Genomic DNA, 55,145 nt, shown 5'->3' on the forward strand with positions numbered 1-55,145 from the left:
CCTTCCGGCCCCGTCAGTAGCGCCCGGCGCCTGAACCGGCGCCTTCTCTCCTCTCCCGCGCCCCTTACCCGCCCCACTCGATGACCGAAACCCAGGCCCGCCAGCTGCAGCTGCCCACCCCCGGCTGCTATGCCGATCCCCAGCGCAGCGGTCTCACGGCGGACGATCTGTTCGACAGCGTCACCGGTCACCTCTTCTACACACTCGGCAAGCTGGCACCGGTCGCCACCCGCCACGACGCCTACCTGGCGCTCAGCTACGCGGTGCGGGACCGGCTGATGACGCGTTATCTGGCAGGGGTGGAGGCGATCTCGGCCTCGCCACGGCGGGTGGTGGCCTACCTTTCGGCCGAGTTCCTGATCGGCCCCCAGCTCGGCAACAACCTGGTGATGCTCGGCATCCAGGACGAGGCAGCCGAGGCGATGCGTCGCTTCGGTATCGAGAGCCTGGAGGAGGTGCTGGAGGTGGAGGAGGAGCCGGGGCTGGGCAACGGCGGCCTCGGCCGCCTGGCGGCCTGCTACCTGGAATCCCTGGCCAGCCTGGAGATTCCGGCCACCGGCTACGGCATCCGCTACGAGTTCGGCATCTTCGATCAGCTGGTCCGCGACGGCTGGCAGGTGGAGATCACCGACAAGTGGCTCAAGACCGGCTGGCCCTGGGAGCTGCCGCGGCCTGATCAGGCCTGCACCGTGGGCTTCGGCGGTCACACCGAGACCTACCGCGACGCGCAGAACTGCCTGCGGGTGCGCTGGGTGCCGGCGCAGCAGGCGATCGGCATCCCCCACGACGTGCCAGTGCTGGGCTACCAGGTGAACACCTGCGACCGGCTGCGGCTGTGGAAGGCGGAAGCCTCGGAAAGCTTCGACTTCTACGCCTTCAACATTGGCGATTACTACGGCGCCGTGGAAGAGAAGGTGGGCTCGGAGAACCTCACCAAGGTGCTTTACCCCAACGACGGCACCGATGAGGGGCGCCGGCTACGGCTCAAGCAGCAGCACTTCTTCGTGAGCTGCTCCCTGCAGGACATGGTGCGCAGCCTCGATGCCCGCCAGCTGCCGATCAGCGAGTTCCCCGATCACTGGGCCGTGCAGCTCAATGACACCCACCCGTCGATCGCCGTGGCCGAACTGATGCGGCTGCTGATCGATGAGAAGCACCTGGAGTGGGATCAGGCCTGGGACATCACCACCCGCTCGCTGTCTTACACCAACCACACCCTGCTGCCGGAGGCGCTGGAGAAGTGGGGCCTCAATCTGTTCAGCAGCCTGCTGCCGCGCCATCTGGAGCTGATCTTCGAGATCAACCGGCGCTTCCTGCAGACGGTGCGCATGAAGTACCCCGGCAACGATCAGATCCTGAGGCGGGTGTCGATCATTGCCGAGGACGGCGAAAAGGCCGTGCGCATGGCCAATCTGGCCACCGTGGGCTCCCATCACGTCAACGGGGTGGCGGCGCTGCACAGCGAGCTGGTGCGCACCGAGCTCTTCCCCGATTACGCCGCCATCTGGCCGGAGAAGTTCCTCAACGTCACCAACGGCGTGACGCCCCGCCGCTGGATCGCCCTCTCAAACCCGCTGCTGCGCAGCCTGCTGGATGAAACGATCAGCGCCGACTGGGTGCGCGATCTCGATCTCCTGCGGGAACTGGAACGCTTCCAGCACGACAGCGCCTTCCTCGAGCGCTGGGGCCAGATGAAACTGGCCGTCAAGCGGCGGCTCACCACTTACGTGCACCAGACCACGGGCCTGCTGGTGGATCCCGCCACGATGTTCGATGTGCAGGTGAAGCGGATCCACGAATACAAACGCCAGCACCTCAATGCACTGCAGGTGATCGTGCAGTACCTGCGCATCAAGCACGGACTGGCCGATGGTCAGGCGCCGCGCACGGTGATCTTCGGCGGCAAGGCGGCCCCTGGCTATTACATGGCCAAGCTGATCATCCGCTTCCTCAATGGCATCGCCGATACGGTCAATGCCGACCCCGACATGGACGGGAGGCTGCGGGTGATCTTCCTGGCCGATTACAACGTGAAGCTGGGCGAGCGGGTGTACCCCGCCTCCGATCTTTCCGAGCAGATCTCCACCGCTGGCCTGGAAGCCTCCGGCACCGGCAACATGAAATTCGCCATGAACGGCGCCCTCACGATCGGCACCCTCGATGGCGCCAACGTGGAGATCCGCGAACAGGTGGGCGAGGAGAACTTCTTCCTATTCGGCCGCACCACCGACGGCATCGAGGCCCTGCGCCGCGAGGGCTACCGGCCGTGGGAATGGATCAACGGCATGCCGGAGCTGGCCGAAGCGCTGCGGTTGATCGAGCAGGGCCATTTCAGCAACGGCGACACCGAACTGTTCAAGCCGCTGCTGGAGAACCTCACCGGCCGCGATCCCTTCTATGTGCTCGCTGATTTCACCGATTACCTGCGCGCCCAGGATGCGGTCAGCGCCGCCTGGGCCGATCGGGAGCACTGGAACCGCATGTCGCTGCTCAACACCGCACGCACCGGCTTCTTCTCCTCCGACCGCTCGATCCGGGAGTACGCCGAACGCATCTGGAAGGTGAAGCCCTTTCCGATCACGATCAGCTGCGCCATCGAAGGGGCCGAATCCCCCTGAGCCGGAGGCCGCGATGGAGCCCAGCGCAACGCAGGCCGCCGATCTGGTGCTGGTGCTCAACGTGGGCAGCTCCAGCCTCAAGGCTTGCCTGATCGACCCGGCCGGCACGCGGCTGTGGCAGGACCAGCGCCCCTGGGATCCCGCCGCAGCGGACGAGGTCCTGGCGTCGTTCCTGCCACAGGCGCTGGCCCCGTGGCGTCAGCGCCTGCTGCTCACCGCCCACCGGGTGGTGCACGGCGGTGCCGCGCTCACGGAGCCCACCTGGATCACCCCGGCTCAGGAGGCGGCCCTGGAGGCGCTGGTGCCCCTGGCCCCCCTGCACAACGGGCCGGCGCTGGTGGTGATTCGCTGGATGATGCGCTGGCTGCCGCAGCTGCCGCAGTGGGCCTGCTTTGACACCGCCTTTCACGGCACCCTGCCGCGGGCGGCTTTCACCTACGCCATCCCCGCCGCCTGGCGCGCCGAGGGGTTGCGGCGTTTCGGCTTTCATGGGCTCAACCACCAGCACGTGAGTGAAGTGGTGGCGGTGCCGCGGCTGATCAGCTGCCACCTGGGGGCGGGCTGCTCCCTGGCGGCGGTGCGCAACGGCCTGAGCATCGACACCACGATGGGGTTCACGCCGCTGGAGGGGCTGGTGATGGCCAGCCGCAGCGGCTCGGTGGATCCCGGCCTGCTGCTCGATCGCCTACGGCAGGGCATGAGTGCTGCTGAGCTCGATCACGCTCTGCAGCACGAAAGCGGCCTGCGGGGGCTCTCGGAACTGAGCGGCGACATGCGCAGACTGCGGCAGGCGGCGGCGGCGGGCCACACCGGCGCCCAGCTGGCGCTGGAGGTGTTTCTGCACCGATTGCTTCAGGGCATCGGTGCCATGGCCGCCAGCCTGGGCGGGGTGGACGCGATCGCGCTCAGCGGCGGCATCGGCCAGAACGACTTGCTGCTGGAGCAGGAGCTGCGGGAGCACCTGGCCTGGCTGCCACCGTTTCAGCTGCTGCGCGTTGCCGCCGATGAGGAGGGCATGGCCGCCCGGCTCTGCCGCCGGGCCAGCGGCGGCAGAGCCGGGCCGAGCGAACACTGACGCTCAGCTGCGATCGGGCAGATCGGGGGTCTGGTGCAGCAGACGGTTGAGACGCAGACGATCGGCATTGAGCGGATCGGGAGCCAGCTCACCGGCCGTTTCCCGGAACTTCTGCTCCACCTCCTCCGGCACCCGCACATCAAAGATGCGCTCCATCAACGCCTCGATCGAGAAGAGGTGGGCATTGATGTTTTCGAGGTCACTGATCGCCTGCTGCAGGCTGTCCTGCTCCGGCGCGTCGTCGTCAGGCGCCTGGCCATCGGGCGCAACGGACCCGGCGGTGGCAGCGGCTGCATCGGTGGCGTCGTCGCCATGGGTTTTCTGCAGCTCTTCCAGCACGCGGCCCGCCAGGGTACGGAAGGCCTGAAGGGCAGCCCAGTTGAGCTCCTGCTGTTGGCGCAGGCTGGGATTTTCGCGGATCAGTCGGTCGTGCTCCCGATAGAAACGCTGACAATCAGGGCATTGGCAGGGCTCTTCGGGCACCGCGCTCCCTTGGTTCTTCTCAAACCATCATGCCATTGGACGCCAACCTGTGCCGTCAGGCGAGATCGATACAGGAATCCCCGGTGAAATCATCGTCACCGAAGAGGTCGCCATCCTCCACCTGGGCGGCAGGCAAAGGAATTTCGATCGTGCTCACCACCTGAATCACATCGCGCAGCCGCATCGAATCGGCGAACCAGCTCATCGCCTGCTCCATGTCACCGCGCCGCTCCGCCTCACCGGCCTGCTCCTCGTGCGCTTCAGTGAGCAGGGCCAGCCAGCAGAGGCAACGGGCCTGCACCACGGAAAGATCGAGCTCATCGGGCTGGCCCCGGGCGATCCTTTCGCTCTCCTGCTGCACCAACAGCCTCAGCCGCAGATCATGGAGCTGGGTCATGCTCAGAAAACGACCTCCCCTACACTAGTGGCGGTGGCCCGTTCAAGCACGGCACCAGTGGTAGTGCCTGCTACCCCTCTGCAAGGTCTGTATGGCCGCGAAGCGAGGTGGTGAGGTGCGGCGGTGAACCGTGTCTGCGGCTGTTTCCTGCCGCTGGCAGTGCCGGGGCCGGGGCCTGGTGAGTGTCGTTGCAGCGGTTCCCGCACGTCGGGCGGCGGCCGGCGGCGGCGTTCCGGGCCCAGGCTTCAGGCGTTGAGCGGCGCAAGGCCCAGATCCTGGCGCCAGTCGCTCAATGGGCGTTCCCAGTGGTCTTCAAAGCGCTGGGCAATCACCAGGCAGCCGGCCGAGAGGCCCATGGCAAAACCGTTGCTCAAGGCCTGCAACAGCGGGGCGATCGGTTCATCGTCCTGGAGCGTTTTCAGCAGGCCGCCGAAGATCAGCATCACCGCCAGCGGGGAGCGCACCTGGGCCAGATTGAAGGCCTGCAGACCGAGCTCGCCCACCGCATCGGTGCCGAAGCCGGTGAGCACATGCACGATGTCGTGGGTTTCGCGCAGGCGGTGCACCAGGTAGTCGGACGCGGAAGTGATCGGCGCAGGGTCAAGCAGCGCCTCCGGGGACAGGCCCTGCTCGCTCAGGTGCCGGGCATACGCATGGCCGAGGCTGCCTACCGGCATGGCTTCGAGCGCCTCAAGGTCCAGCGGTTGCGGTCGCCAGCCTTCTGCCACCAACGCCGCCATCTGCGGGTTGGCGAGCAGATGGCGGTGCATCTGATTGGACAGCGGACTGTTCTGCAGACTCCGCGCCACCGCAAACACGCTGTCGAGCTGGTCGGGGTTGCGCAGAAAGCCGCTCAGTGCCGCCACCATGCGCAGCGACTGCAGGCGCTGGGGAAGGTTGAACATGTGAGCGCTGGATGATTGCGACCATGTTGCCACCGCTGCACCAGGCGGCCGGCGCAGATCACCGTGATTCCAACGCCCTTCGAGGGATGCGCCGATCCATGAACGCCACAGCGCAAGCCATGGCAAGGTGAACAACATCACCGCAACTGCACCCCAATTGCTGACTCTGCTGCAGTGAATAGTGCAGTCAACGCGAATGGGGAAGAGCCAGCCCGACGGACAGTGCCAACGGCAGACTGCGAGCCTGGAGAACAGCAAGCCTGGAGAACAGCAAGCCAGGAGAACAGCGAGCCTGGAGAACAGCGGTGTGTGTCAAGTGGAGATAATCTGGCTACACCGGAGTTCGCGGTTGGTTGCCGATGGCACAGCCGCCCCCATCAGGCCCTTCCGCTGGCTGAAAGCCACCCGATGAACCAAGACCTCACCACACCCCGAAGACCACGGCTCACCTCAGCCTTTCAGCGGCTGATGTCGGTGCATTGGTGGATGGCAGGGCTCTATCTGTTGTTGTTCAGCGGCGGTGCCTTCATGGCCCAGCTGAGTCGCGAGGTGTCTTTTCGTGGCTCTCTCTATGACATCCACAAATCGATCGGCCTGCTCACCATCGCCCTGCTGCTCTGGCGGATCGTGGTGCTGCAGCAGGTGTGGTGGAAGAAGTACACCCGGCACCTGCCTCGGTTGAGCCCGAAATGGTGGCGCAACATGCTGCTTCACGCCCTGCTGTATGGCTTCATGGTGGTGGTTCCACTGGCCGGGTTGCTGCTGTCCAATTCCTTCAAGGCAGGCAATGTCGCCTTCTTCGGCCTTGTGATTCCCGATCTGTTTCCTGAAAACAAGGCAATGGTGGAGCTGGGCCGCAGCCTGCACTTCTGGCTCTCCTACACCTTCCTGGCCTTCATCGTTCTGCACACCCTCGCCCAGTGGCGCGTCGTGCAGGCCAACCTGCGCCGGCTGGGTGACACCATCAAGCGCCGGCGGGCCTCAGGGGTTGTTTCGCACTGAAGCGGTCGGCATCGGTCAGAGGCCGCGCAGCGGCAGCGCCGATCAGCAGCAGGCGCCGCTCGTTGCGGACGTGGCCGCCGCAGGCCCGTCGAACGGCAGGGCCGTGCCGCAGCCCTCGAACAGGCCGTAGTGGCGGCTGAAATCGCCGATGAAGCTGAAGTGGGGCGCCAGGCGGCTGCCTTCGAGCATGCGGAAGGTGTTGCCACAGACGGGAAACACCTTGCCGGCCTCGATCCAGTGGTGCTTGTCGAAGGGCAGGGCGTGGGGGTGCTCGGCGATCGTGCCGCGGTAGATCACCGCCTGGCCGTGGTCTTCGCAGGCATCCTCCAGCTCGGGGAGGTGGAACAGCCGGTAGGTGGCGGAGAAGAAGCGGATGGCGCCGGTGCGGGCGGCCAGCTCGGGATCGGTGATCTCCAGGGGCCGGTCGCTCACCAGGCGGGGATCGGCGAAGCCGGCCTGGCGGGCCAGGCGCAGGAAGTCGTTCCAGTAGAGGGCGCCGCTGAGGCATTCGCCGTAGAGCACCGGATCGTGACGCAGCGCCTCGGGCACGCGCCGGTCGGCGTACACGTCGGCGAAGAAGAACTCACCGCCGCTCTTGAGCAGACGCCGCACCCCGTTCAGCACGGCCAGCTTGTCGGCCGAGAGGTTCACCACGCAGTTGGAGATCACCAGATCGAAGCTGCCGGGCTCCAGGGGCAGCTGATCGAGCTGCTCGATGCGGCCCTCCAGGAACTCCACGTTGGCGAAGCCGAACTGCTCGGCGTGATGCTGCTGGTGCCGCCGGGCCACCGCCAACTGCTCGGGCGTCATGTCGACGCCCACCACCGCGCCGCTGGCGCCCACCAGCTGGGCCAGCAGGTACACATCACGGCCACTGCCGCAGCCCAGATCCAGCACCCGCAGGCCCTCCAGCAGCGGCGGCACCACCAGGCCGCAGCCGTAGTAGCGCGACAGCACCTCGGGATGGATGCGGGCCAGCAGCGGACGCAGGGCCTGGGGCACGCTGCTGGCGTCGCAGCAGGCGTCGGTGCGCAGGTCGGCGCTGCTGCTGAGCGTGGCGCCGTAGTACTCCTGCACGCCGCGGCTGACGTCGGTGGTGCTGGTGTCAGGGGTACTGGTGGCCGCCGGGCTGCAGCAGCTGGTGTCGGTGGAAGGGGCGTCGGCGCTGCTGGTGTGGGTGGGGCTGGCCATGGAAGGGTGCAGGGGGATGAACGGGAGGGCTTCGGGGGTGCTCAGCCGCGACGTCGCCAGGCGTGGTAGCGGCGCAGCCAGGGCATCAGGTGCTGGGGCACCCGCTGCTTCTTCCAGCTGGCGGCGGCGAACTTGTTGGCCTCCGCCATGGTGGGGTAGGCGTGAATGGTGGCAAAGATCCGGCCCAGCCCCAGGCCCCACGTCATCGCCAGCACAAACTCGGCCAGCAGCTCGCCGGCGTGCTCGCCCACGATCGTGGCGCCGAGGATGCGGTCGCCACCCGGCTGGGTGAGCACCTTCACGAAGCCCTGCTCGGCGCTCTCCACGATGGCGCGGTCGAGTTCGTGCAGGGGGAAACGGGTCACGTCCACGGCGATGCCCTGCTGCGCGGCGTCGGCTTCGGTGAGCCCCACCGTGGCCACCTCCGGTTCAGTGAAGGTGGTGCGGGGAATCACCCGGTAGTCGGCCTTGAAGGCGCGCAGGTTGCCAAACAGAGCGTTCACTGCCGCATACCAGCCCTGGTGGGCGGCGGTGTGGGTGAACTGGAACGGTCCGGCCACGTCGCCGGCGGCATAGATGTTCGGGTAGTTGGTCTGCAGGAAGGCGTTGGTGGTGACCGTGGCGCCGGTGGGGATGCCCAGCTCCTCCAGGCCGTAGCCCGTGAGCCGGGCGCGGCGGCCGAGGGCGCAGAGCACGGCATCGCAGACGATCGCCCGCTCCTCCTCCCCCTGCCGCACCCGCACCGTGGTCACGCCCTGGGGGCCGGGCTGGCGCTCGAAGCCGAGCACCTGGGCGCCCATCAGCAGCGTCACGCCGTCAGCTTCCAGGGCCCGTTGCACCTCGGCGGCCACGTCCGCGTCTTCCTTGCTGAGCAGGCGCTGGCTGCGCTGGATCTGGGTGATCGGCAGGCCCAGCTGGGCGAGGGCCTGCGCCAGTTCGCAGGCGATCGGACCGCCCCCCAGCACCGCCAGCCGCGGCCGCTCCAGGGCGCAGCTGCCGAGCCAGCTCCACACCGTTTCGCTGGTGAGAAGGGGCACCGTATCGCTCCCCGGCCAGTGAGGCAGCACCGGCTCGGCGCCGGTGGCCAGCACGATCGCGCGCGCCGTGAGCGTCTGCGCTTCCCCCTCGGACCCCTGGATCGCCACGGTCCAGGGATCAAGCAGGCGAGCCTGGCCGCGCAGCACCTCCACCCCCAGGCCCTCGTAGCGCTCGACGCTGTCGTGGGGCGCAATCGCCTCCACCTTGGCGGCCACCCGCGCGAACACCTGGCGCACGCTCAGGCGCGGCTCCACCGGCTCAAGGCCGTAGCGGTCGGCGCGACGCATGCGGGCCGCCAGCCGCGCCGAGCTGATCAGCGCCTTGCTGGGCACGCAGCCGGTGTTGAGGCAGTCGCCGCCCATCTCGGCGCGCTCCACCAGGGTCACCCGCGCCTTCACCGTGGCGGCGATATAGGAGGTGACCAGTCCTGCCGCGCCGGCGCCGATCACGATCAGGTTGCGGTCGAAGTGGCGGGGGCGCCGCCAGGGGCGGTAGAGCTGCCAGATCTGCCAGCGGCGGGTGGCCGCCTTCGCCAGCCAGGGGAACAGGGCCAGCAGCAGCAGCGAGCCCAGCAGCGGCGGGCTGAGGATGCCGCCCAGGCCGCGCAGCTGGGCCAGCTGGGTGCCGGCGTTCACGTACACCAGCGTGCCGGGCAGCATGCCGATCTGGCTGGTGAGATAGAAGCTGGCGGCCCGCATCGGCGTCAGCGCCATCAGCAGGTTCACCAGAAAGAAAGGAAAAACCGGCGCCAGCCGCAGGCTGAGCAGGTAGAACACCCCATCGCGCGCCACGCCCGCCTCGATCGGCGCCAGCTGGCGGCCGAAGCGCCGCCGCACCAGATCGCGCAGCAGGGTGCGGGCCACCAGGAAGGCCAGCAGGGCGCCAACGCTGGAGGCGAACGACACCAGCAGGGTGCCGAGCCCTAGGCCGAAGATCGCCCCACCGGCCAGGGTGAGCACCGCGGCCCCCGGCAGCAACAGGGCCGTGACCAGCACGTAGAGGAGCATGTAGGCCCCGGCCACCAGCGCTGGCGCCTGCGCCCGTCGCTCCAGCAGGGCGCCGTGGGCGCGCTGCACGCCCTCGAGGGTGAGCTGGCGGTGCAGGCCCAGCCCGAAGAACAGCACCACCACCAGGGCGATGGCGGCGATCAGCAGCAACTGGCGCCAGCGGGGCCGGCCAGGGGGCGGTGAACCAGACGCAGACATAGAGGAGACGCTTCCCTAGACCTACCGGCAACACCTTGGTGCGGATTGGCCGGCGACACCGTGGCGTGAACCGGCCGGCTGGGGCAGGCGGCAAACCGGATGGGCCACTGGTGGGTACTGCCTTGGAGACCACCCTGGAGGGCTACCCCCCTGCTCCCGCCTGTTCGAATCGTCATCCTCGCCAAAGCGCCCGTCCCGGGGCAGGTGAAGACCCGGCTGGAGCCGGCCCTGGGACCGGCCGGCGCCGCGCGGCTGGCCGAACGGCTGCTGCGCCGGACCATCCGCACCGCCTGCGCCAGCGGCCTGGGCGTGGTGGAGTTGTGCACGACGCCTGCTCCCGACCATCCGGCCTGGCGGCGGCTGAACCTGCCGGCGGAGCTGGCCTGGAGCGAGCAGAGCCCCCTGGCCGATATCGACGAGCCTGCCGATCTGGCTTTTCTGCCACTGGGACTGCGCGCACACCTCGAGACCTGCCATGGCCATCGATTCATCCCAGAGCCGACCGGAGCCCCAGCCCCCGTTCGCCAAGGAACTGCTCGACAGCCTGCAGGTGGTGATTCCGGTGCGCAATGAACGACTGACGATCGCCCATGTGATCGGCCAGCTGCAGCACCAGGGGCTGCGGCGCATCCGGGTGGTGGACAACGGCAGCAGCGATGGCAGCGCCCTGATCGCCGCCGCGCAGGGGGCGGAGGTGCTGAGCGAACCGCGCCTCGGCTACGGCAGGGCCTGCTGGCGCGGCTGCCTTGAGCTCGACCCCGCGGTGCGCTGGCTGCTGTTCTGCGATGGCGACGGCAGCGATCCGATCGAGGAGCTGCCCCGCTTCCTGCCGCTGCTGCACGACCACGACCTGCTGCTGGGCGATCGCACCGCCACGGCCGCGGGGCGGGCGGCACTCACCCCCCTGCAGCACTGGGGCAACCGTCTGGCGACGGGGCTGGTGGCCCTGGGCTGGGGCTTCCGCTACCGCGACCTGGGGCCCCTGCGCCTGGTGCGCCGCTCTGCCTTCGAGGCGATGGGGATGCGCGACAGGGGCTACGGCTGGACGCTGGAGATGCAGGTGCGGGCGATCGAGCTGGGCCTGCGCATCGGCGAGATTCCCATCTCCCACCGACCGCGCCTGGCCGGGGACTCAAAGATCTCCGGTCGCTGGCGCGCCAGTGTGCGGGCAGGGAGCGTGATCCTCCCCACCCTCGGCCGTCTGTGGCTGCGGCGATGGCACTGAGACTCCAGCTGCCGGCTGGGCTGCGGCTGACAGGGCTTCGGAAGGCCTGGCTGCGCCAAGCGGCCAGCGCCCTGCTGCTGATCGGCGGGGCATTGATGATGCGCCCCCACGGCGATCTGTTCGACCCCGCCAACCTGCAGCCGTTCTGGCTGGCGGCAGCGGTGATGGGGGCGGGCTTTGCCCTGTCCTGGTCGCTGGCCGCGCTGCCCCGGGCGCTGTTCTGGGCGGTGGCCGTGCTCACGCGGCTGGCGCTGCTGGGCATGGAGCCCGGCGATGACATCTGGCGCTACCTCTGGGAGGGGAGGATCCAGCTGCAGGGCTTCAGCCCCTACGACCTGCCGCCGGATGCCGCGGCGCTGGAGGGGCTGCGCACGCCCTGGTGGCCGCAGATCAACCATGCCGGCACCACCGCCATCTATCCGCCGCTGGCGCAGCTGCTGTTTCGGCTGCATGCCGCCGTGGCCCAGCAGGCGCTGCTGTTCAAGCTCTCCTTCACCGCCGCCGACCTGGCGATCTGCGGCCTGCTGGCGGCGCGTTTCGGGGCGGCACGCACGGCGCTCTACGCCTGGAATCCGCTGGTGATCTACGGCATCAGCGGCGGCGGCCATTACGACAGCTGGTTCCTGCTGCCGCTGGTGGCGGCCTGGCTGCTGAGCGAGCGCACGCCCGGGCCCCAGGGCGCCCGCGCCCAGGCCGGGGTCGACCTGCTGCTGGGCCTGAGCGTGGCGTTGAAGTGGATCACCGTGCCGCTGCTGATCCAGCGGGCCTGGAGCCGCTGGCGGCAGACACGGCGGCCCGGGCCGCCCTTGGCCACCGTCCTGGTGGGGCTGGCCCCCCTGCTGCTGGGGGCCTCCCTGTTCTGCGGCCTGCGCAGCTGCCCGCTGGTGCCCACCGGCTCCAGCTTCGTCCGCCACGGCCGCAGCGCCGAATGGTTGCCCCACTGGATCGGCCGGCTCTGGCCCTGGACCCTGCAGACCAATGCCGTGCATGGGCTGCTGCTGCTCCTGGTGGTGGGGGTGCTGCTCGCCAGCCGGGCGCGGCTGGGGGTGTTCGCCTGGCGCTACCTGCTGGCCCTGCTGCTGCTCTCCCCGGTGGTGCACGCCTGGTATTTCATCTGGCTGATGCCCTTCGCGGTGCCCAGCCAGAACTGGGGGGCGCGGCTGGTGAGCCTGTCGGCGTTCGTGTATTTTGTGCTGCCCTCGCGGCTGCCCGACTGGCAGCTCACGACCCCGGAACGGCTGCTGCTGTGGCTGCCCTTGCTGCTGGGTCTGCTGCTGAGCCTGCGGGGGGAACACCATGACCGAACCGAATCGTCCGCTCAGCGGTAAACCCCTGGTCTGCTTTCGCGCTTCCATGGCTTCGCTTCGTTGGCGTGTCCCGTCGCTGGCGCTCTGCGGGGTGCTGCTGCTCAGCGCCGCAGGCTGCGGCGGCGGACCGGCCGCGCAGATCCTCCGCCAGAGCAGCGGCAGCGCAACAGCCAACGCTCCCCAGCCGCGCCTGGATCCAGCCCCCTTCAACGCCGTGTTGCAAGCGGTGGTGGACGCGCAGGGGCTGGTGGACTACGACACCCTGCAGCGCGATCCGGCCCAGCTGAATCGTTACCTCAAGGAACTGGCTGCGCTCACGCCGGAGCGCTTCGGCTCCTGGCCGGAAGCCGATCAGATCGCCCTGCTGATCAACGCCTACAACGCCCTCACCCTGCGCTCGGTCATTGATCACAAACCGATCCGGCCCAGCATCAAGGACATCCCCGGCGTGTGGAAGTTCCGCCGCCACGCGCTGATGGGCCAGCAGCTCACCCTCGATGGGATCGAGCACGAGATCCTGCGGCGCGAGTACAACGAGCCCCGCATCCACGCCGCCCTCGTCTGCGCCGCCATGAGCTGTCCGCCGCTGCGAGGCGAAGCCTTCACGGGCGCGGAGCTCGACCAGCAGCTGGACGATCAGAGCAAGCGCTGGCTGGCCAGCAACGTGGGGCTGCAGATCGACCGGGCCAACAAAACCGTGGGCATCTCAAAGATCTTTGAGTGGTTCGGAGACGACTGGTCGCGCGCCGATCCCAAGGCCGCCACGGTGCCCGGCCACAAGAAGCAGAGCGCAATTCTGCGCTTCATCGCCCGCTACCGGCCGGCCGAGGATCAGAAGCTGCTACTGGGGGGCGACTACCGCCTGACGCACCTGCCCTACGACTGGAGCCTGAATCGCTCACGGCGCTGAATTGGTCGCGGAGAGAATGCGTGTGCAGGTGATAGCGCTTATGAGTTGAAGAGCATTAGGCCTTGCGCAAAATGTCTCTTGCAGGTGGCAAAACGACCACAGGATATGTATCGTTGCGAACAGACGTTCTCTGACCTGCGAACCAATCGCGCCGCTCTCCCCTGGCCAACCAAAGCCCTTGAATCATCTGCTTGATGGGATGACCTTGGTGCGTTTCGCCCTACGGTTTGCAGAAGGGCAAGGCCAAGCCGGGGTGGTTTGCAGAACTGTCGAAGAACAAGTTAGCCGAAAGTTCTGGAGATGGCAGGGGTCTTCTCCTATCTCGCCTTAATGAATAATTCTGGCGATCACCCAGCGGCAAAACCAAATCCTGCTATGATTCCGAAAATGGCGATTCCTATGGCAACTCAAAACGAGCAAGGCGGTCAAACATTTACCCTCTATTTTGTTGAGAACATACGAAAAAATCTTACTCGACGCGGCATGGCAAGGCGCAGGCTGGCAAACAAGCGTCCAGCCGCAATCCAAGCTCTCATGACTATCAACAAGAGCAATTCGGAAATTCAACGCGATCTCCAAAGTGCATTCACTAAAATAGCTCATGAACATAAGTGACGTCGATGCCACTGCAGAGGAAAACTCTTATAATCCTATTTACGAAAAGCTTGTCGAGTCAGGAGACGACATTAATGGCATGATTGCCTATGCTCTTTATAAACGTGAGAAGATCGAGTTTATTCGAGGTTCTCTTTCCAAGTACGGCAGGCCTCCGAACGAAGCAGAGCGAGAGTCTTTTCATCTATCTTCTAATACTGATGCTAGGCTCAATGCCTACAGAATTCAAGCCGGCGTAATTGCAAGGGAGTTTCTAGAGATATCTCTTGAGGAGAAGGTCAAAGAGATTGAGGACAAATGGCAAGAGGGTTATTTGCAAGGCCAGATTGGCTCCGACCTGAAAGAGCTTAAAAGATTTGGGCCTGGCGTTCTTCAAGGAGTTGTATCTTCGTGGATTTTTTCTTTCTCGGTTGCATTGGTATTGCTTGCGGCAGTGGTTATCCGTGTCGGCCCCGGTGATGTGTTTAATGAGGTATTACGCATGATAAAGAATGAGCCTAGTAAGCCTGAAAAGCAGTCTCAGGCCTTCAAAGAGCCCCGCAAGTAGACTCCTTGCGGATTACGGCTAACATCAAGATACAGCGGGCGGGAACACTAATCTGCCCACGAGCCCGTGGTCTTCAGCCCGCCGCTGATCTTGAGCGTTAGAGAGATGGGGCACAGGCTGCCGTGCGAAGGAGTGGTATAGTCTGCGTATAGCCGCAGCTGGGGCATGCAGACGAAGGTTCAGAAATGGGGTAACAGCCTGGGCGTGAGGATTCCACGCGGCTTGGCTGAGGAGGTTGGCCTAGGGGCTGGTACTGAGGTCAGCCTCACAGCGAAGGACGGTGAACTGGTGCTGAGGCCCGCCGTTCCAAGCCGGCTCAGGCTTGCGGATCTTCTGGCGGGCGTCACGCCCGAGAACATCCACGCCTCCATTGATACGGGGGATGCCGTAGGGACCGAAGCATTCTGATGTCCTCCTACGTGCCCGATCGTGGTGATCTGGTGTGGCTGGAGTTCACACCACACGCCGGAAGTGAACAGCGTGGAAGAAGACCAGCACTTGTTCTATCTCCAAAGTCCTACAATGGAAAAGTCGGTCTGGCCTTGTTCTGTCCTGTGACGTCAAAGGTCAAGGGATACCCATTCGAAGTGAAGCTCCCTGATGGATATACCGTCAGTGGAGTTGTTCTGTCAGATCAGCTGAAGAGCCTTGACTGGCGATCCAGGAATGTGAAGTTCATTGAGCGGACTTCCTCAGATGTAATGGAGATGGTAACTGCGAGGGTGTTACCGCTTCTTGAGCCTGACACTCCTGCCACTCTCTAACACCGCCATGCACCTGAGCCGCCGCCGCAAGGTCATCTTCTTCGCCGAGCATTCTTTGCGGCCAGGTGATGGCGAGCGTTAGGCAGATACGAGGCAGCAATCCCGTCTTGCAATCGCCAGGTCACTGCCATAGCCGGGTGACCTTGAGGACCCTACACTAGGGGCATATGGACTTTTGTTGAATCAATGATTAAAGACAGGGCAAGGATAGGCGTCGCTATTGCTCTCTTCTTCACGTTGGTGGTATACCACATATTTTCCGTCGTTGGCCAGCTGGGCGAAGCCAACCATTTGCCAACAAGTATAATGAAGCTGTATCAGATTGCTGCGCTCATGCCAACAGCTCTCTTCTTCGTATGGGCAATAGATGCTAATTTCTTGATTCGTGGCGTATTGCGAAATAACTATATTGGGGGCGTTTATAAGGGGAAGTCGGAAGACTATGGCAAATGCTCGGGCAGCGCTCCTCCGGACAGAAGCGACCACATTGAGGAGTTTAGAATTTCACAGACACTCTTCTCTGTAACTCTTTCCGGTTGCTCGTATCTGGCCGACGGAGCCAAGAAACTCGTGGCAAGCTACAAAGGAGAGCAATTCAAGTGGGATCGCGGGAATGCCGTTTTTGCAATAGAAATGACAACTGACACAACTGAGTATGGAGTTCTTGAGATCAGCTTCCATAATGAAAGCGCAGATGGAGTGTACTGGTCTACAAATCCATCGACACGGATTCCAGCCAGATTTACTGTGACGAGAGTAAGCTAGGTCTGCGAATGTATGAGTGATCTGAATGACCCCATTGATTCCTGCCTAACCATGCCATGCACCTGAGCCGCCGCCGGGGCTTAATCTCAAGGGCCAATCACTCTTTGCGGCCAGGTGATGGCAAACGGTATCCATATCTAGTATCCCTGCTCACCGAGTTCTTGGTCAATCAACGGAGACAGTTCTCTGCTTACGGAAAGCGGAGTTTCAGCCGGACACTCTGGAAATATTGGCATTTAAAGCAACTTCCTTGTCGTACGGCCATCTTTGCCATGGATTGGCTACCGAGTGAGGATGATCAACAGAAAGACAACAAAAGCGAGGATCGCAAACGAAGTAACGGGGTAAGCTCTAAACCCTTGAAGAATAAAGAACGGCCAGAAGAATGGGAAAAAGATCGCTAGACCGCCAAAGACCCCCCAGACGATCTTGTGTGTGTCCCTTTTTTCTTTTTCTTTCTTTTCATTGAGTCGGACTTTTTCTTCCTCCCACTTTGACTCTAGAATAATTCTTTCATCGGAGAGATCATGTGGCCATTGTCCTGCTGCGCGAGCCTCATTGAGGGACTCGCCGATGTCAGTCTCTTCAGTTTTAGTTACGGCCAATTCCTTTGCTGAAAGTTCCGCGATCTCTCTCCGAAGACGATCTATTTCATCACGCTTTCTTTGGGCTTCTAATAGCCTTTGTTTTTCACGCTTTAGAAAGTTTGCTTTATCCTTGAGTTCATCAAGGCTATGTGTTTCATTGTCCATTCTTGAGCTGTCATGGGCAGTGACACATAATCTATGACCTCCCTCAGACTGTGCCCGCCCTGCCGGCTTCCGATCTTGGCATTCCGCATATCTAATAGGTTTGCTGACTCAGCCCTGCATCTAGTACCGGGGGCACTACCATCCAGAGACGCAGCGGAAGCACCAGCGCACCCTTGAGCCGATCTTCTCCCGTCCCGTAAGCGGCAACTTGCCGTGGAGGGGCATTGAAGCCCTGTTTAAGGAGCTTGGTGGGGATGTCAGTGAGAGGGCGGGCAGCCCAGTCACGGCCGGTCTGTTTGGCGAAGTCAGGGTCTTCCACAGACCCCATCCATCGCCTGTTACAGACAAGGGTGCTGTTGCTTCAATCCGCAAATGGTTTGGAGAACACAGAGTGACACCATGACTCTCATGACTGTGGATGGCTACCAAGCCAAAATTGAGTTCGACGAGGAAATGGATCGGTTTCGTGGGACATTCTCGGGCTATCTGGAGGAGCGGACTTTTATGGATCCAGTCCGGATGAGCTTCGTTGAGAATTCAAGAAGTCACTGGACGTCTTTCTTGAGGTCTGCAAGGAACAAGGAATTGAACCCCGGAGACACTTTTCAGAAAATTCAATCTTCGGATCCCTCCTGAGTTACACGAGAAGTTAGCGTTGACGGCGGAGGCGCAGGGCAAGAGCCTCAACACACTTGCTCAGGAAGCACTCCAGTGAAGTGTCAAGGCATAGAGGAACGGATAACAAGCCCCTTGAGTGGACAGGCCACCAGCGGTTTACTGCTTACGCTCTAGAGTCCTTGCCTGCCACTCAGGGGCAGCGTTGGACTGCACGGACACGCCTTCATGTCACTCAGAGCCACAGCCACAGAGTAGAGTTTCTGCTAACTTCAACGATCAAGTTGAGCGAGCATCTTAAGGACACGACAATATGCCAAAAAGACGACAAGGTGGCGGTGAAGGCTTTAAGCCAACGCATCAATCAAGCCATGGCAATCCAATGAGCAAGGCAGAGACGATTCTGCATGCACTTCATTCGGCACCAGAAGTAGATCGGAGAAAGTTCCTGCGCAGCCAGAGCTTTCCGAGCATGCTGTATAAGTTCAAAGCAGTTGACATCAAGAAACCGCATATTCTTGAGGATATAGTTGTAGGCTCGAGACTTTATCTTAGCAGTCCAGAGTTGTTCAATGATCCATTTGACATGATGCCTCGCGTGACAGTTGAGGGGGATCTTTCAAGTCTGCTCACAAAGATCAAGTCACTGCCTGCGCCAAGTCCGCAGGCCAAGCAGGATGCAATAAGGAAAGCCCAATCAATTTGGCAAGAACACGGTTGGCCCGGAATTTCAAATGAGTTTAAAATTCAAGAATCCGCTGAGGCACTCTTCAGGGAAACGGGTGTTTTTTGCTTCAGTACATCCTGTAAAGGATCAGAGAATGATTCGGCATCGAGAGAGAGCGGACCTCGCAATAACCTTATGTGGAGCCATTATGGCGATAGTCACCGAGGTATCTGCCTGCAGTTTCAGGTGTTCAGGTATCCGCTGATACTGCGTCGCTTAGTCCGAGTCTCGTACTCGGACAGCTTTCCTGAAATTAACTGGATTTCACCCGCCTTTGAGCAAGAGTGCCTTTATGCAGCGACAAATAAGCACTCTCGCTGGTCTTACGAAAATGAATGGAGGCACGTTCAACCCAATTCTGCCGGTTCTTACTTACACTTTGAACCAGGCTTTCTCTCGGGCATTATCTTAGGTGCCAAGATTTCTGAAAGCTCTATTGGCGAGATTTCACGGATTTTGGGAAGGCGCGATCAGATGGGGCTGCCACCGCTGAAAAAATACCGAGCTGAAATGAAGCAGGGCTCATATCAAATCAAGCTTTCTCGGTGGATCACATAGCAATCATGAATCACGACAGTCCAACATCCAGGCGCAGAAGACGGGAGCGGAAGCTGTATTCTCGCCAGTTGCTTCCTGCCCGCTTCTGATCTGGGGCGTTAGGCGGGCTGCGCTTCTAGTCAGCGACTAGGATATATTTGCGAGAGCTGTCTGCCCAAGTTGTCAATAGGATATTCTCAACCTCTTCAATCATAGCGATCTATTTAATGCCATGAACAGAGAAGAGTTCGAGAACAGGATGCGGTCAGCTGATGCTGAGCTTAGACAGCAAGGATATTCTGTTGGCATGCGAGCCCATCTGGCTTTTGATAGGATTTCGCCCAACTCCTCATTCACTTTTCTTCCAGCATGGCAAAGAAAGATATTTCCAGATCGAGACCATGAAGGCCAGGATCTTCACGACAAAGTACAAGAATGGTACAGGGAGCATTACGGTGAACGATCTCAGTGGATTCTGCGCCTAGACTCGATTCCAATCATCGCATTGGATGATATCTATTTCCTCCGAATACCAATCTGTTTTGGTGCTGGGCCTCACAGGGTAAGCTTCATGGAGCTGGTTGAGGGGTTTACCCCACATACGGGATCATTGCTTGCAGACGAAGAGATCAGATCAATAAGGCGAGACTTCGAAGAGGGGTATCCACTAATGCTTTCTATTCAGAATTTATTAAACGCAGTGAGATCAACGTCATCATCACCTAGGCTTGCCGGCGATCCATTTCTCATTAGCGCAGATCGAGATCGTATAATTGCTGGAAGAAGTCTTACGATTCCCTATGACACAAATAACTCGGCTTTCCACTCACAGCAATGGACCGAGAAGATGCTCAAGTCATTACTGTTCACTGTTGAAGGAATGGAAGAAATCTCAATTAAGAAAGACTTCAGTCACGGAGTGCTCAAAATCTGGGATTTTTTGAAGACAAAACACGAAGGCTATGCGCATCTTGAGGGCAGCATTCAGGCGGTTTCCAGCATTACGATGGAAGTAAGATATTCAAAGGACGAGCTTTCACTTCGTGATGCAGTCAGTATCTTTTGGGAGTCCCTTAGGGTATCTGCTTACTGCGCAGAGATTCTTCATCGCGGATGCCAGAATCAAGAAGACGCTTAAATTACAGCCTAACATCACCATACACCTGAGCCGCATCCGTATAGCTCTCTACTTCGCTGATCAAAGCTTGCGACCAGGTGATGGCAAGCGTTAGGCCACAAAACACGCACCCGCAACAGCCCGCCGGCAGCTGAGCGACACTACCCAGTATCGATGAGCTATCGAACCACCTTCACTCAGTGAAGAGCTTGCCTGCTTCACCACCTCAAAGATGAACCCTCGCACACTGAAGCTCATGGCCATGGTGGGGTTGTCAATGTTCATCGGCGGCTTCTTTTTGGGGGTCCACTTCGTAGGTGTTCCCTATCAGGACCCAACGCCTGTACAGCGAGCCGATGAGGCATTGCATAGCAGCATCTCTGGCTGGCTCATGGGCGCAGGCATCTGAGTATTCCTATTCTCAGCAATCCTGGCATTCGCTCGCATCATCCTGATCCGGTCGCGCGGCGGCGCAACGAGCTGAAGTTGCTGCCAAAAAGATCGCTCACCCGGAGATGCTCCAGGGCCTATGCGCTGATCAGAAAGGGATGCCTTCGCGATCGTGTTCCGCTACTTCGTTCTTTCTGTGAGTGAGCACTCGTAAGGGTTCATGCCTGCCGATCCGCTACAGCGTCTGGCAATGAATCAACTCATCTGCTGCTTGAGCACCGAGCGCGTGGCATCGTCCGCCGGGAACATATGCTCCACTCGCAGCGAAGCCAGCGTGATGTCATTCGGCGTTCCAAACGTCGAGAACATGCTGAAAAACGCAAGTTCCCCGTACGGTGAGGCGAACCGCGTGGTGAGTACGGGCGCTTGGGGGCGCGAGCTTGATCCCGATGGTGCCGCGCTGCCGAGACGCGAGACCAGGAAGGCCTCATAGGCGGCCATACGAGGCTGCAGCGAAGGATGGACTGCGGCTTCACGGCGAAGCATCGCCAGGAAGCGCGGACCCACGTCGTCGAGGTTGGTCACGTGGCGAGCCAGACCTTCCGGATGCGTGAGCAGGTCGAGGAGGTTCACGGGCCCCTGGCCCATCAGGGCCGCGGCGGATGGCATGAGTGTTGTCGCCAACCAGATGGTCCCGCTGTTCATGCGCAGCAGATTCCATTCGGCATCGAGGATCAGGGCCGGCGCGGGTTCATGGGCCTTCAGCAGCTGTTCGAGGGCCTGTCCTGCATCGGCCAGCCACGGATCGTCCAGCTGCCCCTCGGTGTAGGCGGGGGCGTACCCGGCCATGAGCAATGTCTCATTGCTGAGGGCCAGGGGTGCGTCGAGAACCCGCAGCCAGGCGATCAGCAGCTCGCGGCTCGGACGGGAGCGGCCGCTCTCGACAAAGCTGACATGGCGCTGGGAAACCCCCAGTTGCAGCGCCAGCTCAAGTTGGCTGACGCGTCGGGCCTTGCGGGCCCTCTGGAGGGCCTCTCTGAGGGATGGAGATGCAAGGGACATGCCGCGTTCAACCAAGGACCATGGATCGAGCCATTACCTCCGAGGTAATTGCTCCCATTCCCAAATAATCAGAGAGTAAAGGCTCCACGGCTGATGCCCCCACCATGCAACGCGCTCTGATCGTCATCGTCCTTGCCCTCTTTGCTGCCCTGAGTGGCGCAGCCCTCTGGTACCACGGCTACTGGGGCATCATCGAGCCGAATTTCCGCAGCTTCGCAGCAGCCCAGGTCTTCGCCGACCTGGTGATTGCGCTGACCCTCGTGTTGGTGTGGATGTGGCGCGATGCGAGGGCGCAGGGGCGGAACCCCTGGCCTTGGATCCTGGCCACGCTGGCTGTGGGTTCCTTCGGCCCCCTGGGTTACCTGCTCACCCGTCGGGAGGCTGATTCCTCGGCATCCAAGGCGTGACTCGCCAGGCCACCTGCGAGCACGTAGCAACCATCAACGTGCGTGCCGGGCGCGTCTGCTTTGTGAAGGGGCCTAACCTCAAGATTCGGAAGACGGGAGCGAATGGTGCCGCCTATGCCATCTCCATAATCTGCCTCTGAACTGAAGCGTTAGGCGTCACATTCAGTCCTCAATCTACCGCCATGTCCTTCAGCCGAATCCTCACGAACATCTGCGCCGACGATCTCGCCGCATGCCGTGACTTCTACGTTCAGCTGCTGGGCTTTGTGGTGAAGTACGACAGTGATTGGTACGTGCAGCTGGGAGCCCCGGGACCCTTGGAGCTTGAGTTCGGCATCATCAAGCGGACGCATGACCTCGTCCCCAAGGCCTACCAGACCGCTCCGACGGGAATGTATGTGACCTTCGTTGTTCTGGATGTCGATGAGGTCTACAAGAAGGCACAGGAGATGGGCGTAACAGTGATCCAGGAACCGCGAAACGAGTTCTACGGTCAACGCCGGTTCCTGGTGATTGACCCAGCCGGTTGCCTCATTGATGTGTGCTCGCCATGGAGCGAGCAGGAGAAGTGAGCCGCGGCGACACCTAAGCTCTCGCGCAAGCGTTAGCGCCAGACGAAGCCCACAAGAGCCATCACATTCTTCCTGTTCCCTGCAGCGCTCGTCACCACCCCGATCAGCTCCTTCAGGTTGGCTTCAGCCGCACTGCCGGTTTAGGACCCAACACCTTTGATGTTGACCGAGCAGGCCACCGAAGCACAAAGCGTGCAGTGACTCATCTGCGGCAGTGCCATCGTTGCGCTTGCAGATGTAATCGGGCGATGGAAACCAAGACAACCACCCGGATAACGTCTGCCTGGTTCTGTGGGCGAATCCCGTTGGGCCCATCAGAGGCGAGAGATCAAGAGAAATCCGCCGCTTCCGCCGCTCAGCTAAGCCGCAGGACGCTTCACACCCATCAACGACCCTGGCGCCTTCGGAGGGGGGCCACGCTCTCTTCAGGCCCGCTGCAGATCGCTGCCCAGCAGGTCGCCGATCCGTTGGGCCAGCACGTCAAAGCAGGCGGAGAAGGCTGTTCTCGCCTCTTCCATCTCTGTGTGCGCAGCAGGGTCGGGCAGTCCCCAATGCAGCCGCGTGGTGCCGGCTGGCAGCGGGTCGCAGTGACGGGTCGCGTGATCGCACACGGTGATCACCAGATCGAACGGGTCGGCCGACGCCTCCAGCACCGCCGCCAGGCTCTTGCTGGTGAACTGGCCGGGGTCGACGGGCAGGCGGCTGATCTGCTCCAGCGCCAGCGGATGGACCCGCCCGGTGGGGGCACTGCCGGCGCTGGCGACCTCGACGGCCCCCTGACCGAGGGCCTGAAACAGGGCTTCCGCCATGATGCTGCGCGCCGAATTGCCGGTGCACACCACCAGCACCCGCTGCCTGGCTCTCTTCGTCACAAGGTTGCTGCGCAATGGGTTGGTTGAGCGCGGCCCCATCCCCCGGCCCGTGCTGAACCGCTCAGGAACTACCGGCGGCGGTCGGAATCGGATGGCCACGCCTGGCGCCCATGCGCTTCCCGGGTCGCAGGCAGCACACGAGCCCTTGCTTCGGCTGCGTTCAGGAGGCACGGGGCTGGCGGGACTCGAACCCACGACCTACGGTTTAGGAAACCGTCGCTCTATCCGGCTGAGCTACAGCCCCTTGCGGCCCATTATGAGCTCCGCCCACGCGGGCATGATGGACCACGAAAGCAGGCGAGGTGGTCGCAATCGGGGCAGCGTTTCGGTCTTCGGGCCGGGCGCCGGGCCCGGTTGAGGAAAGTCCGGGCTCCCGAATGGCCAGGCTTGCTGGGTAACGCCCAGTGCGGGTGACCGTGAGGAGAGTGCCACAGAAACACACCGCCGATGGCTCAGGGGGGTTCGCCCACCGAGCACAGGCAAGGGTGCAAAGGTGCGGTAAGAGCGCACCAGCAGCATCGAGAGGTGCTGGCTCGGTAAACCCCGGCCGGGAGCAAGGCCGAGGGACAAGGGTTGGCCATGACACCCGTCCCGCTTCATGTGTGCCGCTCGAGGCCGTTGGTAACAACGGTCCCAGATAGATGACCGCCCCGGTCCGCTCCGGCGGAACGGAACAGAACCCGGCTTACGTCCTGCTTTCACCCCCTGACGATGACGCCCCCAGGCCCAACGCTGAGCCCCCGCCGGCAGCGCCAGCTGCTGGCCTTCCTGGCCAGCCTGGGGCTGGAGGAGCCCAGCACGGGCCTGTCGGGTCTGGCTTCGATCGATGAGGCCCTCACCCACACCTCCGCCGGCCTGGCGCGCAACCATGAGCGGCTGGAGTTTCTCGGCGATGCGGTGCTGCGGCTGGCCGCCTCCGAGCACCTGCAGCGCCTGCACCCGCAGCTGAGCGTGGGCGCGCGTTCGGAGCTGCGGGCCCAGATCGTCAGCGACCGCTGGCTGGCGGACCTGGGCGATCGCTGCGGGATCGATGCGGTGGTGCGGCTTGGCGCCATGGCGGCCGGGGATGCCGCAGCGCGGCGCACGATCCGCGCCGAGGCCTGTGAAGCCCTGATCGGCGCGCTCTACGAAACCTGGGGAACCCTGGAGCCGGTGCACCGCTGGCTCTCCCCCCACTGGTCGGAGAGCATCGCGGCGCTGCTGGCCGATCCGCACCGCCACAACTGGAAGCAGGCCCTGCAGGAATGGACCCAGGCGCGGGGGCTGGGTCTGCCCGCCTACAGCTGTGAAGAGTGCAGCCAGGGGCATGGCGATCCGCGCCGCTTCCGCAGCGCCGTGGTGGTGGCCAGCTACGCCGCCGCATCACCGCTGGGCGAAGGCTGGGGCCGTTCGCGCCGCGAGGCCGAACAGCAGGCGGCCAGCGCGGCGCTCAGGGTGCTGGAACTGGAGCAGGGCGCCGAAGCGCTCAGGCCTGCTCCAGGCTGCTGAGGGGCAGCGTCACCAGCTTGTCCCAGTTGCCGCCCTCGAACAGCACCGCCACCTGCTTGCCGCTGAGGCGCTGCACGAAGCCGCGGTAGCCGTTGTAGATCGAGCGTGGGTCGCGGACCACCACGGTGGACCCGGGCAGGATCGGCAGCGCGCTGACAGCCATCGGTGGTCTGAAGGGGTGGCGCCATTATCGAGGCTGATGCAGGCGAGCGGGGATGGCAAAAGGGGCACCACCGCGCCGTGATGGGGCTGACCTGCCGCCGCAGGAGGCCCCTGCGGCCGATCCCTGGCTGGTGGTGGGGCGGATCGTGGCCGCCCAGGGCCTGGAAGGGGAGCTGCGCGTGCTGCCGCGCACCGATTTCCCGGAGCGCTTCACCCGCCCGGGGCCCCGCTGGCTGCGGAAGCAGCAGGAGCCTCCCCGGCCTGTGCGCCTGCTCAGTGGCCGTCAGCTGCCGGGGCGGGAGCTGTTCGTGGTGCGGCTGGAGGGGATCGGCAACCGCTCAGCGGCGGAGGCGATCGTGCAGCACGACCTGCTGGTGGAGGCGAGTGACCGCCCGCCGCTGGCCGACGGGGAGTTTCACCTGTTCGATCTGCAGGGGCTGGAGGTGCGGCTGGCGCCCGGCGGCACGCCAATCGGCACCGTCGTCGACCTGATCCACGCCGGGAATGACCTGCTGGAGGTGAGGCTGAGCGAGGGGCGGCGGGTGCTGATCCCCTTCGTGACACCGATCGTGCCGCGGGTGGAGGTCAGCGAAGGGTGGCTGGAAATCACACCGCCGCCGGGTTTGCTGGATCCCTGACCACCTCCATAAACTGCGTGCCTATCCGGTCTCTTCTCCGACCATGAGCTCAGAGATCGCGTTTCTCGTGCCGGTGATTCTCTGCGGAGGGACCGGCACGCGTCTCTGGCCGCTCTCGCGCGCCTCCTACCCGAAGCAGTACTGGGCGCTGGCCGGCAGCGACGACACCACCCTGCTGCAGCAGACCCAGCAACGGCTGGAGGGCCTGCCCCAGCTGGCGCCGCCCTTGCTGGTCTGCAACGAAGACCACCGCTTCATCGTGGCCGAGCAGATGCGCCAGATCGGCGTGGATCCAGCCGCGATCCTGCTGGAGCCGGTGGGGCGCAACACCGCGCCGGCGATCGCCGTGGCCGCCCTGCAGGCCACCGCCCGCGGTGAGGATCCGCTGCTGCTGGTGCTGGCCGCCGATCACGTGATCCGCGACGGCGCCGCCTTCCGCGCGGCGATCACGGCGGGTCGTCCCGCCGCCGCGGCCGGCCGCCTGGTGACCTTCGGCATCGTGCCCACCGCGCCGGAAACCGGCTACGGCTACATCGAGGCGGCCCTGCCCTTCGCCGCTGCGCCCACAAACGGTGCCGCCGCCGGCCCTCTGGAGCCGGTGCCGATCGCCCGCTTCGTGGAGAAGCCCGACCGGGCCACCGCCGAGCAGTTCTTCGCCTCGGGACGCTTCACCTGGAACAGCGGCATGTTCCTGTTCAAGGCCAGCGCCATCCTGGCCGAGCTGGAGCGGCTCACCCCCGAACTCGTGAGCGCCTGCCGCGCCGCCCTGGAGCAGGATTCCGCCGACCTGGATTTCCTGCGTCTGGAGCAGGAATCCTTTGCCAGCTGCCCCAGCCTGGCCATCGACGTGGCCGTGATGGAGCGCACGGCGCTCGGTTCGGTGCTGCCGCTGGAGGCGGGCTGGAGCGATGTGGGTAGCTGGAGCGCCCTGTGGGACACCGGCGAGCGGGATGCTTCGGGCAACGTGCTGCGCGGCCGGGTGATCAGCGAGGGGTCGCGCAACTGCTATCTGCGCAGCGAGCACCGGCTGGTGGTGGGCCTCGGCGTCGATGATCTGGTGGTGGTCGAAACCGACGATGCGGTGCTGGTGGCCCACCGCGACCGGGCCCAGGACGTCAAGATGATCGTCAACCAGCTGGAAGCGGCGGGCGCCTCGGAAGGCAAGGCCCATCGCCGCATCTACCGCCCATGGGGCCACTACGACGGCGTTGTGGAGGGAGAGCGCTGGCAGGTGAAGAAGATCCTGGTGAAACCGGGCGCTTCGCTGTCGCTGCAGATGCACCACCACCGCGCCGAGCACTGGGTGGTGGTGAAAGGCACCGCCGTGGTGGAGAAAGACGGCCTCCAGGAGATGGTGGGCGAGAACCAGAGCACCTACATCCCGCTCGGCTCGAAGCACCGGCTGTCGAACCCCGGCAAGATCGCCGTGGAGATGATCGAGGTGCAGAGCGGCCCCTATCTCGGCGAAGACGACATCGTGCGCTTCGATGACGTCTACGGCCGCACCGACGCCCCCCACCGCGGCATCGCCCAGGCGGCCAGCTGACGCTTACCCGGGGCCATACCCCGCCGGATTGGCCGACTGCCAGGCCCAGCCGTCCCGGCAGATAACGTCCAGGCCACGCTCAGTGCGCCAGCCCAGCCGCTCGGCCGCCAGGGCGGGATCCGCCACCGACACCGCCACATCCCCAGGCCGACGCTCTTCGATGCGGTAGGCGATCGGCCGTCCGCTGGCCCGCTCATAGGCGCGCACCACCTCCAGCACCGAATGCCCCGCACCGCTGCCGAGGTTGAGGGTAAGGCGCTGGGGAGCTTCTGCCAGCAGCACCTCAAGGGCCGCGCGATGGCCGTCGGCCAGGTCCATGACGTGGATGTAGTCGCGCACGCCGGTGCCATCGGCCGTGGGCCAGTCACCGCCGAAGACGCGCAGGAAGGGCCGCCGGCCGATCGCCACCTGGCTCACGAAGGGGAAGAGGTTGTTGGGCAGGCCGCCGGGATCTTCGCCGATGCGGCCGCTGGGATGGGCGCCACAGGGGTTGAAGTAGCGCAGCAGGGCCACCCGCCAGCCGGGTTCGCTGGCCGCCACATCGGCCAGCAGGCGCTCCACCGCGGCCTTGGTTTCGCCGTAAGGGTTCACCGGTGCCACCGGCGCGGATTCGGGGATCGGCACCACGCTGGTGAAGCCATAGAGCGTGGCGCTGCTGCTGAACACGATCGTGCGGCAACCGGCCTGGCGCATGGCCGCCAGTAACCGCACGCTGCCGCCCACGTTCACATCCCAGTAGCGCAGGGGGTCGGCTACCGACTCGCCCACCGCCTTGCAACCCGCCAGATGGATCACGGCCTCGATCGCTGCAGCGGCGAACGCCCGTTCCAGGGCGGCCGGATCACGGATGTCGCCCTGGATCAGATGCAGCGGCGCCCCCGCCAGTTCCTCGACCCGGCGCAGGGCTTCCGGGGAGCTGTTGGAGAAGTCGTCGAGCACCACCAGGCGATGGCCCAGCTGCAGCAGCAGCACACAGAGGTGACTGCCGATGAAGCCTGCCCCACCGGTGATCAGAAGCGCGGCCATTGCAAAGGCTGGGTGTGCTTTCGGACCCTACTGATCGGCAGCGATGGCCAGCCGCCTCGCCCCTCGGGGGCGCTTCAACCCAGGCGGAGGTCGATGGTGCGCAGGCCGGGCTCCGGCAATGGCCAGGCCGGCGCCGCCAGCGGCTCGAGGGGCTCAGGATCGGGCACGAAGTGATGCGGCTCACCATCGCGGCGGAAGCAGACCAGCCGCTCCCCGCTGCCTGCCGCGAGGATCTCCAGCTGCAGGGGCAACTGGTTCGGGATGCAGGGATGCAGGGAAGGGAACAGGCTGCTGTGGCGGTAGCGGATCCCCAGCCAGCCGTCCGCGAGCGGCAGGTCACGGCCGCAGAGGCGCAGCCGGTAGGCGGCCAGGAACGCCTCGTTCGCCCGCAGTTCCAGGCGCTGCAGGGAGCTGTCGACGAAGCGGCTGGTGGTGCCGCCCTCCGCCGGGGTGTCGCACAGCAGCGGCCAGGGCTCCAGGGCACGGCGGATCTCCAGCCGGGCGCCCTGCTGCTCCCAGGAGAGCAGCAACGGGAAGCGCCAGTTCCAGATCTGCCGGTAGGGCTCGGGCTGCATGTCGAGGCCGTCGGCATCCAGCTGCTGCAGCACCTCCTGCAGATCGCTCCAGAGCGCATGGGGCAGTAGCGCCTCATCGTGAAGGCGCTCGTTGAAGGTGATCAGCTCGGTGGGGCGGTGGATCGGATCCAGCAGGTGCGCCGCCAGCGCGCTCCAGAGCAGGGCGATCGCCGCGGCCCACTCCGCCCTGGGCAGGGCCTCGATCGCCCGGAATTCGATCAGGCCCTGGCAGCCGCTGGGCCAGGCGGGGTTCCAGAACTTGTCGAAGCTGATTTCGCTGCGGTGGGTGTTGCCGCTGCGGTCGGCATGGAGGTGGCGCAGGGTTTCACTGATCAGCACCCGCTGATCGCCCTCGGGCAACTGCTCCAGGGCGCTGTGGGCCAGTCGGAGATCGAGGGGGCTGGCACTGCCCTCATCGAGGCGCGGCGCCTGGGAGGACGGGCCCACCGAGCTGTTGCTGAAGAGATAGGAGAGGCTGGGATGGTGCTGCCAGAAGCGCAGGATCCCCACCAGCCAGGCTGGCCGGCTGAAGAACGGGTTGGCCTCAAGGCTGGCGCCGCCCCAGAGCAGGTGGTTGCCGCCGCCGGTGCCCTGCTGCTCCAGGCCCTCACCCTTCGAGCTGCAGAGGCCCACCGCCACGCCCGCCTCGGCCAGGGTCTGCATCCAGCCGGCGTAGTCGGCCCAGCCGTGGCACACCGGCAGGTTGACCTCCAGCACGCCGGGGTCGGCGGTGAGGCCCAGCACCTGCCACTGGCCGTCCACATCAACAGGCAGCATGCCGCTGAGTTCGGGCTGGCTCCAGCCCGCGCTGGCGGCGGCGATCACCGTCAGCAGCTCGAGCAGGGGCTCGCGCGCCAGCGGCGGCAGAAAGAGGTTCCAGCTGTCATCGCGGATCTCCAGCGTCAGCACCTGACGCAGCACCCCCTCGGGGAAATGCACAAGCGGCAGGCGCAGCCCGGCCGGACCGGGGGCCGGCAGCAGGCGGCAGAGCCGCTTGGCGAGGCTCCACTCGGCCGCCTGCCAACCCGCGGGCTCGCCGTCCTCGCTGGCCTCGGCGTGGTGGCAGAGCGGCACCGCCCAGACGCGGTTGTCGGGGGCGAGGGGATCCTTGAGCTTGAGTGGCTTGAAGGCGCAGCCCAGGGCCGAGCCGACGGCCTCCAGAAAGGCCTTGGCGCGTTTGCGCGGCAGGGGAGGCAGGCAGAAGGGCGCACCGAACTCCGGTGGGCGCCCCGCCGCAGCGTCCTGGGGCCAGCGCACCAGGGGCAGGCCATCGAGGCCGGTGATCAACCGCAGCGCCCAGCGCGGGTTCACCTCGCCGTCGTAGCGCTTGCCCGGGCAGTACATCAAGGTGCTGCCGGGCCAGGTGCGGCGCTGAATCTCCGCCGCCAGGCCATGGGCGTAGGCCAGCTTGGTGGGCCCATCGGCGGTGACCGACCATTCGGCCCCTTCGGGCTTGAGCGGCACGTAGGTGGGTTCACCGCCCAGGGTGAGGTGGAGGCCCGCGGCCTGCAGCCGGTGCTCCGCTTCAACGGCCGTGGCCGCCATCCAGCCGGGGGTGGAAGTCAGGGGAGGGGGCGCGGGCCGTTGCAGGGAGTCGGCGGGCGCAGACGCGGGGGTGAAGGGCATGGTCAGTGAGGGGTAGTCCGCAGGCTGGCAGGAATCACGGTGCAGGCATTGATCGGCACCGGCGCCACCTTCCAGATGCGTTCGGCGTACTCGGCGATCGAGCGGTCGGAAGAGAAGAAGCCGCAGCGGGCTGTGTTCAGCACCGACATGCGGCTCCAGCTGGCGGGGTTCTGCCAGGCCTGATCGACGGCGTTATGGGCGCGGCGGTAGTCGCCCATGTCGGCCATCACCCGGAACGGATCGCTGCCGCAGAGGTTGGCCAGCAGTGGGTGGAAGAGGTCGCGGTCGCCTTCGCTGAAGTGGCCCGAGCCGATCAGCTCGATCGCTTCGCGGGCGATCGGATCGTTCTCCAGCCAGGGCATCGGGTGGTAGCCGTTGCGGTTGAGCGATTCGATCTGCTCGGCGGTGTGGCCGAACAGGAAGAAGTTCTCGTGGCCCACCAGCTCGCGGATTTCCACGTTGGCGCCATCGAGGGTGCCGATCGTGACGGCGCCGTTGAGCGCCATCTTCATGTTGCCGGTGCCGGAGGCCTCCTTGCCGGCGGTGGAGATCTGCTCGGAGAGGTCCACAGCGGGATAGACCTTCTGGCCGAGGCTGACACTGAAGTTGGGCAGGAAGACCACCCGCATGCGGCCGTCCATGGCCGGGTCCATGTTGACGATCTCGGCGATACCGCCGATCAGCCGGATGATCAGCTTGGCCATGTGGTAGCCCGGCGCCGCCTTGCCCCCGAAGATGAAGGTGCGGGGCGGCAGGTCCTCACCGTTGCGCAGCCGCAGGTAGCGCTCCACGATCTGCAGCGCGGCCAGGTGCTGGCGCTTGTACTCGTGGATCCGCTTCACCTGGACGTCGAACAGCGACGAGGGGTCCACCAGCACGCCAAGGTCGTGGTGGATGGTGGCGGCCAGCCGCTGCTTGGCCTGATCGCGCACGCTGCGCCAGCGCTCCAGGAAGGCACCGTCATCGGCATGGGCCTCGAGGCCCTTGAGCTCGGCCAGATCCCGCCGCCAGCCGCGGCCGATCGTCTCGTCGAGCAGGCCGGAGAGGAACGGATTGGCCACCGCGATCCAGCGGCGGGGTGTGACGCCGTTGGTGACGTTGGTGAAGCGATCGGGCCAGAGATCGGCGAACTCGGGGAACAGCTGAGACTGCACCAGGTCGCTGTGCAGCTCCGCCACCCCGTTCACCTTCTGGCTGCCCACCACCGCCAGGTTCGCCATCCGCACCTTGCGCTGGGGCCCCTCCTGGATCAGCGACAGCCGCTCCAGCAGCTCGGGCTGGCCCGGGTAGCGGATGCGCACCATGCGCAGGAAGCGGGCGTTGATCTCGTAGATGATCTCGAGCTGGCGGGGCAGCAGCTGGGCGAACAGCTCCAGCCCCCAGGTCTCGAGCGCCTCAGGCAGCAGTGTGTGGTTCGTGTAGTTCACGCTGGCGGTGGTGATCGACCAGGCGGTGTCCCAGTCGGCGCCGTGCTCATCGATCAGCAGCCGCATCAGCTCGGCCACGGCGATGGCCGGGTGGGTGTCGTTGAGCTGCACCGCGAACTTGTGGTGGAACTCGGTGACCGGCAGACCCTGCCCCTTGAGGATGCGGAACATGTCCTGCAGGGAGCAGCTCACGAAGAAGATCTGCTGGCTGAGCCGCAGGCGCTTGCCCTGTTCAAGCTCGTCGTTGGGATACAGCACCTTGGAGAGCGTTTCCGACTCCACCTTCTGCAGCACCGCGCGGGTGTAGTCACCGGCGTTGAAGGAAGCGAAATCGAAGGCCTCCGGGGCCTGCGCCGACCACAGCCGCAGCGTGTTGGTGGTCTTGACGCCATAGCCAAGGATCGGCGTGTCGTAGGCGACGCCCAGCACCACATGCTGGCCGATCTGCACCGGGTAGGTCCACTCGGGGCGAATCACCTCCCAGGGGTTGCTCTGCGCCAGCCAGGGATCGGTGCTCTCCACCTGCCAGCCGTTGCTGATCTGCTGGCGGAAAATGCCGAACTCGTAGCGGATGCCGTAACCGATCGCAGGCAGCTCCAGGCTGGCCAACGATTCCTGGAAGCAGGCCGCCAGGCGGCCGAGGCCGCCGTTGCCCAGGCCCGGTTCGGGCTCCTCGGCGATTAGCTCCTCAAGGTCGACACCAAGTTCGTCGCAGGCATCCTTGGCCGCCTCGCGCAACCCCAGGTTCACCAGGTTGTTGTCGAGGTGTGGGCCAAGCAGATACTCGGCGGAGAGGTAGCTGACGGTACGCACCCCTTCCTGGGTGTAGGCCTCGGCGGTGTCGACCCAGTTGTGCAGCAGCTGGTCACGCACCGCCAGCGCCAGGGCGCGGTAGTAGTCGTGGCGGGTGGCCAACGATGGCGACTTGGCCAGGCTGGAGAACAGGTGGCGGCGGATGCCCTCCGCCAGCGCCCGACCATCCGCAGAAGAGAAGTAGTCGCGGTCAGCGGGGGGTGCTGTGGTGGCGGCCATGGGGTGCTTATCAGCAATCGGACCTTCATGCTGCGGACTGTGGCCCTGATGCTGCGCCAACGGTTACCAATTCAGGTTCATTTTCCGTTTGCCGCGCCAGGGACACCTGGCCGTGACTGCGGCCGGAATCAAGGCGGGATCAGAGTTGCAGCAGGTTCGGCACGGTGTGTTCCTCGCTCAGCACATCGGCGCTGATCGCCCAACTGAGTTCGCTTTTCACACCGGGTGGTCCGGAGAAGCTTCCCGACACCGCCGCGGTAAGGCCGGACTTGGAGGAGGTGGCCAGGGGGATGTAGCGGTCGTCGATGGCCCCCTGGCCGCTGGGATCGAAGCCCCGCCAACCGGCACCGGGCAGATACACCTCCGCCCAGGCATGCAGGTCGTAGCGCTGCGGCCTTGGCTCCACCAGGTGATAGCCGCTAACAAAACGGGCGGGCAGGCCCACGCAGCGACAGGCCTCGATCATCAGCACGGCCAGATCACGGCAGGAGCCCACCCGCTCCTTGAGCGTGCGGCCGGCGGGCCAGGCCGGCCCGACATGCCTCTGGGTGTACTTGACCCGGTCCTGGATCATCTCCACCAGCTGCTGCAGGAACATCAGCGCCCGCTGGTCGCTGCCCATCAACGCCTCCTGGGCCAGCTCCACCGCCGCCGGCTCGTGCTGGCCATTGGGCAGCCAGCCATCGAGGGAGCCCTTGAGGTCGCTGTTCAGCAGGCCCACCGGATAGGGCAGCAGGGGCTCGTTCTCCTCCAGGCAGGCCTGCAGCAGGGGCGGCATCTGGGTGTCCACCTCACTGGTGGCGCGGATCTCGAAGCTGTCCGTGCTGCCCGCGAAGCGGGCCCGCAGCACGTCATCACCGCTGGCGGCCACCAGCAGATGCAGCCGGTGGGGATCGGGCGAGAAGAACAGCTCGAAACTCACCAGACGCTGGAACCCGTGGGCCCGGGGCCGCAGGCAGAGGCGATGGGGACCCAGCTGGACCGGCGCGCTGTAGCGATACGAAAGGGTATGGGTTACGCGGGCGCGCATGCCGGGGAGGAGGCGGTGGGCAGGGGTGGCGGGGGCACAGCCGAGGCGCTGGAGGAGGCCATCGACTGGGCCTCGACAGCGCCCGACTGCACGCAGGCCGGCGACGGGGAGGCGTGGGTGACGGTGACGAAGTAGCGGTCGCTGATCAGACCATGCAGGTGGTTGAGATCACTCTGGAACTGGTCGATCGCTTCATGCAGGCCACGCCCGATCAGCTCGTCGATGCGCACGTAGCTCCAGTTGGCCAGCATCAGACCGGAGAGGCATTCCAGGTCGTCGGGCGGGCCGGGCACCGGGTTGCCGCGGATCACCCGCAGCGACTTGCTGAGGCCTTCGAGGCAATACCGCACCGAGCGGGGGAAGATCGGATCGAGCAGCAGGAAGGCCGCCACCGCCTTGGGCTCGATCGCCCGCTGCTGCGACTGGCGGAACATCTGATAGGCCCCGGCCGAGCGCAGCAGGGAGATCCACTGCAGTTCATCGAGCACGCCGCCCACCTCTTCCGGGCTCGGCAGCAGCAGGAAGTACTTCACATCAAGGATGCGGCTGGTCTTGTCGGCGCGCTCCACCAGGCGCCCCAGCTTGCTGAACTGCCAGGAGAGATCGCGGCTGAGCGTGGCATCGGTGACGCCATAGAACAGCTGGCAGGCCCGGCGCACCTCGTGCAGCTGCTCCTGGGCCGGCAGGCGCCAGAAATGGTCGCTTTCCTTGAGTGTGAGATAGAGGTCGTTGATCTGCTCCCACATCTCCGTGGTGATCACCTCGCGGATCTGGCGGGCGTTCTCGCGGGCGGTGGCGATGCAGTTGACGATGCTGCTCGGGTTGTCCGGCTCGCGCACCAGGAAGCGCACCACATCGGTGGGCCCACCATCGGGGTAGAGGCGGTCGAACAGCTCGCGGTCGCCGCTGGCATCGATCAACGGCAGCCAGGGTTCGGCGCTGCCCGGCGGGCAGTCGAGCGCCATCGCCTCGCTCACTTCAAGGAAGCGGGAGATGTTCTCGGCCCGCTCGACGTACCGGTTGATCCAGTAGAGGGAATCGGCGACGCGGCTCAGCATGAGGTCTCATCCACGATCCAGGTGTCCTTGCATCCTCCGCCCTGCGACGAGTTGACCACCAGCGAGCCGCGGCGCAGCGCCACCCGGGTGAGGCCGCCCGGGCTCACCCAGGCCCCCTTGCCCCGCAGCACGTAGGGCCGCAGATCGACGTGGCAGGGGTAGAGCTCGCCTTCGCTGAGCGAGGGCACGGTGGAGAGCTCCAGGGTGGGCTGGGCGATGAAGTTGCGGGGATCGGCCTTGATCTTGTCGGCGAAGGAGAGGATCTCGGCCGGATCGGCGTGCGGGCCGATCAGCATGCCGTAGCCCCCGGCTTCTCCCACCGCTTTCACCACCAGGTCCTTGAGGTGGGCCAGCACGTAGGCCTGGTCCTCGGGCCGGGCGCAGATATAGGTGGGAACGTTCTCGATGATCGGCTCCTCCGCCAGGTAGTAGCGGATCATGTCTGGTACGTAGGCGTAGATCAGCTTGTCGTCGGCAACGCCGGTGCCCGGCGCGTTGGCGATCGCCACCCGGCCGGCGGCATAGGCCTCCATCAGCCCACGCACGCCCAGCATCGAATCACTGCGGAACACGGCCGGATCGAGGAAGTCGTCGTCGATGCGGCGGTAGATCACATCCACCGGCTCGAGCCCGGCGGTGCTGCGCATCCACACCCGGTTGCCCTCGCAGACCAGATCGCGGCCCTCCACCAGCTGGATGCCCATCTGCTGGGCCAGGTAGCTGTGCTCGAAATAGGCGCTGTTGAACACGCCCGGGGTGAGCAGCACCACCGAGGGAGTGTCGGTCCATGGGGCCAGTTCCCGCAGGGTCTGGAGCAGATGGGAGGGGTAATCGTCGATCGGCTGCACCGTGGGCCCGGAGAACAGGCTGGGGAACATCCGCTTCATCACGCGGCGGTTTTCCAGGAAGTAGGCCACGCCCGAGGGGCAGCGGAGGTTGTCTTCCAGCACGCGCCAGGTGCCCTTGCCGTCACGGATCAGATCGAGGCCGGACACGTGGCACCAGCGATCCAGCGGCGGCTTGAACCCCGCCATCTGCGGGCGCCAGCCATGGGAGCTGATCACGTCGGCGCGGGGGATGACGCCGTCGTTGAGGATCTTCTGGTCGCTGTAAACGTCGGCGAGGAAGCAGTCGATCGCTTCGAGGCGCTGAATCAGGCCCTTCTCCAGCCGCTGCCATTCGCCCGCGCGGATCAGCCGCGGCAGGGGGTCGAAGGGCAGGATCCGCTCGCCGCCCTGCTCACCGGAGCCATTGAGACGAAAGGTGGCCCCGAGGCGCTTGAGCAGCATGCCGGCGGCCGCGTGGTTGCGGTTGATCTCTTCGATGCCCAGCTGGCCCAGGGACGAGAGCAGGGGCCGCAGGGCGGAGCGGGGCTGGGAAGAGGCGCTGAAATATTCGTCGTAGCCCTTTGCGGGCTTGTAGTCGGTGAACATGGGCAGCCGCATCGGGCTCAATCATGAACAGCGGCGCGGGGCCGACCCGTCATGGTTGCTACCGATCAGGCCCGGCCGGCCTAGGCTCCGGCCCGCCCTGATCGGCCCTGGCAGTGAATCCGACCCTCAGAGCAGGAAATACCGCTGCGCCATCGGCAGCACGTCGGCGGGCTCGCAGGTGAGCAGCTCCCCATCGGCGAACACTTCGTAGGTCTGGGGATCCACCTCCACCTTCGGCAGGGCCGTGTTGTTGCGCATCTCGGCCTTGCCGATGCCGCGGGTGTTCACCACCGGCACGCAGGGCCGCTCGAGTCCCAGCTTTCTGGGCAGGTCGTCATCGAGGGCGGCCTGGGAGAGGAAGGTGAGGCAGCTGGGGGCCAGGGCCTTGCCGAAGGCGGCGAACATCGGCCGGCCATGCACCGGGCCGGGGGTGGGGATCGAGGCGTTGGCATCGCCCATCTGGGCCCAGACGATCGAGCCGCCCTTGATCACCATCTCTGGCTTGACCCCGAAGAAACCCGGCTTCCAAAGCACCAGATCCGCCAGCTTGCCCACCTCCACCGAACCGATCTGGCTGTCGAGGCCGTGCACGATCGCCGGGTTGATCGTGACCTTGGCGATGTAGCGCTTGAGGCGGGTGTTGTCGTTGCGCTCCGAGTCGCCCGGCAGGGCTCCCCGCTGCACCTTCATCTTGTGGGCGGTCTGGAAGGTGCGCGTGATCACCTCGCCGACGCGGCCCATGGCCTGGGAATCGCTGGCGATCAGCGAGAAGGCGCCGATGTCGTGGAGGATGTCTTCGGCGGCGATCGTTTCGCGGCGGATGCGCGATTCGGCGAAGGCCACATCCTCCGGGATCGAGGGATCGAGGTGGTGGCACACCATCAGCATGTCGAGGTGCTCCTCCAGGGTGTTGCGCGTGTAGGGGCGCGTGGGGTTGGTGGAGCTGGGCAGCACGTTGGCTTCGCCGCAGATGCGGATGATGTCCGGCGCGTGGCCGCCGCCGGCGCCTTCGGTGTGGAAGGTGTGGATGGTGCGGCCGCCGATGGCGCGGATCGTGTCCTCCACGAACCCCGCTTCGTTGAGGGTGTCGGAGTGGATCGCCACCTGGATGTCGAAGCGATCCGCCACGGACAGGCAGCAGTCGATGGCGGCGGGGGTGGTGCCCCAGTCTTCGTGGAGCTTGAGGGTGACGGCACCGGCACGGATCTGCTCCTCGAGCGCCTCGGGGGTGCTGGCGTTGCCCTTGCCGAAGAAGCCCAGGTTCACCGGCAGCCCCTCGGCCGCCTGCAGCATGCGGGCCATGTGGAAGGCGCCGGGGGTGCAGGTGGTGGCGTTGGAGCCCGTGGCCGGGCCGGTGCCGCCACCGAGCAGGGTGGTGACCCCGCTGGCCAGGGCGGTTTCCACCTGCTGCGGACAGATGAAATGAATGTGGGTGTCGATGCCGCCGGCGGTGAGGATGTGGCCCTCACCGGCGATCGCCTCGGTACCGGGACCGATGACGATCGTCACCCCATCGGTGATGTCGGGGTTGCCCGCCTTGCCGATCGCGCAGATCCGGCCGTCCCGCAGACCGATGTCGGCCTTGACGATCCCCCACCAGTCGAGGATCAGAGCATTGGTGATCACGGTGTCCACGGCCCCCCCGGAGCGGGGGGTCTGGGCCTGACCCATGCCGTCGCGGATCACCTTGCCGCCGCCGAACTTCACCTCTTCCCCATAGGTGGTGAAATCCTTCTCCACCTCGAGGAACAGCTCGGTGTCGGCCAGCCGCAGCCGGTCGCCGGTGGTGGGGCCATAGGTTTCGGCGTAGGCCCGCCGATCCATCCGATAGGGCATGGCTGAGGAAAGTCGAGGAGGACGGTGGGGGGGGCCGAGGTGGCCGTCGCAGGGCAGGGGCAGCGCGCGCTGGTGGCGCCGCTTCAGTCGAGCGGGCCGTTGACCAGGCCGTTGAAGCCGAAGACCCGGCGCGCGCCGGCCAGGGGGATCAGCTGCACCTCCCGCTGATCACCGGGCTCGAAGCGGATTGCCGTGCCGGCCGGGATGTCGAGCCGCTGGCCGCGGGCACTGTCGCGGTCGAACACCAGCGCGTCGTTGGCTTCATAGAAATGGAAGTGGGAGCCCACCTGCACCGGGCGGTCGCCGCGGTTGGCCACATTGAGCGTGGTGACGGGCCGGCCGGCGTTGAGTTCGTGGCTGCCGGGCTCCGGCAGCAGTTCGCCAGGGATCAGAGGAGACATGCAGGCGGAGCGATCAGGGGGGATCAGCGGATCGGGTCGTGGAGGGTGACGAGCTTGGTGCCGTCGGGGAAGGTGGCCTCCATCTGCACCTCGGGGATCAGTTCGGGAACGCCCTCCATCACCTGGTCACGCCGGAGCCAGGTGCTGCCTTCCTCCATCAGCGCGGCCACGCTCTTGCCATCACGGGCGCCTTCCAGCACCTGAAAGCTGAGCCAGGCCACGGCTTCGGGGTGGTTGAGCTTGAGACCGCGACCCAGGCGCCGTTCCGCCAGCAGGGCCGCGGTGACGATCAGGAGCTTGTCCTTCTCCTGGGGGGTGAGATGCATGGGGGACGCAATTGCCGGCCACACTCTTGCAGCGGCGCGGGGCTGGAGCAGGTTCAGCAGGAACGTTCGCAGCGCCGGCAGCGGCGTCGGTCATGGCCTCACCGGCGTTGCCTGCGCAGGCGGCCCCGGCACAGGGGGCAAGGCGGGAGGCACCTGCCCCGTCCAGCGGGCCTCCTCCAGCGCCGCCGGATACAGCCGCCGGGCAGCGTCCTGCGCAACCGGGCTGCGGCGCAGCAGGGCGCGGTATTGCTGCAGTGCGGAGGTGGGCCGGAACAGCAGGCCTGCCACCACAGCCAAAGCGGAGCCCAGCAGGTAATCCAGCCAGCGGTGAGGGATGTACCAGGCCACCAGCGGTCCGTATCCGACAAAGGCCACCCCGCTGGAGATCAGCGCGGTGCGCAGGTACGCCTCGCCCTGCAGCGCCACCACCAGCGCCGCGGTTCCGCCCATGACCACGGCGGTGCTGAGCGGGCTGAGGCCAAAGCTGTCAAACACCAGCAGCGGCATCAGCACACCGAGGCTGACTCCCACCATGCGATCGCGCACCCGCGCCAGGGTGGCGCCGAGGCTGTCGTTGAGCAGCAGCACCACGCCGAAATAGAGGTATTTGGGGGCGACGGCGCCCAGGCCTTCGCCGATCGGCAACGCCAGTACGGCCACCACCAGCTTGCGCCAGAAGAACGGCGAGGCCAGACCCGCCGCCAGGCGCGCGGCCAGCGGCGGGTCGGCGGCAGCCGGCTCAGGCTCCTCCGCTGGCGCCTGGTGCCCGGCCGGACTCCACACCACCTGCACGACACTGCCGACCACGAGCCCGAGCGCGATGGCGGCCAGTTCGTTGCCCAGGCTCAGCCAGCTGCTGGTGGCGTTCAGCAGCGGCAGCACACCGGTGATGGCGAGCACGTTGCCGAGCGGCCGCAACGCGCCGGGCAACAGCAGCATCAGCACCTGCATGAGCGCGGCCACCAGGCCGAACACGAACACCTCCGGCGCTCCGGCGAAGGCCTCACCGATCAGCAGCCCGATCGCCATCGAAAGGCCGCTCAGCCCCACCAGCACCGGGTACACGGGCAGGGGCCAGCGGCTGAAATCCGGGCGCACCACCAGCGCCGCCACGATCACCCCGTAGGCGGCCGCGCCGCTGTCGAGGCCCAGGCCGGCCGCCAGCGCCGCGGTGAAGCCGCTGGCCTGGGCGATCACCAGGGCGGCACGCAGGCCCCGCGAGGGCAGCGGGGCTGCGGCGCCGGTCACCGAGGCCGGCCGCCGAGGGCCTGGATCCAACCCACCAGCAGCACCACCCCCAGCAGAGCCACCCAGAACCACAGCCGGGGCGGGCTGCTGGCGGCCGCCAGCGCCAGCAACAGCAGGGCCAGCCACGGGGCCGGGGCCGCCCAGGGCGCCAGCCAGGGGACCAACGACTGCCGCAACGGGCGGCGGCGGGCGCGGGCGGCGACGGCCTCAACGCGGGGGTTGCTCATCGCTCGGTCCCCCCCAGCCAGCGCAGAAACGGCAGCACGAAGCTGACCAGCGGACGCCGCTCCAGTTCAACCCGGGCCAGGGCCGGCGTGCCGTTCTCAAGCTCAAGATCGGGGCCGTTGCCACCGCTCCAGCGCAGGCCGCTGGGGGTGGCCGCCGGCTCCAGATCCACCAGCACCAGCATCACCGGCGCGGTGACCTTGTTGCCCAGGGTGGCGAGCGGATCGCCGCCTTCCCCGAAGGCCTCCTGGCGGCTGCGAGCCGCCAGGCTGGCCGCCAGATCGCTGTCGCCCAGCACATGGGTGAGCGCTTCGGCATCCAGGGAGATCGGTGACAACGAACGGATGCGGCCCGTCAGCGCGCCGTAGCGCTGCGCGGTGCCGCCGTAGCGGTCACGGCTCTGAAGCTGGGGTTCCACTTGGACCCGGGCTCCGGGCCGCAGGCGGCTGGTGTCGGCCTCGGTGAACAGGGTGATGGCGGTGCGGTGGCGTGACACCGCCTGCGGAGGGGCTCCGACAACCGCGATCCGCTGGCCCGGAACCACCGCCTGCCCCGGGGCCACCAGCAGCGACAACAGCGTGCCGGCGCGGGGGGAGAACACCTGCTGGCTGACCAGCTGGGCCTGCAGTTCGGCGCGGCCGGCCTCCAGCTGGGCGATCTGACCTTCCAGGGCACGGATCTGGCTCCGGTTGCGCAGGTAGAGGTCCTGAGCGCCCACCCAGAGCGGGCTGTAGCGCGGAATCACCTCGTCGCGCCGCAGCGATTCGAGGGCGGCGAGCTGTTGGCCGATCGGCTGATTGCTTGTGCGCAGGGTGTCGATCTGGCTGCGCATCGCCTGCTGCTGGAGATCGATCGCCTGGTTCTGGCGCCGGATCGCCTCAGGGTTGGCCGCCACCCAGCCGCCCCCCGGTGCCGCCTGATCAACCCGATTGATCGTGGCCAGCAGCTGGCCCTGACGCAGCGGCGCCCCCACCTCCGCCGCCAGGCGCTGAATCTGGCCGGCGGAGCGGGCATAGACGCCGGCGCGGCTGTCCGGCTCCATCAGCAGGGCGCCGCCATGCACCAGCACAGGCACCCCGGGGGCGAAGGCCCAGGTCAGCGCCAGGGCACTCACGGCCGCGATCGGCAGCAGTCGGGGCAACAGCGGCGCTGGCGCCGTGGTGGTGCTGGCCGGCGCTTCGGGCATTCGCCACAGGCCCGAAGGGCACCACCGAAAGGAGCACGTAGGGTACGCGCCACGTCCGGTGGTGTCGATTGGTTGGCCGCAGCTGCCGAGGCCAGATCGCCTGGTGGGCCATCGCCTGGCCGCTGCTGACGGCCACCGTGGCCATGCCAGCCACAGCGGCCACACCAGGCCCGCCTCCGGCCGTGCTGCGCCTCAGCCTCGAGCAGGCGCTGGCCCTGGGGCTGGAGCGTTCGCTGCCGCTGCAGAGCGCCGCGGTGGCCATCGAGCAGAACCGCTCGCTCGTGGCACTGGCCAGCAGCGCCTTCCTGCCGAAGCTGGATCTGCTGGGCCTGGGCACCTACGCCCAGGTGGGCACCGACATCAACTTCATCAGCAATGTCTCCACCATCGGCGACCTCAACCTCAACCTGGGCAGCCAGGGGTATGCGGTGGTGCAGAACGCCTTCGGCAATCTCGGTCTGGCGCTCAGTTATCCGCTGATCGATTTTCGCCGTGGCCCGCTCAGGGATGCCGCCAGGGCCAACCTTGCGGCCGCACGGTCGCAGCAAATGGAGCAGCAGCGGATCAGTCGCTTCGCCATCACCGCCGCCTACCTCCATCTGCAGCTCGCCGATGCATTGATCCCGGTGTGGCAGCGGTCGCTGGACGTGTCCACGCGGCTGCGCCGGGACGTGAACGCCATCCGGGCCCGCGGCCTGGCCAGCCGCAGCGACAGCGCCCAGGCCGAGGCCTTGCTCGAGAACGACCGGCGCGGCCTGGCAGAGGCCGAAGCCCAGGTGGAAATCAGCCGCAGCGGGCTGGCGCGGCTGCTTGCCCTACCCGCGGATCAGGCCGTGGCCGCCACAGATCGCCTGCAGCCCGGACCGGCCTGGGGACAGGACCTGCCCAGCACGATCCGCCGCTCACTGCTAGATCGCCCCAGCCTCGCCGCGCTGGAGCAGCAGCGCCAGGCCCAGCTGGCCCAGGTGCAGCTGGCCAGGGCCGCGCGGCTGCCGTCGGTGGGGCTGTTGCTCGGGGGCGGCATCAATGCCAACCGGATCAACCTGCCGGTGCTGTCGACCAGCACCACCGTGGGGCTTTCCTCGGGCCCCAGCGCCGCCTTGCCGCAACAGAGCGCCGGCGCCAGCCAGTCGGGCAGCTTCTACGACTGGGGCGCCCTGATCAGCCTGCGCCAGCCCTTGTTCGACGGGGGCAGCGCCCGGGCCGCCACCGCCGTGGCGCAACGGCAGGTGGAGCAGCAGCAAATCGCCATCGCCAGCGCCGAGCAGGCAATCATTCAGAACGTGGAAACCTGGTGGCAGACCCACCGCGCCACCGCCGCTCAGATCACCGCTGCCGCCGCCGCCGCCCGTGCCGGTGAGCTGGCGGTTCGCGATGCCGAGTTGCGCTATCGCGCCGGCATCAGCCCGATCCTGGAGGTGATGATCACCCAGCGGGATCTGCAGCTGGCCCGCACTGCCCTGGCGGTGTCCGTCCACCGCTGGAACCTCAGCCGCGCCGGCCTGGAGCTGGAAACCGGCGCCGCAGCGCCCCAGCCCAGCACCGCAATGCCAGCGTCCAGCCCCACAGCGCCCTGACACCGCCGGCTCAGCCGAACGGCGACTCCTGGAACGGCCACACCCGCGGCAGCTGGGGCGGCGCCAGCCCCCGTTCGGCGCGAATGCGCGCCCAGAGGCGCGTGAACCAGTAGCGGGCCGCCTGGGTGGAAGGGCCCCGGTAGCGGGCCACCAGGCCCTGATCGAGGCGGCCGCAGGCCATCTCCCCCACCAGACCCTGGCGGTCGTCGCGGCAGCGCAGCAGCAGCTCCTCGCTCACCGGCGCCGGCGCCGCCCACACGAGGCTGCCGAAGACCGGAGCACCGCCCAGCCCGTGGGCGTGATCGAGGCTCCCGCCGCCCAGCTCCAGCCGATCGACCACGCTCCAGCGCCCTTCGCGGCGGATCGCCAACGAGGAGCGCCAGCGACCGGCGCCGAGGGATTCACCATCGGCGCTGCGGCCGAGCCGCACCACTTCGGCGCCCAGCCAGCTGGCTCCAGCCGCCAGCTCCACCCGGCTGTCCTGCTCGTAGAGCGCGCCGGCGTACAGCACCAGCTCCTGGGGCAGCCATTCGAGATCGGCACCGTCTTCCAGGCGGAACGCCAGCAACTGCCGCGCCCACTGGCCCTCAGGCGCCAGGCGGGAGCGGCCGATCGAGCCATAGACCTTCTGCGCCGCCACGCTGGTGACCAGGGCCCGGCTGCCGGCCTCCAGCCGGGTGTCGATCGCCAGCTGATCGCCGCCCACCAGGCCGCCGGCGGTGTGCAGCAAGGGCAACTCACAGCGGCCATCGGCGCGGGTGAAGGCGCGTTGGATCTTCAGCGGCGAGGTGGCTCCCCCCTGGTGCAGGGTGAGCGGCGCCGAGGGCGAGAGGGCGAAGCGAAGACTGGCCTCACCACGCCAGCTGCTGGTGGATGGGGGCGGATCCGCAACGATGACGTGGGCCAGGAGGGGAAGGGGCAGTGAGGCGATGCTGCGAGCGAAGCGGCGGCCGTCAGGTAGCGGTCGCCACATTTCTCGCCCCTGCCCGTGGCCATGGTGGCGCGCATGATCGTCCTTGACCGGCGCCTGAGCGCCCCGCCCGACGCCCCCTCCAGCCTGCGGCTGCCGCTCAGCGCCCAGCAGCGCGAGGGGCTGCGCGGCCATCGCCGCACCACCTGCGGCCAGGATCTGCTGCTGCAGCTGCCGCGCGGTGAAGCGCTCGAACCCGGCGAGTGGCTGAATAGCAGTGAGAGCGGCGTGGTGGTGCAGGTGGAAGCGGCTCCGGAGCCGTTGCTGCTGGCCCGCAGCGCCGACTCCCTCCAGCTGCTGCAGGCCGCTTATCACCTCGGCAACCGCCATGTGGCGCTGGAGCTGCACCCGGGCGAGCTGCGCCTGCTGGAAGATCCGGTGCTGGAGGAGCTGCTGCGCCACCGCGGTTTGGCCGTTCTCCACCTCGACGCACCGTTCCGGCCGGAACCGGGCGCCTATGCCGGCAAGGGCGGGCATGCGCACTGAGCCCCCAGCCCAGACCGGCGCGGCGCCGACCCGGTTGCTGTTGTTCCAGCTGATCAGTCCGGCGCTGCCGGTGGGGGCGTTCAGCTATTCGGAGGGTCTGGAAGTGCTGGTGCAGCAAGGCCGGATCAACTCCGCCGAGGCGCTGCACGGCTGGCTGGCGGCGGAACTGCAGCGGGGGACGCTGGGCGTGGAGGCAGCGGCCCTGGCGCCGCTGCTGCAGGCCATGGCGGCAGGGCAATGGAGCGCCGTGCACGATCTCGACGGCTGGCTGCTGGCCCTGCGGGAAGCCCCGGAGGTGCGTGCCCAGCAGCGCCAGATGGGCCGTTCCCTCACCCAGTTGCTGGGCGAACTGGGTTGGCGGCTACCGGCCGACGCGGGCCAGGGGGCGGCCACCACCTCTGCGGCACCCGCATCGGCGCAGGGGCTGGCCTGGCCGGCGGCCTGGGCCTGGGCCGGCCACTGCCTGGGTGTTCCCAGCACCGACCTGGTGGAGGCCTACCTCTATGCCTGGGTGGCCAGTCAGATCAGCGCGGCGGTGCGGCTGGTGCCGATCGGCCCCACCCAGGGGCAGGGGCTGCAGCTGCGCCTGGCACCGCTGCTGGCGCAGCGGGCCGCAGAGCTGGCCCACACCGACCCGCACACGATGTGGTCAGGCGGTGTGGGCGCGGGGCTGGCCCAGCTGGGGCACGCCGAGCTCTACTCACGGCTGTTCAGAAGTTGAGGCGAGGCGTAGCTGGGCACCGGTGGCAGGATTGCGCCCACTCGTCTGAAGCAACGCCATGAGCAAGCTGCGTGTCGGCGTGGCCGGACCGGTGGGCTCGGGCAAGACAGCCCTGGTGGAAGCCCTGTGCCGGCGGCTGCGCGAACGGCTGCAGTTGGCCGTGGTGACCAACGACATCTATACCCAGGAAGACGCCCAGTTCCTGACCCGTGCCGGTGCGCTCGAGCCGGAACGGATCCGCGGGGTGGAAACCGGTGGCTGCCCCCACACCGCCATCCGCGAAGACTGCTCGATCAACCGGGCGGCGGTGGAAGACCTGGAGGAGAGGTTTCCGGATCTCGACCTGGTGCTGGTGGAGAGCGGTGGCGACAATCTGGCGGCCAGCTTCAGCCCCGAACTGGTGGACCTCTGCATCTATGTGATCGATGTGGCGGCCGGCGACAAAATCCCCCGCAAAGGCGGGCCGGGCATCACCCGTTCTGATCTGCTCGTGATCAACAAGATCGACCTGGCGCCGATGGTAGGAGCGAGCCTCGAAGTGATGGAGGCGGACACCCGCCGCATGCGCGGTGATCGCCCCTGGTGCTTCACAAATCTGCGCAGTGGCGAAGGCCTTGATGCGGTGGAACGTTTTCTTTGCCGGCAACTTCCCGCTCCAGGGTCTTCGCTCTGATCGTTGCCATCGGAGCCGGCACTCGGCAGCGGCTGCGGCGTGCAAAGACATAAGACGGCGAACCGCCCCTGGAGGCTGAACAGGGAATCAACACAGTGGCGGCGCCAAAGGGGGAAGCAATACCCAAAACGCCCGTGCACAGGGGCTCTTCAGCCGTTTCTGTGCCTTTGGCGACAGGACTGACAAGACCGGCTCCGTATGTTCCGCAATGCCGTCAGCACTGCGGCAATTTCTTCACCTTGAACAGGCCCAATGGTTCCGTATTTCTCGAGGCGGCTGGTTGCCGGTCTTGCTGCAACTGCGATCACGGTATCCCTCGTCGCCTGCGGGGGCGGTGGCGGTGGGGATAGCGCTGGTTCTTTCGACGGAGAAGTGAAGGTTGGCATTCTTCACTCTCTGAGTGGAACGATGGCAATTTCTGAGACGACCCTGAAAGAGGTCGAAGAAATGGCTATCAAGGAAATCAATGATGCCGGCGGCGTCAAGGTTGGCGGCAAGTCCTACAAGATCGTCTCCGTCGTTGAGGACGGAGCATCTGACTGGCCCACCTTTGCTGAGAAATCCCAGAAGCTGATCGACTCCGACAAGGTCGCCGTGGTGTTCGGCGGCTGGACCTCCGCCAGCCGCAAAGCCATGCTGCCGGTGTATGAGTCCAAGAACCACATGCTCTTCTACCCCATTCAATATGAGGGTCAGGAGTGCTCCCGCAACATCTTCTACACCGGCGCCGTTCCCAACCAGCAGGCCGAGCCTGCGGTGGATTGGCTGATGAAAACGTACGGCGAAAAGCTGGGCAAGAAGGTCTACCTGGTCGGTTCTGACTACGTCTACCCCCGCACCGCCAACACCATCATCAAGGAGCAGATGAAGGCGCTCGGCGGCGAAACCGTCGGCGAGGATTACATCCCCCTCGGCAACACCGAGGTGGCGCCGATCATCGCCAAGATCAAGAAAGCCTTCCCTGATGGTGGCATCATCATCAACACCTTGAACGGTGACTCCAACGTCGCCCTGTTCAAGCAGTTCAAGGCTGCAGGCATTGATCCGGCCAAGTACCCGATCATGTCCTTCTCGATCGCAGAAGAGGAAATCCGCCAGATCGGCCCTGAGTACACCACCGGCACCTTCGCCGCGTGGAACTACTTCATGAGCCTGGATACACCGGCTTCGAAGAAGTTCGTTGCCGACTTCCAAGCGGCCTATGGGGCTGACCGTGTGGTGGGTGACCCCGCAGAGTCCGCCTACAACATGGTGTACCTGTGGAAGAACGCCGTTGAGAAGGCTGGCACCTTCGAAGATCTTGACAAGGTCCGGAAGACCATGATCGGCATCACCTTTGAGGCCCCTCAAGGTGAGATCAAGATGTTCCCGAACCATCACACCTCTGAGCGTGTGATGATCGGCGAAGCCCTGCCCGATGGCCAGTTCAAGATCCTCTCTGACAGCGAGAAGGCCATTCCGCCCATCCCCTGGAACCAGTTCGTTCCTGAAACCAAGGGCTACACCTGCGACTGGACGCAGGACCGGCCGGATGCCGGCAAGTTCAAGATGTGATCGTGCCTGGGTGGCTTCTTCGGAAGCCACCCTTTCCTTTCACTTCTCCATTTCCTTTCTGGCCTGAGATTATCTTCGGCGTTGAAGCCTGCCTATCACTTTCGATAGCGCCTTCAATCGCCCCAGCTCTCAGGACATCATGTTCACGAGACTTGCAGACAACACCAGAGAGATCAGCCAGTAACGGATTGTTCTCTCTGGATTTATCATTTTTCAGACGATTCAAGCCATTGCTTCGCGTATTGAAGCGGCCTACACGGAGGTGGCACCATCTTGGCGTCTGCCCATGCACCTGCTGATGGGCTCAGGCCAATCTGTCGCTGCGCCCCTGACGCTCTGCAGAAGGCCCCGATCAAGCTTCACGCACAAAAACAGTTCGCAATATCACTTGATACAGCCGCAAGGCTCCTGTTGGTCCAAGGTTAATCCCACTCGCACGGAACAGCCCCCCAGTGGAACTTTTCTTCTCGCAGATTCTTGATGGCTTGAGCATCGGCTCGGTGCTGCTGCTCGCCGCCACGGGTCTCGCCATCGTGTTTGGCCTCATGGGGGTCATCAACCTGGCTCATGGTGAGTTCATGATGCTGGGTGCCTACATCACCTTTGTGGTCCAGAACCTGTTTCGGCCCATGGGCGGTGTGGTGTTTGAGCTCTACTACCCCGTGGCACTCGTGGCCGCTTTCTTCGTCACCGCCATCTTCGGCGTGGTGCTGGAGCGAACGCTGATCCGCAAGCTGTATGGAAGACCACTGGAAACCCTGCTGGCCACCTGGGGGGTGAGCCTGATCCTGATCCAGCTGATTCGCAGCATCTCCACCTCCATGGTGATCGGCATCGCCGCAGCTGTGCTCATCGGCTTCTTCGGTGGGCAGTTTCTCAGCAAAAAAATCGGTGATCGTCCCGCATTCCCCTATCTCAACGGGGTGCTTTGGGCCGTGGCAGTAGGGATCGGCCTTGTGGTGGTGAATTCCTTCTCGTCCGTGCGTGCCATCGCCAGCCCCTGGTTCGGGCCGCGCAACATTGACGTGACCGCACCGAAGTGGCTGCAAGGCAGCTGGGGCGAGATCGGCGGAATTGAACTGCCTGGCCTGAGGATTTTCATCATTCTCTTGTCGGCAGTGCTGCTGCTGTTCGTGATGTGGTTCCTCACCAAGAGCGTGTGGGGCCTCCGCATCCGGGCTGTCACCCAGAACCGGCAGATGAGCAACTGCCTGGGCATTCCCACCGACAGCGTCGACAGCATCACGTTCGGACTCGGTTCAGGTCTGGCAGGAGTCGCAGGCTGCGCCATCACCTTGCTGGGATCCGTGGGCCCGAACCTGGGAGCGGCCTACATCGTGTCCTGCTTCATGGTGATCGTGCTGGGGGGCGTGGGAAACCTGCTGGGCACGGTGCTGGCTTCTCTGATCCTCGGCATCATTCAATCGGTGGTGGGTTCCGGATCGCTGTTGATCGTGTTCCCCGATATGCCGCCTGCGGCCAAAGGGGTGGTGGAATTCTTCGCCACCACAAGCATGTCGCTGGTGCTTGTATTCATCTTCATCATTGCCTTCCTGCAGTTCCGTCCCAACGGCATGTTCCCTCAGAAGGGGAGATCGGTAGATGCTTGATGCGCCGCTGCCAACAACCAAGCTCCTTCCATCTGCTCCCTCTCCACTGAGGCCCCAGCCATGAAACTTCTCAAGCGACTCGTTCCCTGGATTCTCCTCGCCATCGCGCTGTTCATCCTTCCAGCGGTCCTCAGTGATTTCCGCATCAACTTGTTTGGCCGCTATTTCTCACTGGCGATCACAGCGCTTGCTATCGACCTGATCTGGGGCTACACGGGGCTTCTGAGCCTTGGGCAAGGCATCTTCTTCGCCCTGGGTGGCTATGGGGTAGCGATGTACCTCACCCTCAACACCCCCAGTGAAGCGGGCGGCAACGGCATCCCCAAATTCTTTGAGAACTACGGTGTAGAACAACTGCCCTTCTTCTGGCAGCCCTTCTGGTCGCCCGCCTTCACTCTGATCGCCATCTGGGTGCTGCCCGCAATCGTGGCAGGGTTGGTTGGCTACCTGATCTTCAGAAACCGTATCAAGGGAGTGTACTTCTCGATCATCACCCAGGCGGCGTTGATGGTCTTCTTTCACTTCTTCAACGGCCAACAGAAGCTGATCAATGGCACCAACGGCCTGAAAACCAGCACCACCGAGCTGTTCGGCATGCTGGTGGGCTCCAGCGAGATGCAGATCTGGCTGTACCGACTCACGGTTGTTCTCATTCCTGTCGCCTTTCTGATCTGCCGCTATTTCACCTCCGGCCGCTTCGGCGATGCCTTGATTGCCATCCGAGATGATGAGCAGCGCTTCCGTTTCGCTGGCTTCAATCCCGTTCCATTCAAAACGATCGTCTTCCTCGTTGCCGGCGCGCTCTGCGGTATCTCAGGCGCTCTTTACACCGTTCAGAGCGGTATTGTGTCGCCGCAGTACATGTCGATCTCCTTTTCGATTGAGATGGTGATCTGGGTGGCTGTGGGGGGCCGAGGCACCTTGGTAGGCCCGATCATCGGCGCCGTTCTGGTGAACTATCTGCGCAGCTTGGTGAGCGAAGCGCTTCCCGAGTTCTGGCTGTTCGTGCAGGGAGCGCTGTTCATCTTCGTGGTGGTACTGATGCCGGATGGAATCTACGGCTGGGTGTCCAAAGGAGGACTGCGCACCTTGCTGGCCGCCTTCGGCATCGCTCCCAAAGCTCGTACCTATCCCCAAATCGACCAGGAGGGCCCTGGCATGGAAATGAAGAGCCCCGCCCCCACCGATTCCTCGGCCTGAGGCCTAGGCCGCTGGCTGCCCGGAGGAAGCCCGACGACATCAAGGCCAGACATCAAGGCAGAAAGTCAATGATCCTGGGCTACCACCCTCACGGCTCCATCAGATCCATCCACTCCATCCTCATCCCATCGGGCCCTTCAGCTCACACGTCCACCAGGCAAACCCGCTGCCCAGCCCCCCTTCCACAGACCCCCTGAAACACCCTGGCGATCATGTCTGAAACACTCCTTGAACTTCACGACGTCAGCGTCAGCTTTGATGGTTTCTTCGCCCTGACCGATCTTTCACTCACCCTGCAGAAAGGCGAACTGAAGTCGATCATCGGGCCCAATGGCGCCGGCAAGACCACCTTCCTTGATGTGATCACAGGCAAGGTGCGCCCCACCAAGGGCACTGTCACCTTCAAAGGAAAGTCGTTGGTGGGGCTCTCCGAGCAGAAGATCTCAAGGCAGGGAATCGGCAGGAAGTTCCAGACGCCACGGGTGTTCGACAACCTCACGGTGCTGCGCAACCTGGAACTGGCCGCCTCGCCGAACAAGAACCCCCTCAGCCTTCTCTCCGACAAGCTGCCGAAGGCCGCCAAGGATGAGGTGCATCGTCTAATGAGCTACGTGGGCCTTACCCCCTTCGCCACCACTCAGGCGGGTTCACTCTCCCACGGGCAGAAGCAATGGCTGGCGATTGCTTCCCTCGTGGCTCAGTCGCCGGAGGTGCTGCTGCTCGACGAGCCCGTGGCCGGGCTCACCGATGAAGAAACGGTTCGTACCGCTGAATTGATCAAGTCACTGGCGGGCGATCACACCGTTGTGGTGATCGAACACGACATGGAATTCATCCGGGACCTCAATGCCCCCGTCACCGTGCTGCACCAAGGGCAACTGCTCACCCAGGGCCTGCTGGAGGATGTGAAGAAAGATCCCCGCGTGATTGAGGTCTACCTGGGCCCAGCCGAGGAATAAGCGGTTTCCACCACTCGCCTGACACCAACCCACAGCTGCCATGACAACCGACAACCTCCTTTCCGTCTCTAACCTCAACGTTTACTACGGCGAAAGCCACATTCTTCGCAATGTGGATCTCTCCATCCCTAAAGGGCAGATGGTGTGCCTGATCGGTCGCAACGGCGTGGGCAAAACCACGTTCCTCAAAACGATCATCGGTCTGCTCAAGCAACGCTCCGGCAGCGTCCAGTACGACGACCAGGCCCTGAGCGATCAGCCCCCCTACCAACGGGCCCGCTCCGGCATCGGCTATGTGTCCCAGGGGCGTGACATCATTCCGCAGGTGACGGTGAAGGAAAACCTTCTGCTGGGAATGGAAGCGCTCCCGGGTGGCATGGCGAAGAACCGGCACATCGACCCGATCGTGTTTGATCTGTTTCCAATTCTCGAGAAGTTTTTGTCCCGCAAAGGCGGTGATCTCAGCGGCGGACAACAGCAACAGCTAGCCATCGCTCGCGCTCTGCTGGGCAAGCCGAAATTGCTGCTGCTGGATGAGCCCACCGAAGGCATTCAGCCGTCCATCATCCACGACATCGAAGTGGCGGTGAAACGGATCATGAAGGAAACCGGAATCAGCGTGCTGCTGGTGGAGCAACACCTTCACTTCGTGCGCCAGTCCAACTACTACTACGCCATGCAACGCGGCGGCATCGTTTCAAGTGGCCCCACCGAGAGCCTCTCCGATGATGTGGTCCAGGAGTTCCTCACGGTGTGAGGGCACTCCAAGGGAGCGCCATGTAACGCGATGCAGCCTGGATGACACATCTTTGCAGTCAACTGTGTAATCACAGGTGTCAACTCTCCCATGCAGCTGTTTGGATGCCAGCCGTTTACGTGCAACCCGTTTACGTGCCAGCTTCTTTCCGATCAGCTCCTTGGATGAGGTGGTCTGAGCCGCCAGAGTTGGAGGCCACGAACGACCATGGTTCGAGCTGCACGAGTTGCAGCCTTTCTGCCTGCTGACTCCTGTGACTCCTGCCTCCTGACTGCTGCCCGCGGCTCAGCAACCGCGGGTGACCATCCAGGGGCGAGCCGCACTTTCCCTGAGCCGGGGCTTGGGGCTTTCTTCGCGCACTTCCTTGCGGACCAGCCGGGGCTCACTGGCTTCCTGCTTGAGGCGGAAGCCACCGGACAGTGTCATGGGCGGGCTGAACACTCTGTTACCGGGATTGCCACAACTCGGACAGTCCGTATCGTTCTGGCGGGCGTCGATGCTGCGCCACACCTCGTAGTTGTCGCAGCCGGAGGTGCAGCTGAATTCGTAGACAGGCATGGAGAAGAGGAGAAAAACAGGGAGCACCAGCTGGCGGGTCGTTTTCAAAGAACCGAGTGATTCCCGCAACAACCCTGCTGCGCTGATGGGAGTTGGAGCCGACAGCGACAGGGGAGGCGGCGGCCCGCAGGGATGGCCGTAGCCGTCACCAACAACGTTGGCGACAACCACGGCCAGCAGAGGGGGAGGGAGCCATGGCGTGGAGCCACCGAACACCCACCTTGCCGAGGCAGAGGCGGCGGTGGCCCCTTGCGGGCCATCAACAGGGAAGAATGTCCTGGTCAAAGATGGAGGTGGGAATCGCCAGGGTGCAGCAGGCATTGGGAATGTCCACGATGCCGCTGATCCTGCCCTCCACCGGCGCACAGCTCAGCAGCAGGTAGGCCTGCTCACCGGTGTAGCCGAAGCGCTTGAGATACTCAATGGCGTTCAGGCAGGCGCGTCGGTAGGCGATGTGCACGTCCATGTAGTGCTGCTTGCCTTCGAATTCATCCACGGAGATGCCTTCGAACACCAGATAGTCGGTGAAGTGGGGCTCCACCGGGCTGGTCTTGAACATGGGATTGACCATCCCATACTTCTCGACGCCACCTTTGATGATCTCCACATGCAGATCGAGGTAGCCCGACATTTCAATCGCGCCACAGAAGGAGATTTCCCCATCGCCCTGGGAGAAGTGGATATCGCCCATCGAGAGCTTGGCGCCTTCCACATACACGGGGAAGTAAATGCGGGTGCCCTTGGTGAGGTTCTTGATGTCGCAGTTGCCTCCGTGCTCACGGGGCGGCACGGTGCGGGCCGCTTCGTTGGCCACACGCTCGAAATCGGCGCTGGGCAGCGTGCCGAGGATGGCGCTGTTGGGGTTGGGCAGGGCCGCCAGCACGGGCTCGCTGCCGGAGAGGCCGGCGCCATAGGTGCGCCGATCCGGGGCCGTGTTCACCAGCTCGGTTTCGCGGCGGTTCCATTCCCGCAGCAGCTCGTGGGAGGGCGCACAACCGATCAGGCCGGGGTGGGTGATGCCGGCGAAACGCACACCGGGGATATGGCGCGATGAGGTGTAGATGCCTTCGAAATCCCAGATCGCTTTGGCTGCCTTGGGGAAGTGATCGGTGAGGAAGCCGCCGCCATTCTCTTTGGCAAAAATCCCGGTGAAGCCCCACTCATCTCCCTGCAGCGCACCCACATCAAGGATGTCAACCACAAGAATATCGCCAGGTTGAGCTCCATTCACCCAGATCGGGCCGCTGAGCACGTGCACCACTTCCAGGTTCACATCAGCGATATCCTGGGGGTCGTCATTGTCCTTGATCTGGCCATCCGTCCAGTCCTTGCATTCGATCCGGAAAACCTCACCGGGGTTGACAGAAACGACGGCGGGGATATCGGGATGCCAGCGGTTGTGGCCCGGCATGTCCTGTTGATCCATCGGCTTGGTGAGATCAACCTTGAACAGCGTTTTTGGCATCGCAAACGAGGCGTGGTTTCATCTCCATCGAAATCCACAGGTTGATTCGCGGAAGTGTCATCGGCTACCAGACCCACCCAGTTTGGCTGCGGCAACACAGGCGTGCATGCCGCAGCAGCACAGCACACAGCGGCGGCAGGATCTGCAGAGCCGATCCGTTATGTCGCTGGCCGCGCCGTGCTGTCGTTGAAGGTGCCGCGGCGGCAGAGATTGTCCTTGAGGCGATCGGTCCAGGCTTGACGCGAGAGCACTCCCGTGCTGTCAACACCACCATCGAAATGATAAAGAATCTGCCAACGCGTAGCAGTGGAAAACTTTCCGGCGTCGGCGAGATCTTTCAGTTCATTGCCATAAATGTTGTCATACGTTGGCCAGTTCGGCTCGTTCTCGAGGCTGCAGACCGCATTGACCTGATACAGCCTGGCGCTGCTGTCGGGCTGCCCCTCCGTCTGCACGCGCACGACGCCTTTGTAGAGGCCGTTGGGCAGCCCTGGCACGAAGGCCTTGGCCAGGGTCACATTGGCGGTGCCCGCCCGCACCAGCAGATCGCCGATCTCGGCCTGCTGAGCGGGTGTTTCGACGGGAGCCGTGCGGCAGGCACTCAGGCTCAAAGCCGCCACCACCATCGCTGCCGCTGCGCTCCAGGCCCGTCCGGACGCCAACCCCATCACCCAGCTCTGCACCGTGAAGCCTCAGAACATAGGCTCGCCGCCCATGGCGGCGGTGGCCGGCGGCGGCGAAGGTCACCCAGCTGCCAGCAGCCAGCGCCAGAACGCTTCAGGCTCCGGCTCCAGCGGCTGCGGAGAACCGTTCACACTCAAGACCGGACGGCAGCCGAGGCTGTTAATCAGCAGCACGGCACTGCCTGGGCCCAGAGGACAGGGACCTTCGCGGACCAGGCCCAGCGCCAGGGCGCGGCCCCGCATCACCCCCGGCAGGCAGCCGCTGGCCAGGGGCGGTGTGAACCACTGGCCGTCACGCCGCACCAGCAGGTTGGCCGTGGTAGCGCAGCAGAGGCCGCCGGCCGTGCTCTCCAGCAAGGCATCGGCGGCGCCGGCGGCCCGGGCCTCACGCCGCGCCTCGATGGCGGGCCCGTAGGCGAAGGTTTTGCAGCGGCTCAGCAGGCTGGAGGCATTGCGCCGCTCCCTGCGGCTGACAATCACCGGCACGGGGTCGAACTGCGGCGCCGCGGCCGTGAGCTGCAGCCAGAAGCGGGGCTGCAGTGATGGGGCACCGGGTGCCGGCAGCTCCACA

At 64.9% G+C, this 55,145-nt stretch carries 56 protein-coding genes, 1 tRNA gene and 1 other RNA gene (2 of these 58 running past the window's edge); 31 read left to right on the plus strand and 27 right to left on the minus strand.

The window, feature by feature from the left end:
* The 3 genes in view from CJZ80_RS12515 to CJZ80_RS12525 are tightly spaced (at most 46 nt apart) and all read left to right on the plus strand, a layout consistent with a single transcriptional unit that may run on beyond the window.
* Window positions 1-34, plus strand: partial view of a phosphoketolase gene (locus CJZ80_RS12515; protein ID WP_094513772.1) — the final stretch only. The gene continues 2,420 nt to the left of window position 1, outside the view; the window shows 34 of its 2,454 coding nt (coding positions 2,421-2,454); its start codon lies off the left edge, out of view; its stop codon occupies window positions 32-34.
* A gap of 46 nt (window positions 35-80) precedes the next feature.
* Entirely contained in the window at window positions 81-2,618 is a 2,538-nt protein-coding gene (locus CJZ80_RS12520) for a glycogen/starch/alpha-glucan phosphorylase (protein ID WP_094513775.1), read from the plus strand.
* A gap of 13 nt (window positions 2,619-2,631) precedes the next feature.
* A complete protein-coding gene (locus CJZ80_RS12525) occupies window positions 2,632-3,693 on the plus strand; it encodes an acetate/propionate family kinase (protein WP_094513778.1) in 1,062 nt (353 codons plus the stop codon).
* Window positions 3,694-3,696: 3 nt separating this feature from the next.
* On the opposite strand, the gene CJZ80_RS12530 is transcribed toward CJZ80_RS12525, so the two are convergent.
* From CJZ80_RS12530 to CJZ80_RS12540, 3 genes are all read right to left on the minus strand, one after another.
* Window positions 3,697-4,176: a hypothetical protein gene (locus CJZ80_RS12530; protein ID WP_094513781.1), complete on the minus strand. Its 480-nt coding sequence runs from the start codon at window positions 4,174-4,176 to the stop codon at window positions 3,697-3,699.
* A 55-nt stretch (window positions 4,177-4,231) separates the two neighbouring features.
* Window positions 4,232-4,573, minus strand: coding sequence for a hypothetical protein (locus CJZ80_RS12535; protein ID WP_094513784.1), 342 nt, complete (start codon window positions 4,571-4,573; stop codon window positions 4,232-4,234).
* A gap of 245 nt (window positions 4,574-4,818) precedes the next feature.
* Window positions 4,819-5,478: a Coq4 family protein gene (locus tag CJZ80_RS12540; RefSeq protein ID WP_094513787.1), complete on the minus strand. Its 660-nt coding sequence runs from the start codon at window positions 5,476-5,478 to the stop codon at window positions 4,819-4,821.
* Between the two features lie 408 nt (window positions 5,479-5,886).
* Between CJZ80_RS12540 and CJZ80_RS12545 the strand changes: the two genes are divergently transcribed.
* Window positions 5,887-6,480 (plus strand): cytochrome b, encoded by a 594-nt coding sequence (locus CJZ80_RS12545; protein WP_094513790.1) that lies wholly within the window; start codon window positions 5,887-5,889, stop codon window positions 6,478-6,480.
* Window positions 6,481-6,522: 42 nt separating this feature from the next.
* On the opposite strand, the gene CJZ80_RS12550 is transcribed toward CJZ80_RS12545, so the two are convergent.
* Window positions 6,523-7,671 carry a methyltransferase domain-containing protein gene (locus CJZ80_RS12550; protein ID WP_094513791.1) on the minus strand — a complete coding sequence of 383 codons (1,149 nt, stop codon included), beginning with the start codon at window positions 7,669-7,671 and terminating at the stop codon, window positions 6,523-6,525.
* A gap of 41 nt (window positions 7,672-7,712) precedes the next feature.
* On the minus strand, window positions 7,713-9,914 hold the full coding sequence (locus CJZ80_RS12555; protein WP_094513794.1) for an FAD-dependent oxidoreductase: 2,202 nt from the start codon (window positions 9,912-9,914) through the stop codon (window positions 7,713-7,715).
* Between the two features lie 204 nt (window positions 9,915-10,118).
* Between CJZ80_RS12555 and CJZ80_RS15190 the strand changes: the two genes are divergently transcribed.
* The 9 genes from CJZ80_RS15190 to CJZ80_RS15205 all read left to right on the plus strand — a co-directional run bounded on the left by CJZ80_RS15190 (window position 10,119) and on the right by CJZ80_RS15205 (window position 16,047).
* Window positions 10,119-10,487, plus strand: a complete 369-nt coding sequence (locus CJZ80_RS15190) for a hypothetical protein (RefSeq protein WP_144037031.1) — start codon at window positions 10,119-10,121, stop codon at window positions 10,485-10,487.
* On the plus strand, window positions 10,390-11,139 hold the full coding sequence (locus CJZ80_RS12560) for a glycosyltransferase family 2 protein (RefSeq protein ID WP_094513795.1): 750 nt from the start codon (window positions 10,390-10,392) through the stop codon (window positions 11,137-11,139). Before CJZ80_RS15190 ends, CJZ80_RS12560 begins: the two co-directional genes overlap by 98 nt.
* Window positions 11,130-12,467 (plus strand): hypothetical protein, encoded by a 1,338-nt coding sequence (locus CJZ80_RS12565; RefSeq protein ID WP_094513797.1) that lies wholly within the window; start codon window positions 11,130-11,132, stop codon window positions 12,465-12,467. Before CJZ80_RS12560 ends, CJZ80_RS12565 begins: the two co-directional genes overlap by 10 nt.
* Entirely contained in the window at window positions 12,436-13,356 is a 921-nt protein-coding gene (locus CJZ80_RS12570) for a DUF547 domain-containing protein (RefSeq protein WP_233133077.1), read from the plus strand. The genes CJZ80_RS12565 and CJZ80_RS12570 overlap by 32 nt, the downstream gene beginning before the upstream one ends.
* Before the next feature lie 300 nt (window positions 13,357-13,656).
* Complete coding sequence (locus CJZ80_RS15195) at window positions 13,657-13,971, plus strand: hypothetical protein (RefSeq protein WP_144037032.1); 315 nt, start codon at window positions 13,657-13,659, stop codon at window positions 13,969-13,971.
* Window positions 13,958-14,518, plus strand: a complete 561-nt coding sequence (locus CJZ80_RS15200) for a hypothetical protein (protein WP_144037033.1) — start codon at window positions 13,958-13,960, stop codon at window positions 14,516-14,518. The genes CJZ80_RS15195 and CJZ80_RS15200 overlap by 14 nt, the downstream gene beginning before the upstream one ends.
* Before the next feature lie 165 nt (window positions 14,519-14,683).
* Entirely contained in the window at window positions 14,684-14,926 is a 243-nt protein-coding gene (locus CJZ80_RS12575) for an AbrB/MazE/SpoVT family DNA-binding domain-containing protein (RefSeq protein ID WP_094513802.1), read from the plus strand.
* Window positions 14,926-15,282 (plus strand): endoribonuclease MazF, encoded by a 357-nt coding sequence (gene mazF / locus CJZ80_RS12580; RefSeq protein ID WP_094513805.1) that lies wholly within the window; start codon window positions 14,926-14,928, stop codon window positions 15,280-15,282. Before CJZ80_RS12575 ends, mazF begins: the two co-directional genes overlap by 1 nt.
* A 186-nt stretch (window positions 15,283-15,468) precedes the next feature.
* Window positions 15,469-16,047, plus strand: a complete 579-nt coding sequence (locus CJZ80_RS15205; RefSeq protein ID WP_144037034.1) for a hypothetical protein — start codon at window positions 15,469-15,471, stop codon at window positions 16,045-16,047.
* Between the two features lie 281 nt (window positions 16,048-16,328).
* Here the strand turns inward: CJZ80_RS15205 and CJZ80_RS12585 are convergent, their stop codons facing one another.
* Entirely contained in the window at window positions 16,329-16,799 is a 471-nt protein-coding gene (locus CJZ80_RS12585) for a hypothetical protein (protein WP_144037035.1), read from the minus strand.
* A 625-nt stretch (window positions 16,800-17,424) separates the two neighbouring features.
* On the opposite strand from CJZ80_RS12585, the gene CJZ80_RS15735 reads away from it, so the two are divergent.
* The 3 genes from CJZ80_RS15735 (at window position 17,425) to CJZ80_RS15210 (ending at window position 19,816) form a co-directional block, all read left to right on the plus strand.
* Window positions 17,425-17,514, plus strand: a complete 90-nt coding sequence (locus tag CJZ80_RS15735; protein ID WP_233133091.1) for a toxin-antitoxin system HicB family antitoxin — start codon at window positions 17,425-17,427, stop codon at window positions 17,512-17,514.
* 213 nt (window positions 17,515-17,727) lie between these two features.
* Entirely contained in the window at window positions 17,728-18,699 is a 972-nt protein-coding gene (locus CJZ80_RS12600) for a DUF2971 domain-containing protein (RefSeq protein WP_094513814.1), read from the plus strand.
* A gap of 211 nt (window positions 18,700-18,910) precedes the next feature.
* A complete protein-coding gene (locus tag CJZ80_RS15210) occupies window positions 18,911-19,816 on the plus strand; it encodes a HEPN domain-containing protein (protein ID WP_144037036.1) in 906 nt (301 codons plus the stop codon).
* 624 nt (window positions 19,817-20,440) lie between these two features.
* Here the strand turns inward: CJZ80_RS15210 and CJZ80_RS12610 are convergent.
* Window positions 20,441-21,262: a helix-turn-helix domain-containing protein gene (locus CJZ80_RS12610; RefSeq protein WP_233133078.1), complete on the minus strand. Its 822-nt coding sequence runs from the start codon at window positions 21,260-21,262 to the stop codon at window positions 20,441-20,443.
* Window positions 21,263-21,351: 89 nt separating this feature from the next.
* Here CJZ80_RS12610 and CJZ80_RS12615 point away from each other — a divergent pair, with 89 nt between their 5' ends.
* Both CJZ80_RS12615 and CJZ80_RS12620 read left to right on the plus strand, forming a co-directional pair.
* The gene (locus CJZ80_RS12615) at window positions 21,352-21,654 is read left to right on the plus strand and encodes a DUF2834 domain-containing protein (RefSeq protein WP_094513822.1); all 303 of its coding nucleotides are present in this window, start codon (window positions 21,352-21,354) and stop codon (window positions 21,652-21,654) included.
* Between the two features lie 182 nt (window positions 21,655-21,836).
* Window positions 21,837-22,226, plus strand: coding sequence for a VOC family protein (locus CJZ80_RS12620; RefSeq protein ID WP_094513825.1), 390 nt, complete (start codon window positions 21,837-21,839; stop codon window positions 22,224-22,226).
* Window positions 22,227-22,651: 425 nt separating this feature from the next.
* On the opposite strand, the gene CJZ80_RS12625 is transcribed toward CJZ80_RS12620, so the two are convergent.
* Both CJZ80_RS12625 and CJZ80_RS12630 read right to left on the minus strand, forming a co-directional pair.
* Window positions 22,652-23,098 (minus strand): arsenate reductase ArsC, encoded by a 447-nt coding sequence (locus tag CJZ80_RS12625; RefSeq protein WP_198948313.1) that lies wholly within the window; start codon window positions 23,096-23,098, stop codon window positions 22,652-22,654.
* Between the two features lie 170 nt (window positions 23,099-23,268).
* Window positions 23,269-23,342: transfer RNA gene (locus CJZ80_RS12630), tRNA-Arg, on the minus strand.
* Between the two features lie 45 nt (window positions 23,343-23,387).
* Here CJZ80_RS12630 and rnpB point away from each other — a divergent pair.
* Window positions 23,388-23,802, plus strand: an RNA gene (rnpB, locus tag CJZ80_RS12635) — RNase P RNA component class A.
* 7 nt (window positions 23,803-23,809) lie between these two features.
* Window positions 23,810-24,586 (plus strand): ribonuclease III, encoded by a 777-nt coding sequence (gene rnc, locus CJZ80_RS12640; protein ID WP_094513831.1) that lies wholly within the window; start codon window positions 23,810-23,812, stop codon window positions 24,584-24,586.
* On the opposite strand, the gene CJZ80_RS12645 is transcribed toward rnc, so the two are convergent.
* On the minus strand, window positions 24,564-24,749 hold the full coding sequence (locus CJZ80_RS12645; protein ID WP_094513834.1) for an NAD(P)H dehydrogenase subunit NdhS: 186 nt from the start codon (window positions 24,747-24,749) through the stop codon (window positions 24,564-24,566). The two genes, rnc and CJZ80_RS12645, sit on opposite strands and share 23 nt — an antisense overlap.
* A 52-nt stretch (window positions 24,750-24,801) precedes the next feature.
* Here CJZ80_RS12645 and rimM point away from each other — a divergent pair, with 52 nt between their 5' ends.
* Both rimM and CJZ80_RS12655 read left to right on the plus strand, forming a co-directional pair.
* Window positions 24,802-25,386 (plus strand): ribosome maturation factor RimM, encoded by a 585-nt coding sequence (gene rimM / locus CJZ80_RS12650; RefSeq protein ID WP_094513839.1) that lies wholly within the window; start codon window positions 24,802-24,804, stop codon window positions 25,384-25,386.
* 43 nt (window positions 25,387-25,429) lie between these two features.
* Window positions 25,430-26,932, plus strand: coding sequence for a mannose-1-phosphate guanylyltransferase/mannose-6-phosphate isomerase (locus CJZ80_RS12655; RefSeq protein ID WP_094513842.1), 1,503 nt, complete (start codon window positions 25,430-25,432; stop codon window positions 26,930-26,932).
* A gap of 3 nt (window positions 26,933-26,935) precedes the next feature.
* On the opposite strand, the gene galE is transcribed toward CJZ80_RS12655, so the two are convergent.
* From galE to CJZ80_RS12715, 12 genes are all read right to left on the minus strand, one after another.
* Window positions 26,936-27,958, minus strand: coding sequence for a UDP-glucose 4-epimerase GalE (gene galE, locus CJZ80_RS12660; RefSeq protein ID WP_094513846.1), 1,023 nt, complete (start codon window positions 27,956-27,958; stop codon window positions 26,936-26,938).
* Between the two features lie 74 nt (window positions 27,959-28,032).
* Window positions 28,033-30,159 (minus strand): transglutaminase family protein, encoded by a 2,127-nt coding sequence (locus CJZ80_RS12665; protein WP_094513850.1) that lies wholly within the window; start codon window positions 30,157-30,159, stop codon window positions 28,033-28,035.
* 2 nt (window positions 30,160-30,161) lie between these two features.
* Entirely contained in the window at window positions 30,162-32,618 is a 2,457-nt protein-coding gene (locus CJZ80_RS12670; RefSeq protein WP_094513854.1) for a glycogen/starch/alpha-glucan phosphorylase, read from the minus strand.
* 139 nt (window positions 32,619-32,757) lie between these two features.
* On the minus strand, window positions 32,758-33,648 hold the full coding sequence (locus CJZ80_RS12675) for a transglutaminase family protein (RefSeq protein WP_094513856.1): 891 nt from the start codon (window positions 33,646-33,648) through the stop codon (window positions 32,758-32,760).
* Window positions 33,633-34,706 carry an alpha-E domain-containing protein gene (locus tag CJZ80_RS12680; RefSeq protein WP_094513859.1) on the minus strand — a complete coding sequence of 358 codons (1,074 nt, stop codon included), beginning with the start codon at window positions 34,704-34,706 and terminating at the stop codon, window positions 33,633-33,635. The genes CJZ80_RS12675 and CJZ80_RS12680 overlap by 16 nt, the downstream gene beginning before the upstream one ends.
* Window positions 34,700-36,139: a circularly permuted type 2 ATP-grasp protein gene (locus CJZ80_RS12685; RefSeq protein WP_094514011.1), complete on the minus strand. Its 1,440-nt coding sequence runs from the start codon at window positions 36,137-36,139 to the stop codon at window positions 34,700-34,702. Before CJZ80_RS12685 ends, CJZ80_RS12680 begins: the two co-directional genes overlap by 7 nt.
* A 126-nt stretch (window positions 36,140-36,265) precedes the next feature.
* Window positions 36,266-37,975, minus strand: a complete 1,710-nt coding sequence (gene ureC, locus CJZ80_RS12690) for an urease subunit alpha (protein WP_094513861.1) — start codon at window positions 37,973-37,975, stop codon at window positions 36,266-36,268.
* A gap of 83 nt (window positions 37,976-38,058) precedes the next feature.
* Window positions 38,059-38,376, minus strand: a complete 318-nt coding sequence (locus tag CJZ80_RS12695) for an urease subunit beta (protein ID WP_094513865.1) — start codon at window positions 38,374-38,376, stop codon at window positions 38,059-38,061.
* A 23-nt stretch (window positions 38,377-38,399) separates the two neighbouring features.
* Window positions 38,400-38,702 carry an urease subunit gamma gene (locus tag CJZ80_RS12700; RefSeq protein ID WP_094513867.1) on the minus strand — a complete coding sequence of 101 codons (303 nt, stop codon included), beginning with the start codon at window positions 38,700-38,702 and terminating at the stop codon, window positions 38,400-38,402.
* Window positions 38,703-38,792: 90 nt separating this feature from the next.
* The gene (locus CJZ80_RS12705) at window positions 38,793-39,950 is read right to left on the minus strand and encodes an FUSC family protein (RefSeq protein WP_198948314.1); all 1,158 of its coding nucleotides are present in this window, start codon (window positions 39,948-39,950) and stop codon (window positions 38,793-38,795) included.
* Complete coding sequence (locus tag CJZ80_RS12710; RefSeq protein ID WP_233133080.1) at window positions 39,947-40,177, minus strand: hypothetical protein; 231 nt, start codon at window positions 40,175-40,177, stop codon at window positions 39,947-39,949. The genes CJZ80_RS12705 and CJZ80_RS12710 overlap by 4 nt, the downstream gene beginning before the upstream one ends.
* Window positions 40,174-41,361: a hypothetical protein gene (locus CJZ80_RS12715; protein ID WP_094513870.1), complete on the minus strand. Its 1,188-nt coding sequence runs from the start codon at window positions 41,359-41,361 to the stop codon at window positions 40,174-40,176. The genes CJZ80_RS12710 and CJZ80_RS12715 overlap by 4 nt, the downstream gene beginning before the upstream one ends.
* 68 nt (window positions 41,362-41,429) lie before the next feature.
* Here CJZ80_RS12715 and CJZ80_RS12720 point away from each other — a divergent pair, with 68 nt between their 5' ends.
* Entirely contained in the window at window positions 41,430-42,938 is a 1,509-nt protein-coding gene (locus CJZ80_RS12720; protein WP_094513872.1) for a TolC family protein, read from the plus strand.
* 10 nt (window positions 42,939-42,948) lie between these two features.
* Here the strand turns inward: CJZ80_RS12720 and CJZ80_RS12725 are convergent, their stop codons facing one another.
* Window positions 42,949-43,911: an urease accessory protein UreD gene (locus CJZ80_RS12725; RefSeq protein WP_094513875.1), complete on the minus strand. Its 963-nt coding sequence runs from the start codon at window positions 43,909-43,911 to the stop codon at window positions 42,949-42,951.
* 33 nt (window positions 43,912-43,944) lie between these two features.
* On the opposite strand from CJZ80_RS12725, the gene ureE reads away from it, so the two are divergent.
* The 8 genes from ureE to urtE all read left to right on the plus strand — a co-directional run bounded on the left by ureE (window position 43,945) and on the right by urtE (window position 51,868).
* Window positions 43,945-44,394, plus strand: a complete 450-nt coding sequence (gene ureE / locus CJZ80_RS12730) for an urease accessory protein UreE (RefSeq protein ID WP_233133081.1) — start codon at window positions 43,945-43,947, stop codon at window positions 44,392-44,394.
* The gene (locus tag CJZ80_RS12735; protein ID WP_094514015.1) at window positions 44,384-45,115 is read left to right on the plus strand and encodes an urease accessory protein UreF; all 732 of its coding nucleotides are present in this window, start codon (window positions 44,384-44,386) and stop codon (window positions 45,113-45,115) included. The genes ureE and CJZ80_RS12735 overlap by 11 nt, the downstream gene beginning before the upstream one ends.
* A gap of 58 nt (window positions 45,116-45,173) precedes the next feature.
* Complete coding sequence (ureG, locus tag CJZ80_RS12740) at window positions 45,174-45,788, plus strand: urease accessory protein UreG (protein WP_094513883.1); 615 nt, start codon at window positions 45,174-45,176, stop codon at window positions 45,786-45,788.
* Window positions 45,789-46,040: 252 nt separating this feature from the next.
* The gene (urtA, locus tag CJZ80_RS12745; RefSeq protein WP_094513885.1) at window positions 46,041-47,342 is read left to right on the plus strand and encodes an urea ABC transporter substrate-binding protein; all 1,302 of its coding nucleotides are present in this window, start codon (window positions 46,041-46,043) and stop codon (window positions 47,340-47,342) included.
* Window positions 47,343-47,794: 452 nt separating this feature from the next.
* Entirely contained in the window at window positions 47,795-48,952 is a 1,158-nt protein-coding gene (locus tag CJZ80_RS12750) for a branched-chain amino acid ABC transporter permease (RefSeq protein ID WP_094513887.1), read from the plus strand.
* A 60-nt stretch (window positions 48,953-49,012) separates the two neighbouring features.
* Window positions 49,013-50,152, plus strand: a complete 1,140-nt coding sequence (gene urtC, locus CJZ80_RS12755; protein ID WP_094513890.1) for an urea ABC transporter permease subunit UrtC — start codon at window positions 49,013-49,015, stop codon at window positions 50,150-50,152.
* 212 nt (window positions 50,153-50,364) lie between these two features.
* Window positions 50,365-51,111 carry an urea ABC transporter ATP-binding protein UrtD gene (urtD, locus tag CJZ80_RS12760; RefSeq protein WP_094513892.1) on the plus strand — a complete coding sequence of 249 codons (747 nt, stop codon included), beginning with the start codon at window positions 50,365-50,367 and terminating at the stop codon, window positions 51,109-51,111.
* 40 nt (window positions 51,112-51,151) lie between these two features.
* Window positions 51,152-51,868: an urea ABC transporter ATP-binding subunit UrtE gene (gene urtE / locus CJZ80_RS12765; protein WP_094513894.1), complete on the plus strand. Its 717-nt coding sequence runs from the start codon at window positions 51,152-51,154 to the stop codon at window positions 51,866-51,868.
* Window positions 51,869-52,153: 285 nt separating this feature from the next.
* On the opposite strand, the gene CJZ80_RS12770 is transcribed toward urtE, so the two are convergent.
* The 4 genes from CJZ80_RS12770 to CJZ80_RS12785 form a co-directional block, all read right to left on the minus strand.
* Window positions 52,154-52,474 (minus strand): FmdB family zinc ribbon protein, encoded by a 321-nt coding sequence (locus CJZ80_RS12770; protein WP_233133082.1) that lies wholly within the window; start codon window positions 52,472-52,474, stop codon window positions 52,154-52,156.
* A gap of 211 nt (window positions 52,475-52,685) precedes the next feature.
* Window positions 52,686-53,891: a formamidase gene (fmdA, locus tag CJZ80_RS12775; protein WP_094513897.1), complete on the minus strand. Its 1,206-nt coding sequence runs from the start codon at window positions 53,889-53,891 to the stop codon at window positions 52,686-52,688.
* A 158-nt stretch (window positions 53,892-54,049) separates the two neighbouring features.
* Window positions 54,050-54,517: a hypothetical protein gene (locus CJZ80_RS12780; RefSeq protein ID WP_144037037.1), complete on the minus strand. Its 468-nt coding sequence runs from the start codon at window positions 54,515-54,517 to the stop codon at window positions 54,050-54,052.
* A gap of 117 nt (window positions 54,518-54,634) precedes the next feature.
* Window positions 54,635-55,145: the 3' portion of an aminotransferase class IV gene (locus CJZ80_RS12785; protein WP_094514020.1), read on the minus strand. Its footprint extends 359 nt past the window's final position; only the last 511 of its 870 coding nucleotides appear in the window; its start codon lies beyond the right edge, outside the window; its stop codon occupies window positions 54,635-54,637.

It is taken from the genome of Synechococcus sp. MW101C3 (assembly GCF_002252635.1).
In the GTDB taxonomy this organism is placed as follows: Bacteria; Cyanobacteriota; Cyanobacteriia; order PCC-6307; family Cyanobiaceae; genus MW101C3.

Coding starts and splice junctions, on each gene's coding strand:
- CJZ80_RS12520 (WP_094513775.1), top strand. CDS start 81: ATGACCGAAACCCAGGCCCGCCAGCTGCAGCTGCCCACCCCCGGCTGC.
- CJZ80_RS12525 (WP_094513778.1), top strand. CDS start 2,632: ATGGAGCCCAGCGCAACGCAGGCCGCCGATCTGGTGCTGGTGCTCAAC.
- CJZ80_RS12535 (WP_094513784.1), bottom strand. CDS start 4,573: ATGACCCAGCTCCATGATCTGCGGCTGAGGCTGTTGGTGCAGCAGGAG.
- CJZ80_RS12540 (WP_094513787.1), bottom strand. CDS start 5,478: ATGTTCAACCTTCCCCAGCGCCTGCAGTCGCTGCGCATGGTGGCGGCA.
- CJZ80_RS12545 (WP_094513790.1), top strand. CDS start 5,887: ATGAACCAAGACCTCACCACACCCCGAAGACCACGGCTCACCTCAGCC.
- CJZ80_RS12550 (WP_094513791.1), bottom strand. CDS start 7,671: ATGGCCAGCCCCACCCACACCAGCAGCGCCGACGCCCCTTCCACCGAC.
- CJZ80_RS12555 (WP_094513794.1), bottom strand. CDS start 9,914: ATGTCTGCGTCTGGTTCACCGCCCCCTGGCCGGCCCCGCTGGCGCCAG.
- CJZ80_RS12560 (WP_094513795.1), top strand. CDS start 10,390: ATGGCCATCGATTCATCCCAGAGCCGACCGGAGCCCCAGCCCCCGTTC.
- CJZ80_RS12565 (WP_094513797.1), top strand. CDS start 11,130: ATGGCACTGAGACTCCAGCTGCCGGCTGGGCTGCGGCTGACAGGGCTT.
- CJZ80_RS12570 (WP_233133077.1), top strand. CDS start 12,436: ATGACCGAACCGAATCGTCCGCTCAGCGGTAAACCCCTGGTCTGCTTT.
- CJZ80_RS15195 (WP_144037032.1), top strand. CDS start 13,657: ATGGCAGGGGTCTTCTCCTATCTCGCCTTAATGAATAATTCTGGCGAT.
- CJZ80_RS15200 (WP_144037033.1), top strand. CDS start 13,958: ATGAACATAAGTGACGTCGATGCCACTGCAGAGGAAAACTCTTATAAT.
- CJZ80_RS12575 (WP_094513802.1), top strand. CDS start 14,684: ATGCAGACGAAGGTTCAGAAATGGGGTAACAGCCTGGGCGTGAGGATT.
- mazF (WP_094513805.1), top strand. CDS start 14,926: ATGTCCTCCTACGTGCCCGATCGTGGTGATCTGGTGTGGCTGGAGTTC.
- CJZ80_RS15205 (WP_144037034.1), top strand. CDS start 15,469: ATGATTAAAGACAGGGCAAGGATAGGCGTCGCTATTGCTCTCTTCTTC.
- CJZ80_RS12585 (WP_144037035.1), bottom strand. CDS start 16,799: ATGGACAATGAAACACATAGCCTTGATGAACTCAAGGATAAAGCAAAC.
- CJZ80_RS12600 (WP_094513814.1), top strand. CDS start 17,728: ATGCCAAAAAGACGACAAGGTGGCGGTGAAGGCTTTAAGCCAACGCAT.
- CJZ80_RS15210 (WP_144037036.1), top strand. CDS start 18,911: ATGAACAGAGAAGAGTTCGAGAACAGGATGCGGTCAGCTGATGCTGAG.
- CJZ80_RS12615 (WP_094513822.1), top strand. CDS start 21,352: ATGCAACGCGCTCTGATCGTCATCGTCCTTGCCCTCTTTGCTGCCCTG.
- CJZ80_RS12620 (WP_094513825.1), top strand. CDS start 21,837: ATGTCCTTCAGCCGAATCCTCACGAACATCTGCGCCGACGATCTCGCC.
- rnc (WP_094513831.1), top strand. CDS start 23,810: ATGACGCCCCCAGGCCCAACGCTGAGCCCCCGCCGGCAGCGCCAGCTG.
- CJZ80_RS12645 (WP_094513834.1), bottom strand. CDS start 24,749: ATGGCTGTCAGCGCGCTGCCGATCCTGCCCGGGTCCACCGTGGTGGTC.
- rimM (WP_094513839.1), top strand. CDS start 24,802: ATGGCAAAAGGGGCACCACCGCGCCGTGATGGGGCTGACCTGCCGCCG.
- CJZ80_RS12655 (WP_094513842.1), top strand. CDS start 25,430: ATGAGCTCAGAGATCGCGTTTCTCGTGCCGGTGATTCTCTGCGGAGGG.
- galE (WP_094513846.1), bottom strand. CDS start 27,958: ATGGCCGCGCTTCTGATCACCGGTGGGGCAGGCTTCATCGGCAGTCAC.
- CJZ80_RS12665 (WP_094513850.1), bottom strand. CDS start 30,159: ATGCCCTTCACCCCCGCGTCTGCGCCCGCCGACTCCCTGCAACGGCCC.
- CJZ80_RS12670 (WP_094513854.1), bottom strand. CDS start 32,618: ATGGCCGCCACCACAGCACCCCCCGCTGACCGCGACTACTTCTCTTCT.
- CJZ80_RS12675 (WP_094513856.1), bottom strand. CDS start 33,648: ATGCGCGCCCGCGTAACCCATACCCTTTCGTATCGCTACAGCGCGCCG.
- CJZ80_RS12680 (WP_094513859.1), bottom strand. CDS start 34,706: ATGCTGAGCCGCGTCGCCGATTCCCTCTACTGGATCAACCGGTACGTC.
- CJZ80_RS12685 (WP_094514011.1), bottom strand. CDS start 36,139: ATGTTCACCGACTACAAGCCCGCAAAGGGCTACGACGAATATTTCAGC.
- ureC (WP_094513861.1), bottom strand. CDS start 37,975: ATGCCCTATCGGATGGATCGGCGGGCCTACGCCGAAACCTATGGCCCC.
- CJZ80_RS12695 (WP_094513865.1), bottom strand. CDS start 38,376: ATGTCTCCTCTGATCCCTGGCGAACTGCTGCCGGAGCCCGGCAGCCAC.
- CJZ80_RS12700 (WP_094513867.1), bottom strand. CDS start 38,702: ATGCATCTCACCCCCCAGGAGAAGGACAAGCTCCTGATCGTCACCGCG.
- CJZ80_RS12710 (WP_233133080.1), bottom strand. CDS start 40,177: ATGAGCAACCCCCGCGTTGAGGCCGTCGCCGCCCGCGCCCGCCGCCGC.
- CJZ80_RS12715 (WP_094513870.1), bottom strand. CDS start 41,361: ATGCCCGAAGCGCCGGCCAGCACCACCACGGCGCCAGCGCCGCTGTTG.
- CJZ80_RS12725 (WP_094513875.1), bottom strand. CDS start 43,911: ATGTGGCGACCGCTACCTGACGGCCGCCGCTTCGCTCGCAGCATCGCC.
- ureE (WP_233133081.1), top strand. CDS start 43,945: ATGATCGTCCTTGACCGGCGCCTGAGCGCCCCGCCCGACGCCCCCTCC.
- CJZ80_RS12735 (WP_094514015.1), top strand. CDS start 44,384: ATGCGCACTGAGCCCCCAGCCCAGACCGGCGCGGCGCCGACCCGGTTG.
- ureG (WP_094513883.1), top strand. CDS start 45,174: ATGAGCAAGCTGCGTGTCGGCGTGGCCGGACCGGTGGGCTCGGGCAAG.
- urtA (WP_094513885.1), top strand. CDS start 46,041: ATGGTTCCGTATTTCTCGAGGCGGCTGGTTGCCGGTCTTGCTGCAACT.
- urtC (WP_094513890.1), top strand. CDS start 49,013: ATGAAACTTCTCAAGCGACTCGTTCCCTGGATTCTCCTCGCCATCGCG.
- urtD (WP_094513892.1), top strand. CDS start 50,365: ATGTCTGAAACACTCCTTGAACTTCACGACGTCAGCGTCAGCTTTGAT.
- urtE (WP_094513894.1), top strand. CDS start 51,152: ATGACAACCGACAACCTCCTTTCCGTCTCTAACCTCAACGTTTACTAC.
- fmdA (WP_094513897.1), bottom strand. CDS start 53,891: ATGCCAAAAACGCTGTTCAAGGTTGATCTCACCAAGCCGATGGATCAA.
- CJZ80_RS12780 (WP_144037037.1), bottom strand. CDS start 54,517: ATGGTGGTGGCGGCTTTGAGCCTGAGTGCCTGCCGCACGGCTCCCGTC.